The sequence below is a fragment of the Ferrovibrio sp. GW821-FHT12D07 genome (genome assembly GCF_058807275.1).
In genome coordinates, this window is the sequence record NZ_JBXAQN010000001.1 from 221795 (window position 1) to 277684 (window position 55890).

53 protein-coding genes and 1 tRNA gene (2 of these 54 only partly in view) are annotated in these 55890 nt (G+C 64.0%); 17 read left to right on the top strand and 37 right to left on the bottom strand.

Going from position 1 to position 55890, the window contains the following annotated elements; genetic code table 11:
- From hisG to AC1RRE_RS01140, 5 genes are all read right to left on the bottom strand, one after another.
- Positions 1–39 carry the 5' end (the start) of an ATP phosphoribosyltransferase gene (gene hisG, locus AC1RRE_RS01120; RefSeq protein WP_492979204.1) on the bottom strand. It extends 678 nt beyond the left edge of the window, so the window shows 39 of its 717 coding nt (coding positions 1–39); its start codon is at positions 37–39; the stop codon falls past the left edge of the window.
- The gene (locus tag AC1RRE_RS01125) at positions 36–524 is read right to left on the bottom strand and encodes a DUF2948 family protein (RefSeq protein ID WP_492979205.1); all 489 of its coding nucleotides are present in this window, start codon (positions 522–524) and stop codon (positions 36–38) included. Before AC1RRE_RS01125 ends, hisG begins: the two co-directional genes overlap by 4 nt.
- Positions 524–1804: a UDP-N-acetylglucosamine 1-carboxyvinyltransferase gene (gene murA / locus AC1RRE_RS01130; RefSeq protein WP_492979206.1), complete on the bottom strand. Its 1281-nt coding sequence runs from the start codon at positions 1802–1804 to the stop codon at positions 524–526. The genes AC1RRE_RS01125 and murA overlap by 1 nt, the downstream gene beginning before the upstream one ends.
- Positions 1805–1992: 188 nt before the next feature.
- Positions 1993–2547, bottom strand: coding sequence for a dCTP deaminase (dcd, locus tag AC1RRE_RS01135; protein ID WP_492979207.1), 555 nt, complete (start codon positions 2545–2547; stop codon positions 1993–1995).
- 44 nt (positions 2548–2591) lie between these two features.
- On the bottom strand, positions 2592–3368 hold the full coding sequence (locus AC1RRE_RS01140) for a CYTH domain-containing protein (protein WP_492979208.1): 777 nt from the start codon (positions 3366–3368) through the stop codon (positions 2592–2594).
- A 246-nt stretch (positions 3369–3614) separates the two neighbouring features.
- Between AC1RRE_RS01140 and AC1RRE_RS01145 the strand changes: the two genes are divergently transcribed.
- Together AC1RRE_RS01145 and AC1RRE_RS01150 are read left to right on the top strand one after the other, a co-directional pair.
- Positions 3615–3689: transfer RNA gene (locus AC1RRE_RS01145), tRNA-Thr, on the top strand.
- Positions 3690–3777: 88 nt separating this feature from the next.
- The gene (locus AC1RRE_RS01150) at positions 3778–4329 is read left to right on the top strand and encodes a PAS domain-containing protein (RefSeq protein WP_492979209.1); all 552 of its coding nucleotides are present in this window, start codon (positions 3778–3780) and stop codon (positions 4327–4329) included.
- 9 nt (positions 4330–4338) lie between these two features.
- Here AC1RRE_RS01150 and AC1RRE_RS01155 read toward each other — a convergent pair whose 3' ends face one another.
- Entirely contained in the window at positions 4339–4686 is a 348-nt protein-coding gene (locus AC1RRE_RS01155) for a hypothetical protein (protein WP_492979210.1), read from the bottom strand.
- A 277-nt stretch (positions 4687–4963) separates the two neighbouring features.
- Between AC1RRE_RS01155 and AC1RRE_RS01160 the strand changes: the two genes are divergently transcribed.
- Both AC1RRE_RS01160 and AC1RRE_RS01165 read left to right on the top strand, forming a co-directional pair.
- The gene (locus AC1RRE_RS01160) at positions 4964–5227 is read left to right on the top strand and encodes a hypothetical protein (RefSeq protein ID WP_492979211.1); all 264 of its coding nucleotides are present in this window, start codon (positions 4964–4966) and stop codon (positions 5225–5227) included.
- Positions 5228–5365: 138 nt separating this feature from the next.
- Positions 5366–6805 carry a catalase gene (locus tag AC1RRE_RS01165; protein ID WP_492981318.1) on the top strand — a complete coding sequence of 480 codons (1440 nt, stop codon included), beginning with the start codon at positions 5366–5368 and terminating at the stop codon, positions 6803–6805.
- A 60-nt stretch (positions 6806–6865) separates the two neighbouring features.
- Here AC1RRE_RS01165 and AC1RRE_RS01170 read toward each other — a convergent pair whose 3' ends face one another.
- The 4 genes from AC1RRE_RS01170 to AC1RRE_RS01185 form a co-directional block, all read right to left on the bottom strand.
- On the bottom strand, positions 6866–8149 hold the full coding sequence (locus AC1RRE_RS01170; RefSeq protein ID WP_492979212.1) for a pentapeptide repeat-containing protein: 1284 nt from the start codon (positions 8147–8149) through the stop codon (positions 6866–6868).
- A gap of 105 nt (positions 8150–8254) precedes the next feature.
- Positions 8255–9475: a pentapeptide repeat-containing protein gene (locus AC1RRE_RS01175; RefSeq protein WP_492979213.1), complete on the bottom strand. Its 1221-nt coding sequence runs from the start codon at positions 9473–9475 to the stop codon at positions 8255–8257.
- Between the two features lie 110 nt (positions 9476–9585).
- Complete coding sequence (locus AC1RRE_RS01180; protein ID WP_492979214.1) at positions 9586–10806, bottom strand: pentapeptide repeat-containing protein; 1221 nt, start codon at positions 10804–10806, stop codon at positions 9586–9588.
- Between the two features lie 152 nt (positions 10807–10958).
- Positions 10959–12203 (bottom strand): pentapeptide repeat-containing protein, encoded by a 1245-nt coding sequence (locus AC1RRE_RS01185; RefSeq protein WP_492979215.1) that lies wholly within the window; start codon positions 12201–12203, stop codon positions 10959–10961.
- Between the two features lie 159 nt (positions 12204–12362).
- Here AC1RRE_RS01185 and AC1RRE_RS01190 point away from each other — a divergent pair, with 159 nt between their 5' ends.
- Positions 12363–12989: a PilZ domain-containing protein gene (locus AC1RRE_RS01190; RefSeq protein ID WP_492979216.1), complete on the top strand. Its 627-nt coding sequence runs from the start codon at positions 12363–12365 to the stop codon at positions 12987–12989.
- Between the two features lie 46 nt (positions 12990–13035).
- On the opposite strand, the gene AC1RRE_RS01195 is transcribed toward AC1RRE_RS01190, so the two are convergent.
- From AC1RRE_RS01195 to AC1RRE_RS01215, 5 genes are all read right to left on the bottom strand, one after another.
- Positions 13036–13368: a cupredoxin domain-containing protein gene (locus AC1RRE_RS01195; protein ID WP_492979217.1), complete on the bottom strand. Its 333-nt coding sequence runs from the start codon at positions 13366–13368 to the stop codon at positions 13036–13038.
- A gap of 14 nt (positions 13369–13382) precedes the next feature.
- Entirely contained in the window at positions 13383–13829 is a 447-nt protein-coding gene (locus tag AC1RRE_RS01200; protein WP_492979218.1) for a group I truncated hemoglobin, read from the bottom strand.
- Positions 13830–13854: 25 nt separating this feature from the next.
- A complete protein-coding gene (locus AC1RRE_RS01205) occupies positions 13855–14730 on the bottom strand; it encodes a DUF3034 family protein (protein ID WP_492979219.1) in 876 nt (291 codons plus the stop codon).
- Between the two features lie 223 nt (positions 14731–14953).
- Entirely contained in the window at positions 14954–16165 is a 1212-nt protein-coding gene (locus AC1RRE_RS01210; protein WP_492979220.1) for an ABC transporter substrate-binding protein, read from the bottom strand.
- A 143-nt stretch (positions 16166–16308) separates the two neighbouring features.
- On the bottom strand, positions 16309–17184 hold the full coding sequence (locus AC1RRE_RS01215) for a LysR family transcriptional regulator (RefSeq protein WP_492979221.1): 876 nt from the start codon (positions 17182–17184) through the stop codon (positions 16309–16311).
- A 131-nt stretch (positions 17185–17315) separates the two neighbouring features.
- On the opposite strand from AC1RRE_RS01215, the gene AC1RRE_RS01220 reads away from it, so the two are divergent.
- The 3 genes from AC1RRE_RS01220 to AC1RRE_RS01230 are packed head-to-tail and all read left to right on the top strand — an operon-like array spanning position 17316 to position 20277.
- Positions 17316–18302, top strand: a complete 987-nt coding sequence (locus AC1RRE_RS01220; RefSeq protein WP_492979222.1) for a Bug family tripartite tricarboxylate transporter substrate binding protein — start codon at positions 17316–17318, stop codon at positions 18300–18302.
- Between the two features lie 9 nt (positions 18303–18311).
- Positions 18312–18770: a tripartite tricarboxylate transporter TctB family protein gene (locus AC1RRE_RS01225; RefSeq protein ID WP_492979223.1), complete on the top strand. Its 459-nt coding sequence runs from the start codon at positions 18312–18314 to the stop codon at positions 18768–18770.
- A 7-nt stretch (positions 18771–18777) separates the two neighbouring features.
- On the top strand, positions 18778–20277 hold the full coding sequence (locus tag AC1RRE_RS01230) for a tripartite tricarboxylate transporter permease (RefSeq protein WP_492979225.1): 1500 nt from the start codon (positions 18778–18780) through the stop codon (positions 20275–20277).
- 3 nt (positions 20278–20280) lie between these two features.
- On the opposite strand, the gene AC1RRE_RS01235 is transcribed toward AC1RRE_RS01230, so the two are convergent.
- Together AC1RRE_RS01235 and AC1RRE_RS01240 are read right to left on the bottom strand one after the other, a co-directional pair.
- A complete protein-coding gene (locus AC1RRE_RS01235; RefSeq protein ID WP_492979226.1) occupies positions 20281–21582 on the bottom strand; it encodes an Hsp70 family protein in 1302 nt (433 codons plus the stop codon).
- 74 nt (positions 21583–21656) lie between these two features.
- Complete coding sequence (locus tag AC1RRE_RS01240; RefSeq protein ID WP_492979227.1) at positions 21657–23801, bottom strand: malate synthase G; 2145 nt, start codon at positions 23799–23801, stop codon at positions 21657–21659.
- Between the two features lie 120 nt (positions 23802–23921).
- On the opposite strand from AC1RRE_RS01240, the gene AC1RRE_RS01245 reads away from it, so the two are divergent.
- Both AC1RRE_RS01245 and AC1RRE_RS01250 read left to right on the top strand, forming a co-directional pair.
- Complete coding sequence (locus AC1RRE_RS01245; RefSeq protein WP_492979228.1) at positions 23922–24815, top strand: LysR family transcriptional regulator; 894 nt, start codon at positions 23922–23924, stop codon at positions 24813–24815.
- 48 nt (positions 24816–24863) lie between these two features.
- Positions 24864–24947 (top strand): small membrane protein YohP, encoded by an 84-nt coding sequence (locus AC1RRE_RS01250; RefSeq protein WP_492981320.1) that lies wholly within the window; start codon positions 24864–24866, stop codon positions 24945–24947.
- Here AC1RRE_RS01250 and AC1RRE_RS01255 read toward each other — a convergent pair.
- Genes AC1RRE_RS01255 through AC1RRE_RS01265 form a run of 3 tightly spaced genes read right to left on the bottom strand, consistent with a single transcriptional unit; the run spans position 24937 to position 26993 of the window.
- The gene (locus AC1RRE_RS01255; protein ID WP_492979229.1) at positions 24937–25407 is read right to left on the bottom strand and encodes a nucleoside 2-deoxyribosyltransferase; all 471 of its coding nucleotides are present in this window, start codon (positions 25405–25407) and stop codon (positions 24937–24939) included. The genes AC1RRE_RS01250 and AC1RRE_RS01255 overlap by 11 nt on opposite strands.
- 1 nt (position 25408) lies before the next feature.
- Positions 25409–26458, bottom strand: coding sequence for a dihydroorotase (pyrC, locus tag AC1RRE_RS01260; protein WP_492979230.1), 1050 nt, complete (start codon positions 26456–26458; stop codon positions 25409–25411).
- A gap of 55 nt (positions 26459–26513) precedes the next feature.
- Positions 26514–26993: an Lrp/AsnC family transcriptional regulator gene (locus AC1RRE_RS01265; protein WP_492979231.1), complete on the bottom strand. Its 480-nt coding sequence runs from the start codon at positions 26991–26993 to the stop codon at positions 26514–26516.
- A gap of 137 nt (positions 26994–27130) precedes the next feature.
- Here AC1RRE_RS01265 and AC1RRE_RS01270 point away from each other — a divergent pair, with 137 nt between their 5' ends.
- Entirely contained in the window at positions 27131–29521 is a 2391-nt protein-coding gene (locus tag AC1RRE_RS01270; protein WP_492979232.1) for a thiamine pyrophosphate-binding protein, read from the top strand.
- Here the strand turns inward: AC1RRE_RS01270 and dinB are convergent.
- Positions 29518–30663: a DNA polymerase IV gene (dinB, locus tag AC1RRE_RS01275; protein ID WP_492979233.1), complete on the bottom strand. Its 1146-nt coding sequence runs from the start codon at positions 30661–30663 to the stop codon at positions 29518–29520. The two genes, AC1RRE_RS01270 and dinB, sit on opposite strands and share 4 nt — an antisense overlap.
- A 94-nt stretch (positions 30664–30757) precedes the next feature.
- Between dinB and AC1RRE_RS01280 the strand changes: the two genes are divergently transcribed.
- Positions 30758–31819, top strand: a complete 1062-nt coding sequence (locus AC1RRE_RS01280) for an alpha/beta fold hydrolase (protein WP_492979234.1) — start codon at positions 30758–30760, stop codon at positions 31817–31819.
- Positions 31820–31829: 10 nt separating this feature from the next.
- Here AC1RRE_RS01280 and AC1RRE_RS01285 read toward each other — a convergent pair whose 3' ends face one another.
- From AC1RRE_RS01285 to AC1RRE_RS01300, 4 genes are all read right to left on the bottom strand, one after another.
- Complete coding sequence (locus AC1RRE_RS01285; protein WP_492979235.1) at positions 31830–32132, bottom strand: hypothetical protein; 303 nt, start codon at positions 32130–32132, stop codon at positions 31830–31832.
- Between the two features lie 9 nt (positions 32133–32141).
- On the bottom strand, positions 32142–32486 hold the full coding sequence (locus AC1RRE_RS01290) for a hypothetical protein (protein ID WP_492979236.1): 345 nt from the start codon (positions 32484–32486) through the stop codon (positions 32142–32144).
- A gap of 85 nt (positions 32487–32571) precedes the next feature.
- Positions 32572–32847, bottom strand: coding sequence for a hypothetical protein (locus AC1RRE_RS01295; protein ID WP_492979237.1), 276 nt, complete (start codon positions 32845–32847; stop codon positions 32572–32574).
- A gap of 131 nt (positions 32848–32978) precedes the next feature.
- Positions 32979–33686 carry a hemerythrin domain-containing protein gene (locus AC1RRE_RS01300; protein WP_492979238.1) on the bottom strand — a complete coding sequence of 236 codons (708 nt, stop codon included), beginning with the start codon at positions 33684–33686 and terminating at the stop codon, positions 32979–32981.
- 290 nt (positions 33687–33976) lie between these two features.
- On the opposite strand from AC1RRE_RS01300, the gene AC1RRE_RS01305 reads away from it, so the two are divergent.
- From AC1RRE_RS01305 to AC1RRE_RS01320, 4 genes are all read left to right on the top strand, one after another.
- Positions 33977–34396 (top strand): hypothetical protein, encoded by a 420-nt coding sequence (locus AC1RRE_RS01305; protein ID WP_492979239.1) that lies wholly within the window; start codon positions 33977–33979, stop codon positions 34394–34396.
- An 89-nt stretch (positions 34397–34485) separates the two neighbouring features.
- Positions 34486–35040, top strand: coding sequence for a DUF4142 domain-containing protein (locus tag AC1RRE_RS01310; RefSeq protein ID WP_492979240.1), 555 nt, complete (start codon positions 34486–34488; stop codon positions 35038–35040).
- 89 nt (positions 35041–35129) lie between these two features.
- Positions 35130–35888, top strand: a complete 759-nt coding sequence (gene cobF, locus AC1RRE_RS01315; RefSeq protein ID WP_492979241.1) for a precorrin-6A synthase (deacetylating) — start codon at positions 35130–35132, stop codon at positions 35886–35888.
- Entirely contained in the window at positions 35848–37098 is a 1251-nt protein-coding gene (locus AC1RRE_RS01320) for a BaiN/RdsA family NAD(P)/FAD-dependent oxidoreductase (RefSeq protein WP_492979242.1), read from the top strand. The genes cobF and AC1RRE_RS01320 overlap by 41 nt, the downstream gene beginning before the upstream one ends.
- A gap of 3 nt (positions 37099–37101) precedes the next feature.
- On the opposite strand, the gene AC1RRE_RS01325 is transcribed toward AC1RRE_RS01320, so the two are convergent.
- From AC1RRE_RS01325 to AC1RRE_RS01340, 4 genes are all read right to left on the bottom strand, one after another.
- Positions 37102–38739, bottom strand: a complete 1638-nt coding sequence (locus AC1RRE_RS01325) for a ShlB/FhaC/HecB family hemolysin secretion/activation protein (RefSeq protein ID WP_492979243.1) — start codon at positions 38737–38739, stop codon at positions 37102–37104.
- Between the two features lie 29 nt (positions 38740–38768).
- Complete coding sequence (locus AC1RRE_RS01330; protein ID WP_492979244.1) at positions 38769–41744, bottom strand: two-partner secretion domain-containing protein; 2976 nt, start codon at positions 41742–41744, stop codon at positions 38769–38771.
- A gap of 104 nt (positions 41745–41848) precedes the next feature.
- Positions 41849–44467: an ATP-binding protein gene (locus tag AC1RRE_RS01335; RefSeq protein ID WP_492979245.1), complete on the bottom strand. Its 2619-nt coding sequence runs from the start codon at positions 44465–44467 to the stop codon at positions 41849–41851.
- A complete protein-coding gene (locus AC1RRE_RS01340) occupies positions 44442–45194 on the bottom strand; it encodes a response regulator (protein WP_492979246.1) in 753 nt (250 codons plus the stop codon). The genes AC1RRE_RS01335 and AC1RRE_RS01340 overlap by 26 nt, the downstream gene beginning before the upstream one ends.
- A 440-nt stretch (positions 45195–45634) precedes the next feature.
- Between AC1RRE_RS01340 and AC1RRE_RS01345 the strand changes: the two genes are divergently transcribed.
- Positions 45635–47374 (top strand): Na/Pi cotransporter family protein, encoded by a 1740-nt coding sequence (locus tag AC1RRE_RS01345; RefSeq protein WP_492979247.1) that lies wholly within the window; start codon positions 45635–45637, stop codon positions 47372–47374.
- Positions 47375–47383: 9 nt separating this feature from the next.
- Here AC1RRE_RS01345 and AC1RRE_RS01350 read toward each other — a convergent pair whose 3' ends face one another.
- The 8 genes from AC1RRE_RS01350 to AC1RRE_RS01385 all read right to left on the bottom strand — a co-directional run.
- Complete coding sequence (locus tag AC1RRE_RS01350; RefSeq protein WP_492979248.1) at positions 47384–48646, bottom strand: MFS transporter; 1263 nt, start codon at positions 48644–48646, stop codon at positions 47384–47386.
- A gap of 39 nt (positions 48647–48685) precedes the next feature.
- Positions 48686–49015 carry a DHCW motif cupin fold protein gene (locus tag AC1RRE_RS01355; RefSeq protein ID WP_492979249.1) on the bottom strand — a complete coding sequence of 110 codons (330 nt, stop codon included), beginning with the start codon at positions 49013–49015 and terminating at the stop codon, positions 48686–48688.
- A gap of 118 nt (positions 49016–49133) precedes the next feature.
- Positions 49134–50276 (bottom strand): acyl-CoA dehydrogenase family protein, encoded by a 1143-nt coding sequence (locus tag AC1RRE_RS01360; protein ID WP_492979250.1) that lies wholly within the window; start codon positions 50274–50276, stop codon positions 49134–49136.
- Positions 50277–50278: 2 nt separating this feature from the next.
- Positions 50279–50818: a GNAT family N-acetyltransferase gene (locus AC1RRE_RS01365; protein WP_492979251.1), complete on the bottom strand. Its 540-nt coding sequence runs from the start codon at positions 50816–50818 to the stop codon at positions 50279–50281.
- Between the two features lie 18 nt (positions 50819–50836).
- Positions 50837–52783 (bottom strand): acetyl/propionyl/methylcrotonyl-CoA carboxylase subunit alpha, encoded by a 1947-nt coding sequence (locus AC1RRE_RS01370; RefSeq protein ID WP_492979252.1) that lies wholly within the window; start codon positions 52781–52783, stop codon positions 50837–50839.
- Complete coding sequence (locus AC1RRE_RS01375) at positions 52784–53944, bottom strand: acyl-CoA dehydrogenase family protein (protein ID WP_492979253.1); 1161 nt, start codon at positions 53942–53944, stop codon at positions 52784–52786.
- A 13-nt stretch (positions 53945–53957) separates the two neighbouring features.
- Entirely contained in the window at positions 53958–55577 is a 1620-nt protein-coding gene (locus AC1RRE_RS01380) for an acyl-CoA carboxylase subunit beta (RefSeq protein WP_492979254.1), read from the bottom strand.
- Between the two features lie 2 nt (positions 55578–55579).
- Positions 55580–55890: the end of an SDR family oxidoreductase gene (locus tag AC1RRE_RS01385; RefSeq protein WP_492979255.1), read on the bottom strand. 565 nt of this gene lie beyond the right edge of the window; the window shows 311 of its 876 coding nt (coding positions 566–876); the start codon falls outside the window, past its right edge; it ends in the stop codon at positions 55580–55582.

Here is a 55890-nt window from a genome sequence, read left to right on the forward strand (position 1 = left end):
GACCAATTTGCTATCGGCCAGTTTGTTGTCGGCACTCATGACAGGTCCTTGTGTTGCGGGGCGCGCCGCACCGGCCAGGGCTGGCCGATATCCTGCATCTGCGCATCCACACATTCGACATCCAGCCTGACGGCCGCGCCGCCGGAAAACACCAGCGTCAGCACGGCCGCACCATCCTCGCCCGGATCGGCCAGGATCGACAGCAGCTCCAGCACAGCCTTGGGATCATCGCGATCCACGCCGGCGGATTTCACCGCCAGCACGCCATCGAAATGCAGACCGGCCTGCACGCGTACATGCGGCGTGGCGCGGATCAGGCGGCGCTGCGCATCGGGATTGGTTTCATCTTCCCAGCGGAAACGGTTCACCAGCAGCGCGAAGCGGCGCTGCTTCGGCTGCCACACCATGTCGCTGGTCTTGACCATGGCATCCTGCAGGCATGCCGACAGCACCGTGATGTCCTCGACATCCTCGGCGCGCAGCCGCAAGGGCTGCAATCTCGGCTGCGCACGACGCTCGATCATCAGTCCTTCAGTCTCTCGATCACCGCGCCGCAGGCGGCCAGTTTTTCTTCCAGGCGTTCATAACCGCGATCCAGATGATAGACACGGTTGACGACGGTTTCGCCTTCGGCAGCCAGGCCGGCCAGCACCAGCGACACCGAGGCGCGCAGATCGGTGGCCATCACCGGCGCGCCAGTCAGCTTGGGCACGCCGCGCACCAGCGCGGAGGAGCCATGCACGGTGATATTCGCGCCCATGCGGGCCAGTTCCGGCACATGCATGAAACGGTTCTCGAAGATCGTCTCGGTGATCATGGCCGCACCCTCGGCCACGCTCATGATCGACATCACCTGCGCCTGCATGTCGGTCGGGAAACCGGGATAGGGCTGGGTCTGGAAATCAACGCCCTTCAGGCGCGAGCCGTTGCGCGCGATCGACATGCCGCGCGTGGTTTCTTCAATCACGCAACCGGCCTCGCGCAGCTTCTCGGCCACCGCATCGATCAGGTCCATGCGCGCACCGGTCAACTCGACCTTGCCGCCGCAGATGGCGACGGCGGCGAGATACGTGCCGATCTCGATGCGGTCGGGCACGATCTTGTGCGTGCCGCCATGCAGCGAGGTCTTGCCATGAATGGTGAGATGCTCGGTGCCAATGCCATCGATCATCGCGCCCATGGCAACGAGGCAATAGGCCAGATCGCTGATCTCGGGCTCGCGCGCGGCGTTTTCGAGCACAGTCGTGCCTTCAGCCAGCGTCGCCGCCATCAGCAGGTTTTCAGTCGCGCCGACAGAGACCTGCGGGAAGCGCACGACGCCACCCTTCAGGCCCTTCTTGGCGCTCGCCTTGATATAGCCGTTCTCGACATTGATCTCGGCACCCAGCGCCTTCAGGCCCATGATGTGCAGATCGACCGGCCGCGTGCCGATGGCGCAGCCGCCGGGCAGCGAGACTTCAGCCTCGCCGAAGCGCGCGAGCAAGGGTCCGAGCACCAGCACGCTGGCGCGCATCTTGCGCACCAGATCATAGGGCGCGAGCGTCGAGGTGATCTTGGAGGCGTTGAGATGAATCGTGCGGCCTTCAGGCGTGCCATTGCCGCCGTCCATCGAGACGTCGACGCCATGCTGCTGCAGCAGATGCGCCATGGTGGCGATATCGGCCAGATGCGGCACATTGGCGAGCGACAGCGTGTCCGCCGTCAGCAGACTGGCGGCCATCAGCGGCAGCGCCGCATTCTTGGCGCCGCCAATGGCGATGCTGCCCTCAAGCGGCTTGCCGCCGCGCAACCGGATACGATCCATAACCTATTGATTCCAAATAATAATACTGGCGACCACGCCAGACAAACATGAGATAGGGTCCCGTTTGTCTAACGCAATGTGCAGTAAATCGCCAGTGTGGCGGATTTAAGGGATGTCAGGCCGGGGCCAGATCGGAAGCGCACGGAGGGGACGAAGCCCGAAGCCACTCCACAGCCGCGCCGTCATGATCAGAGCTTCGGCAGCGTGACCCCGCGCTGGCCCATGTATTTGCCGGCGCGGTCGGCGTAACTCGTCTCGCAGGGCTGGTCGCCCTTGAGGAACAGGAACTGGCAGGCGCCCTCGTTGGCGTAAATCTTCGCGGGCAGCGGCGTGGTGTTGGAGAATTCCAGCGTCACATGGCCTTCCCATTCGGGTTCCAGCGGCGTGACGTTGACGATGATGCCGCAGCGCGCATAGGTGCTTTTGCCCAGGCAGATCACCAGCACGTCGCGCGGGATGCGGAAATATTCCACGGTGCGCGCCAGCGCGAAGGAATTCGGCGGAATGACGCAAACATCGGTTTCGAAATCGACAAAGGAATTCGGCGAGAATTCCTTCGGATCGACGACCGCGCTGTTCACGTTGGTGAAGATCTTGAACTCGCGCGCCACGCGCGCGTCATAGCCATAGGACGACAGCCCGTAGGAGATGGTGCCTTCGCGCTTCTGCGCTTCCACGAAGGGCTCGATCATGCCTTTGGTCTTCGCCTGTTCGCGAATCCAGATATCGGACATGACGCTCATCGGATAATCCCCTCAGGCAGGGCCGGAATAGGCCTGTTCCGGGCTTACTGGGCCGGGTCTTCCCGGTCAAGACCCGCGCCGGATTCGACCGCCGCGAGGGCGGCGTCGCGGCCACGATCCTGCTGCTTGCGGCGGGCCAGATTGGCGCGCAGTTCGCGCTCCAGCCGGGTCTGGCGCAGGCGCCGTTCGGCCTCGCGACCGGCATGCCGCGCGCCATGCGTGATGGCAGCCGAGGACGGAAGCTGCGTCGTCGCGCCGACCGTGCCGAGCAGCCGGCGCGCCATCTGCTGCAGCTCGTCGGGCATCGGGCCATCCTCGCCGCTGCCAGCATTGGCGAGCGCGGCATTGCGATAGCGTGGATCGGATGTCACTTCCTCGCCCAGCCAGTCGGGCAGGCTGATGGGGTAATCGGCGGATGGCAGTTCAATCTCAGCCAGCCACAGGCCGGCATGGCGGCCGAGAAAACGGTCGATCTCCCAAGCGAGCGCCGGCATGCCCTCCAGCGGGCGGCAATAGCGCACCTTCTCGATCTTGCGATCGGCCGGCAGCAGGCCGAGCAGGCGGTCGGCCAGATCGGGCGCCACCGGGCTTTCGACTTCCCAGCGCGTGGCGTTCTTGTCGCGGCTTTTCAGCGTCAGCCAGGCCTGATCGCCGGTCTGGGTCCTGGCCAGGCGCAGGCGCACCGACCAGCCATCGATATCGCGGAAATAGCCCTGCAGCAGCGTCAGGCCAGTGAGGCCGGCAACCACCCTGTCGGGCTGGCACAGCAGGAATTTCCGCTCGATTTCGGTCCCGATCGTGGGTGTATCCGCGCCGATCATGGGGTGGCTCCGCTCTGGGGGCTCCAGCGATAGCCAACCGCCCCCCTGGCCGTCAAGTGAAGGCAGCAGAAACCCTCTCGGCACCAGCGAAAAAGCGCTGAATCCGGGCGTTTACAAAAGCATGCATGTCCGGCTTGCGCCGGCCCGCCGGCTGTGGCAGTTTCCGCGCCCGACGCCGGCCGGACCGTCAGGTCCAAGCGCCGGCTTGTTGTTTTCGGCCTGCGTCTTGATCGGGCGGAAAACCGGGCTGCTGTAGCTCAGTGGTAGAGCACCTCATTGGTAATGAGGAGGTCGACAGTTCAATCCTGTCCAGCAGCACCATCTCCAGCCCCATACGACCTGATCCCATCCCGGTGATCCCCGTTTTCCGGGTTATCCTTCTGCGGCCATCTTGTCATAGACTGGCGGCATGCCACCCGTTTTCGCCGACGAACCCGCCCTGACCGAGGTGTCCGGATACTGGACCCGGCAACGGCGCGGGCAGCGGATGCCGGCGCGCGCAGATATCGATCCGCTGCATCTGTCGGCGGCGATCTGGCCCAACCTGCTGCTGGCAGAACCGGTGCCAGGCAGCAGTGCGATGCGCTACCGCCTGGTCGGATCGGCCCATGTCGAACGCTATGCCTTCGACTTCACCGGCAAGACGACGGCGGAAATCATGCAGGGCAGTTATCGTGATTACATGGAGCAGATTTACGGCACCACGCTGCGCGAGGCGCTGCCGGTCTATTCCGAAAGCGTGTTCCGCTGGGATGCGCAGGGCTTTGCAATGACGCGGCGATTGATGCTGCCGCTCAGCAACGGCAATCCGGATCAGGCGGCCGTCGTGCTGACCGTGCAGGTCTGGCCGACCGCGATGCCGCTGCAGCCACGCTCGATTGCCGAGCTCAGCCGCAGCGGTGGATTCAAGGACGGCATTTTCACGTCGCTGGATTGCGACAGCTTCACGCCGCTGGAATGACTGCGTCCGTTACGGGGCGGGATCGCTCCACTGATAGCTGCTGATCACGCGCAGCGGCGTCGTGCCGGTGTTGGTGACCGTGACATAGCTGCCGCCACTGCGCGAACGACCAAGGCGGTCATAGACTTCAGCCGCGCCATTCGCCGCCACATCGATGCTGCGGCCATCGGTCAGCTGCAGGCGACCCGCAGCCGCGCCGCGATTGGTGATCTTGAGCGTGGTGTAGTTGTAGCGGTCGCCGACATCGACCTGCGCAGTCGCGCCCGGCGCAATGTCAAAGCTGCCGGCCTGTGCGGTGCCGGCGAGAATGGTGAGGGCCAAAGCAGCGGCGGCCAGTGAAGAAAGACGGTTGCTCATGATAGTGCTCCTTACCGTCGATCTGTTTTGCGATGCAGCACCATGGGAGAGACGGGCGAGGATGCATCGTAGACGGTGAAAATAAAATGGCGCTTTTGCGCCGAAGGCCAAGCGGCGATGTGATGAAATGCGCCACTTTGCAGCGATCATCACACTGCACCATTCACGCGCCCATAGAAATTATTGTTGTTTCATAATCTGTTAGCCATTTTCACGGAACTGTCTTACCCTTGATGCCATCGCGGCAAGAGGCGACATCGTCGCCAGGGGGAAGAGCATGGGCCAGCGGTATCCGTTCGCGAACTACAACATCGAAGGCAAGGTGGTCACCCTGATCATGGTGGCCGAGGCCGGCATTGCGACCACTGAAACCGCGCAGCGGTCGATGGCCGCCTTCAAGTCGCGCCTGAAGAAAGAGGACATCGTGCTGGTGAGCAAAGGCGTCAGCCTCGCGCCCACCTATATCGGCGCACGGTCCTTTGTCGAACGCCTGAAAGACATCCCGCTGCACAGCATTCCTTGGGGTCAGGTCGAGATGTGAACCGGCTATGATCGATCAGGTCGATCATAGTAGTAAAAACAATCAATTTCCCCGATCCATCCTGACTGGCTAGCCTCTTCTCACGGGCATCACGACCCGATTGAGGAGCCAGCCCTGACCAAGACCACCCCCCAGACCCTGACGACAAGTACAGGCGCACCCGTCGCCGACAACCAGAATTCGCTGAGCGCCGGTCCGCGCGGTCCGCTGCTGTTGCAGGACGTGCATCTGATCGAGAAGTTGGCGGCCTTCAACCGCGAGCGCATCCCCGAGCGCGTGGTGCATGCCAAAGGCTCGGGCGCTTATGGCACGCTTACCGTTATCAGGGACATCACCAGATACACGAAAGCCGCGCTGTTCAGGCCGGGCAGCAAAACCGATCTGCTGCTGCGCTTCTCGACCGTCGCCGGCGAACGCGGCGCAGCCGATGCCGAACGCGACGTGCGCGGCTTTGCGCTGAAGTTCTATACGGGCGAAGGCAACTTCGACCTGGTCGGCAACAACACGCCGGTCTTCTTCGTGCGCGACCCGCTGAAATTCCCTGACTTCATCCATACGCAGAAGCGCGATCCGCGCACCAACCTGCGCAATCCCACCGCCATGTGGGACTTCTGGTCGTTGAGCCCGGAAAGCCTGCACCAGGTGACGTATCTGTTCGGCGACCGCGGCCTGCCGCTGAGCTATCGCCATGTAAACGGCTATGGCAGCCATACGCTGAGCTTCATCAACGATGCCAATGAGCGCTTCTGGGTCAAGTTCCACTTCCACAGCCACCAGGGCGTGAAGAGCATGTCCGCTACCGAGTCCGAGAAGATCATCGGCGTCGACCGCGAAAGCGCGCAGGCCGATCTGTATGACGCGATCGAACGTGGAGAATACCCACGATGGACGATGTCGGTGCAGGTGATGCCGGAACTGGATGTGGAGCAGACGGCGTATAATCCCTTCGACCTGACCAAGGTGTGGCCGCATGCCGACTACCCGCTGATCGAGGTGGGCATCGTGGAGCTGAACCGGAATCCGGATAACTACTTCGCCGAGATCGAGCAGGCGGCGTTTGCGCCGGGCAATCTGGTGCCAGGCATCAGCGCCTCGCCCGACAAGATGCTGCAGGCGCGGCTGTTCGCCTATGCCGATGCGCATCGCTACCGGTTGGGCGCCAACCACGGCCAGATTCCGGTGAACCAGCCGAAATGCCCGTATCACAACTACCAGCGTGACGGGCAGATGCGGGTGGATGGCAATGGCGGCTCACGACCGAACTATGAGCCGAACAGCTTCAGCGGACCGGTGCAGTCGGCCCATGCGGCCGAACCGCCACTGAAAATCAGCGGCGATGCGGATCGCTACAGCCATCGCGATGGCAACGACGATTACGGCCAGGCCGGCCAGCTGTTCCGCCTGATGGATACCGCTCAGCAGGCCCGCCTGATGGATGCCATCGCCGGGGCCATGCGCCCGGTGCCGGAATTCATCCAGCGTCGCCAGATCGCACATTTCGCCAAGGCCGATCCGGCCTATGGCGCGGGCGTGGCGCAGCGCCTGGGTTTGCGTGAAGACAAGGCCGCCGCGGAGTAAGCCCCCCCCTCCTCCACGGAAGCCAAAGCCGGCGCGGGAAACTGCGCCGGCTTTTTCTGTTCAGACGTCGGACTTGAACTGATCGGGCGATTTCTTCAGCGAGACCGTGAGCATCGGCTCGGGCTCGGGGACATTCAGGCAGTCAACCAGTGTGGCGACGGTCAGGTCCAGGCCGGCGCACAGCGCCCTGGCGAAATCCACGCCCTCGATCCGCGCGCGGCGCAGATCGGCAGCCTGCAGTTTCGCACCGGCGAACTGGGGCGCGAACATGCGGCCGGTGGGACGTCCATCGGCGCCGGTCAGTTCCGCCGGCAGCAGGCGCGCTCCGCAGAAACTGGCGGCAGCAAGATCAGCACCGGCAAAGATGGTGCCGCCGCAGATCGCGCCATCGAAATTGGCGCGGCGCAGGTCGCTGGTGGTAAAATTGGTGAAGGCAAGCTGGCACCCGGTGAAGAATGCGCCGGCCAGATTGGCACTGGAGAAATCGGCGGCGCGCAGGTCGCAGCCGGAAAAATCCGCCTTGGGCAGTTTGCGGCCACCGAACAGGGCGCGCGTGCCTTCGCTGCCGCCGGTGGCGATCCAGCGCGAATGCGCCGCCAGAATGGCTTCGATCTCGCCGGCCAGCGCCAGATTGGCATTCCGCATGGCGGCGCCGGTCAGGTTCGCACCGGCGACATTGACAGCCGTGAGATCGACATTGCGCAGATTGGCGCCGCGCAGATCGGCACCCTGCAGCTTGGCGCCATTCAGTTTGGCGCCCAGCAGGTTGCATTCCTTCATTTTGGCTTCGGTGAAATCCGCGCCGCTGAGATCGGCTCCGGCGAGATTGACGCCGTAGAGATTGGCCTGGGCGAAACTGCTGCCGCGCGCCGAAGCCACTGCCATGTCGGCACCCTCGAGCTGCGACAGCGACAGATCGGCGCCATCGAGATCGGCGCCGCGCAGCGTGGTGACCTGCTTGCGCGTGCCGCTCTCCTGGTCGTCGATCATCATCTGGCCCGGCCGCATGTCGGCCTGGCGCAGCGAAGCGCCGCACAGTTTGGCGGTGTTGAAATTGGCGCCGCGCAGATCGGCGCGATCGAGCTGCGCGTTGCTCAACTCGGCGACGGCGAAATCGGCGGCAAACAGGTCGGCACGACGGAAGGAGGCCTTGGCCAGGCCCGCGCCGATGAAGCGGCAACCGGCCAGAACGGCATCGTCGAGCGGCGCGCCATCCAGCACGAGCCAGGAGAAATCCCGGTCGCGCCGCACCAGACGCTCGCCGCCGCTGCGCCGCGCCATGTAGGCGGCATGCCGGGAGATCGCATGAATCAGATCGGGAGGTGGAAGATGGCGGTCGGGCATCGTGGCCTTCTGTCAGCGATGGACTGACACTGTAGCCCGCCACCTGACGACCGCCAACGGAATTGCACTACGCCTTTCGGTCAGGCGTTCGTATACGGAAAGTGTTTACGCCGCACCGCTGAGGCCGACGCAGTGACGCAGATCGGCGCCGGCGAAATTGGCGCGCGCGAGCTTGGCGCGGCTCAGGTCGACATGATCCAGCACCGCGCCGCGCAGGTCGGCACCAGTCAGGTCGGCATCGATCAGGATCGGATAGAGCGTGCGACCGGTGGCCTGGTGGCTGGCGCTGAACAGCGGCGCGCCGACCAGCTTGGCACCGCGGAACGTGGCCTCGGCCAGCTGCGCGCTGGTGAAATTGACGCCGCCCAGATCGGACTGGTCGAAATTGGCCTTGTTGAGTTCCGCGCCAAGGAAACTGGCGAACAGAAGCTGGGCCGAGCTGAAATCGGCGCCGCGCAGATCGCAGCCATGCATCTCCGCGCCACGCAGATCACAGCTGGAGAAATCGGAGCCGGCCAGCTTCTTGCCGTTGAAGATGGCGCGCGCACCTTCCGCACCGCCAGTGGCAATCCAGCGGCTATGGGCATGCAGGATGACTTCGATTTCAGTCGGCAGGCTGGCGGTCTTGCGGTAGACCGAATTGGACAGGTCGACGCCCTTCAGGTTCACCTTGCTGAGATCGACATTACGCAGGTTGGCGCCGCGCAGATCGGCACCCTGCAGCAGCGCGCCATCCATCCGTGCGCCGATCAGGTTGACGTCGCGCAGGCGCGCGGCCGTCATGTTGGCGCCCGAGAGGTCGGCGCCGGCCAGGTTCACTGCGAACATGCTGGCATTGGAGAAATTCGCGCCGGTCGCCGAGGAGACCGAGAGGTTGGCTTCATCGAGCTGGGCCGAGCGCAGGTCGGCGCCATCCAGCTTGGCCTCGGTCAGATTGGCGTTCTGGGTCTTGGACTCACCGCCATCGATGATGATCTGGCCCGGCCGCAGATCGGCCTGGTTCAGCGAGGCGCCGCGCAGCACCGTCTTCATCATGTTGGCGCCGCGCAGGTCGCTGCGATCCAGGATCGCACCCGACAGGTCGGCGCGCATGAAATCGGCCGCAAAGAGATCGGCGCGGCGCAGTTCGGACTTCACCAGCGAGCCGCCGGTGAACAGGCAGCGCGCCAGCACGGCGTCGTTCAGCTTGGCGTTATCCAGACGCAGGAAGGAAAAATCCTCGCCGCGACGCTGCAGGCGCTCGCCTTCGCCCCGTCCGCCAGCCCAGGCCGCATGCCGCGACAGGGCGACGGTGATCGCTTGCGGAGGAAATCGGAGTTCGCTCATGCCTCAGGTCTCACGGAATACGGGAAGCCCGGGCAGATAGGACGCCAACGGAGCTCTACAGCTAGAGTAAATCAGGCTCTTATTCGCCCGCCAAGCGTATTTCCCGCAGGTTAGCGGTTATTAATTCCGACGCACTGGCGAAGCTCAGTGCCCTGCATGTTGGCACCGGTCATATTGGCACCGGTGAAATCGATGCCCTCGAAGGTGGCGCCGCGCAGGTCGGCACCGGTCAGGTCGGCCTGCTCGAACCGGGGGTAGACCACCTTGCCGGTGCGCTGGTTGCGGGCATTGAAGATATCGACGCCGACCACGCGCGCGCCGCGCCAGCGGCTGCCGCCCATGCCGGCCTTGGTGAAATTGGTTCCACTAAGGTCCGCCAGGTCAAAGGTCGCCTTGGTCAGATTGGCATCGGTGAAGCTGGCGAACATCATCTGGGCGTTGGAAAAATCTGCGCCTTCCAGCGAAGCATTATGCAGTTCGGCGCCGCGCAGGTCGCAGCCCGAGAAATTACAGCCGTCCATCTTCAGGCCGCTGAGCACGGCGCGCTGGCCCTCGGCGCCGTTGGTGGCGATCCACAGGCTGTGCGCCTTCAGGATTTCCTCGATCTCCTCGGGCAGCTGGTCGCCCTTGCGATAGATCGCGCCCTGCAGCGACACGCCATCAAGATCGACCTTGCTCATGTCGACATTGCGCAGGTTGGCGCCGCGCAGGTCCACGCCCTTAAGCTTGGCACCCTGCAGGTTGGCGCCGATCAGGTTGGCGTCTTTCAGCTTCGCGCCCGACATGTTGGCGCCCGAAAGGTCGGCGCCGGCCAGGTTCACCGCGAACATGCTGGCATTGGAGAAATTCGTGCCCGAGGCCGAGGAGACAGCCATATTGGCTTCATCAAGCTGGGCATTCTTGAAATCGGCGCCGTCGAGCTTGGCGCCGTCGAGATTGGCGTTGACGTTTTTGCTCTCGCTGGTCTCGGCGATCATGATCTGGCCCGGTCGCAGATCGACCTGGCTGAGCGAGGCATGACGCAGGATGGCGCGACCCATATTGGCGCCGCGCAGATCGGCGCGATCGAGCACCACGCGGGTCATGTCGGCATTCTGGAAATCGGCGCAGAAGAGATCGGCACGGCGCAGATGGGCACCCGACAACGAGGCGTTGCCGAAACCGGCGCGGGACAGAATGGCATCGTCCAGCTTCACGCCGTCGAGCCGCATATTCTCATAATGGCCGCCCGCCTGCTGCAGGCGCGAACCACCCGGACGGCCGGCCAGGAAGGCGGCGTGACGGGAGAGGACGACCTGGACCTCGTGGGTCGGAAGAATACGGTCTGCCATGGTTCAACCAGCATCTGCGGCTATCCGCGAACGGGATAGTTACTAAACGCTAATATGGGGCAGTTTTCCGCGCAACCGTTAAGTGTAATTCTTACCAATTCTCACCGGTAGAATTGACAAAAAAGCGAGTTTCCAAGGAAAATTGTGGCAACTCAAACGCGTTTGGTGACATGCATGCCGGTGCACTGCCGCAGATTGGTGCCGGCGATGTTGACCTTGTCGAACGTCGTGCTGGCGAAATCCACGCCTTCGATCACGGCACCGCGCAGGTCGGCACCGCTGAGGTCGGCATTGTCGAAACGCGGGAAGATGGTCTTGCCGGTGCGCTGGTTCAGGGCGTTGTAAATCTCCACGCCCACCAGTTGTGCGCCGCGGAAGGTAGCACCCATCAGCAGGCCGCCGGACATGTTGGATCCACCCATGCTGGCCTGGTCGAAATTGGCCTTGCGCAGATCGGCGCCGACGAAGCTGGCGAACAAAAGCTGGCTCTTGGTGAAATGCGCGCCGGCCAGGTTAGTCTCGTGGAAGACCGCGGCGCGCAGGTCGCAGCTGGAGAAATCGAGGCCGGGCAGCTTCATGTTGGAAAACACCGCGCGCTCGCCCGACAGGCCGTTGGAGGCGATCCACTTGCCATGGCTGGCCAGCTTTTCCTCGATTTCGGTCGGCAGCTTGGCGCCACGATAGATCGCGCCCTGCATCATGGCGCCGCTCAGGTCGGTGTTGCTCAGATCCACGCTGCGCAGGTTGGCACCGCGCAGATCGCAGTTGGCCAGCTTGGCGCCATCAAGATTGGCGCCGACGAAATTGGTGTCCTTCAGCTTGGCGCCGGAGAAATCCGCGCCCGAAAGATCGGCCCCGGTGAGATTGGCCGAAAACAGCGAGGCCCCGGCAAAGGTGGCATTCACCGCATGGGCATTGGACAGGTTGGCCTGATCCATATGGGCATGGCCCAGATTGGCCTCTTCCAGATTGGCGCCCGACATGTTGACCGGCACGTCCTGCCTCTTTTCCTTCTGCCCACCGCTTTCATCGGCAACATGCTGCACGATCTGGCCCGGACGCAGGTCGGCCTGACGGAAGGAGGTCTGCTTCAGCGTCGCCATCAGGAAGTTCGTGCCGCGCAGGTCGGCGCGGTCGAACTGTGTTTTGGTCAGATTACTACGGGTGAAATCGACGCCGAACAGGTCGGCCCGCAGGAACGTCGACCCGATCAGGGAAGAGCCGGCAAAGCTGCAGCCGGGCAGGATGGCATCATCCAGGGTGGCGCCGTCCAGGCGCAGATCGGCAAAATCCCCACCGCGCTGCTGCAGGCGTGTCCCGCCCGGGCGGCTGTTGAGATAGGCGTTATGGCGCGACAAGGCCCAGAGAACGGGCTCCGGCGGGATTCGCGCGGACATGGCGATGCTTTTTGAATCGATTGATGAAACAGACACTGGACACTGTAATGAAAAGCCATTGCAGTCGCCATGGCTTTGTCATAGCCCCCAAGCCTTATTGGCCCCTTCCCAAGAATCGGGCCGTATGGTTAGTGTTGTCGTGTTCAGCAGGGGAATACTATGGCGTTGTCCAAAGGCAAGTCCGGCAAGCCGGCCAAGAAGGCCGCAGCCTCCAATCGCCGTCGCTTCGATCGCCGCGATACCAGCATCACCGCAGAGCTTGAGCATGACGGGAAAGTGATTCCCGGCACGGTGACCAACCTGTCGCTGGCCGGCTGCCTCTTCGCGCCCAGGATCGACATCGCCCTTGGCGCCCGCGTGAAGCTGAAACTGTCCGGCGAGACTCCGGTGGCTGCCACCGTGAAGGCGATCAGCGACCAGGGCGTGCACTGCCTGCTGCATGCCGGCGGCGTCACCTTGGGCCGGCTCTCGGCCGACCTGGATGACATGGCGCTGCTGATGCTGAATGCCGGCCGGCCCCATGAGATCGTGCCGCCGGCCCTGCAGCCGACCACCTTGAAGACGGTTGCGGCGAAGCCGGCGACAAAGAAGAAAGCCGCGAAAAAGAAAACGGCCAAGAGGGCTGGCGCGGCGAAAAAACCGGCCGCCAAGAAAAAGACTGCGAAGACAGTCGTGAAGAAAAAGGTTGCGAAGAAGCCGCCGACGAAAAAGAAGGCCGTGAAGAAAGCCGCCGTCAGGAAGCCGGCACCGAAAAAGAAGGCAGCGGCCCGCAAGCGCGGCCGCTGACCCCGGTCAACATTTCTGTCGGCATTTCTGAGCGACGGCGATCTTTCTATTTCGCTTCGATCGCCATGACCATCTTCGGATGGATCAGGCAGTTGACCTGATAGGTGCCGGCCTCAGCCAGCGTCAGGGCGTAATCCTTCCCGGGCGGCTGCAGGCTGCTTTGCTCTCTTTTTCCGCTGGGCATCGTTACTGCGATATTGTGTGAAATGGCGTCGTCGTTGTGAAACACGACCGATGTGCCGACGCGCGCCTCGATCTGGGCCGGACTGAATGCCCGGCCCTTCTGCGAGATGCTGATGCTGTCGGCCGCCATCGAGGCCAGGCTGCCGGCACCGATGCCGAGCATGGCCGCGGCGGCAAGAAGATACCGCATGCGCATGGCAGTTCTTCTCCTTACTTGGTGACGACGTCGCGCTGCATCGGCGCCAGCAGCGCGATCAGGCGGTTCTGCGTGAAGAACGGCACTTTGGCGCGATCCATAGCGATCTGCAGGTCTTCGGCCAGCGCGTTGAAATCCGCATTGCGGATATTCAGGCCGGCATGGACGGACTTCATGTCAGCGCCGGAATACTTCACCGGGCCGCCGGCCAGCGAGATGAACTGCTCGGCCAGCAGCATCTTCAGGCGTGGAATATTGGTTTCCTTGAAGAACTCCTTGATACGCGCATCCTGCAGCAGAATATCGACGAAATCGTTGGTGAAGGCCTCGATCCTCTCCTTGCCGCCGAGATCACGGTAGAGGCTGTCGTTGGTCTGGGCTGCGACCGGCATGCCCAGCATGGCCACCAGCAGGGCAACGGCGGCCGAGGTCGAGAAAATCTTGTCAGTGAACGTCATCATGGTGTGTCTCCTGGAAAACGGGGGATCAGAAACTGACCTGCATGGACAGATAGGCGCCGGTCTGGTCATGCGTGGGAGTCACGCCCGGCACGCCGGCGATGTTGCCCAGATTGACGAAGGCCAGCGTGGCCGAGACATTCTTGTTGATGAAATACGAGGCGAAGACATCCCAGGCGTCGTCTTCCTTGGCGACGTTGAGGTTGTCGGGCTTCATGCGGTATTCCGCACCGACGGCAAAGCGCTTGGACAGCAGCACGGCGGCCGATCCCTCGAATTGCGCCTTGTAGTCGTCATTCTTGTCGCCACCGAAGCCGAGCAGGCCGAACTGGTTGGCCTTGGTCATGCGCACGGTGCCGTTTAGCAGCAGGCTCTGCGCTAGCAACAGCTTGGTGGCGCTGGCATAGTAATCGATGCCTTCGTCGTCCTTGGCGCCGAGCGCGCGCAGGGTGCGGCCATCATCGTTTTTCTTATACTGCGCGCCGACCGCGACCTGCGGCAGGAAGCTGTCCTGATCGTAAACCGCGTCGCCAAACAGCTTCACCTTTACGCCGATGATGTCCTGCTCAAAGGTGAAGTCCTGCCCCAGGCCGAGCGTCGCACCGACATCCTCGGTGGAGAAGAACTGCTTGGCATAGGACAGCTCGACGCGGTCATAGAGGCCGACCGCCACGCCGGGCGTCTGCAGGGTGAAATCGCGCAGCGGCACATAGGTGTAATGGCCGGTGAAGCCGACGCTGTCGCGCGTGCCGTAGCCGGTGATCAGCGCCCAGGGCGTGAGGCCGCCACCACCGGCGCCCTCCACCTGGCTGACGCCGCCGGTAGCCAGCAGCTTGCCGTCATCGGCATGCGCGACGGATGGATTGAGAGCGAGAGCCGGCAGCAGGAAAGCTGCGGCAGACATGAGTATACGAAACGATGTCATCGTTAGGGCTCCAGGTGCGATGGGGCCAATCCCCCGGTATGCATCGCTACCTACGCGGAGCCCGCCGCGCCGGACGTCGCCGATCACCGGCAGTTTACTGGTTCGTGTGGTGCGCCCCTGGATCGCGTGACGAACATCACAAATGAAAACGGGCGGGTGAAAACACCCGCCCGTCTTTACCCGCAGCGATAGCGGGCGCGCGTTACATCTTGCAGCCGCTCTCTTCGACCTTGAAGAAAGCCTGCTCGCCCGGAATGGTCGCCAGCTTCTTGTAATAATCGAAGGGCTTCTTGCTCTCGGACGGCTTCTTCACCTCGAACAGATACATGTCATGGATCATGCGGCCGTTCGACAGCACCTTGCCGCCCTGGCCGAAGAAGTCGTCGACCGGCAGTTCCTTCATCTTCTTGGCGACGGCCGCGGCATCCTTGGTATTGGCCGCCTTCACCGCCTTCAGGTAAGACAGCGTGGCCGAATAGGTGCCGGCCTGGATCATGTTGGGCATGCGACCGGTGCGCTTCATGAAACGCTCGCCGAATTCGCGCGACTTGTCGTCATTGTCCCAATAGTAACCTTCCGTGATCACCAGGCCCTGGCCGACCTGCAGGCCGAGGCCATGCACTTCCGCCAGCGTGGTGAGCAGGCCGGCGAGCTTCTGGCCGCCGGCAGCGATGCCGAATTCGGCCGCCTGCTTGATCGAGTTGATGGTGTCGCCACCGGCATTGGCCAGACCGACAACCTTGGCCTTTGAGGTCTGCGCCTGCAGCAGGAAGGAAGCGAAGTCGGTGGCGTTCAGCGGATGCTTCACCGCGCCGAGCACCTTGCCGCCGGACGCCGTGACGATCTTGGCGGTATCTTCCTCAAGCTGGTAGCCGAAGGCATAGTCGGCGGTGAGGAAGAACCAGCTGTCGCCGCCCGCCTTGGTCAGTGCGCCGCCGGTGCCCACAGCCAATGCGCGTGTGTCATAGGCCCAGTGGAAGCCGGTGCTGTGGCAGGCATCGCCGGTGATGCGCGAGGTGGCCGCACCAACCACGATGTCGATCTTGCCCTTGGCCTTGGACAGTTCATGCACTGCCAGCGCCACCGAAGAGGTGGTAAGTTCGGTGATCATGTCGACATTGTCGGTGTCATACCACTGGCGCGCGATGGAGGAGCCGAGATCGGGCTTGTTCTGGTGATCGGCCGAGATCAGGTCGATCTTGTGGCCTAGCACGCTACCGCCGAAATCCTCAATGGCCATGCGGGCCGCCTCGACCGACCACTTGCCGCCGTAATCGGCATAGACGCCCGACTGGTCATTGAGCACGCCGATCTTCACGCCCGGGGTAGAGTTTGACTGGGCGGAAGCCGGGGTAGCAACGGCCAGCGAAACGGCAAGCGCCGCAGCCAGGCCGGCAGGAATGGCATGGTTCATCACGGGTAATCCTCCAGGGTTTTTGTTGTTTTATCGGCCGTCATCGTCCTGCGATTCCGCAGGCCGGGCAACGGCGTTGCAGCCCTTTGTAACGCCGTTTTTATAGGTTCGTTCAATTGGTTCCGCTGCTGCAATGCAGCGTATCAGCCGAGCAGAGCGGCCAGCACGGGCACCGAGGGGTTACCGGTGCCACGGCGCCAGGCCAGATACAGTTCGGCGATGCGGTTCGGGTTGATGGCGAGGGGACGCAATACCACGCCGCGAAAGCGCAGATTGCCGGCCGCCTGCGGCACCAGGGCGAGTCCCAGCCCCGCCTTCACCAGACCAAGGATCGAATGGATCTGGCCAATATGCTGGACATAAGACGGCGCGACGCGGGCTTCCGCGAAAATCGCCGCCAGCAGATCGTAGAAATACCGCGCCTCGTACGGCGAATAGGTGATCATCGGCTGGCCGTCGAGGTCGGCGAGCGAGACCGCATCGGCCTTGGCCAGCGCATGACCGGCCGGCACGGCCAGCAGCAGCGGCTCGCGCACCACGCATGTCGATTCCAGGTCGACGCGGCTGAAGGGCGGCCGGATCAATCCGATGTCGATGCGCCCGGTGGCCAGCGCCTCGAGCTGATCGGCCGAAACCATCTCACGCAGGATGATGTCGATATCGGGCGCAGCATTGCGGAAGGTGGCCAGCAGTTTGGGCAGGAAATCGTAGCCCGAGGCAGCCGTGAAGCCGATGGTGACCTGGCCGGCCTCGCCACGCGCCACGCGCTTGGCCGACAGCGCCGCCGCCTCGGCCAGACGCAGCAGCCGCCGCGCTTCAGGGAGAAAACCGGCGCCGGCCGGGGTGAGCACGACCGAGCGGCTGGTGCGTTCAAACAGACGCACCTCAAGCGCATGTTCCAGCAGCTGTATCTGCCGGCTGAGCGGCGGCTGGGTCATGTTGAGACGACGGGCGGCGCGACCGAAATGCAGGTCTTCGGCCACCGCGACGAAGCATCTGAGCTGTCCGAGTTCGAACATCAATCCAAAAAAGGTATTGATCTATCCTGAAATTAACTTAGTGCAGCATGGATTGTCCACTACCATGCCGGCAGAGGCGGCACAGACCGCCTGCGCATCCCATGCATGCACACGTTCTTGGAGGAACGCCGATGAACACCCTGATCAAGGCCGTCGCCCTGACGGCCATCGCTGCCGTCGCCACCTTTGCCGCGCCCCAGTCTGCATCAGCGCAGGACTTCAAGGGTCCCGTGCGCATCATCGTGCCCTTTGCGCCCGGCGGCACATCCGACATTCTCGCCCGCCTGATCGGGCCGAAACTCTCCGAAGCGATCGGCCAGTCGGTCGTGGTCGAGAACAAGCCCGGCGCTGCCGGCAATCTCGGCGCCGATGCCGTGGCCAAGGCGAAACCTGACGGCCATACCCTGCTGCTGCTCGATGTCGGTTCGCTCTCCACTGCGCCGAGCCTGTTCCCCGATCTCAGCTATAACGTCGAGAAGGACCTCGCGCCGGTCGGCATGGTGATGTTCGGCCCGTATGTGCTGGCCGTGCATCCGTCGGTGCCCGCCACCAACGCGAAAGAACTGATCGCCTATGCCAAGGCCAATCCGAATAAGCTGGCAGTGGCCAATTCCGGCGTCGGCGCGGTCAATCACATCACCGGCGTGATGATCGCCAAGCAGCTCGGCCTGGAATGGAAGGCCGTGCCCTACAAAGGCGGCGCCGCCGCGTCGCGCGCCGTCGTCTCGGGCGAGAGCAACGTGATCATCAACGGCACGACCGCGACGCTGCCGTTTGTCGCCAACAAGCAGTTGGTCGGCATCGCGGTGAGCGGCGACGAACGCCTGTCGACGGCCAAGGATGTGCCGACCTTCAAGGAAGCTGGCATTCCGGCCGGCGAGTCTGGAACCTGGCAGGGCCTCCTGGCCACTGGCGGCACGCCGCCGGCGACCGTGAACCGCCTGAATGCCGAGCTGAAGAAGATTCTCGCCATGCCCGACGTGCAGCAGAAAATCGCCGAGCAGGGCGGCGTGGTGAAGGTGGGCTCGCCTGACGAGTTCAAGACCTGGCTCGCCAACAGCATCAAGGTCTGGGGCGGCATCATCAAGGAAGCCGGCATCAAGCCTGCCAACGACTGAGCGTAACCCGTGACGAAGCGTATTGACTGGCCGGACCTCCTCCTCGGCCTGTTCCTGATCCTGGTCGCGACGATCTGCCTCGTCGCGACCAGGAGGCTTTCCGTCGGCATCGCCTCCGACATGGGGCCAGGGTATGTGCCGCGCGCCGTATCCTTCGGCCTGATCGCCTTTGGCGTCTTTTTCCTGATCCGCGGCGTTGTATCGGCCTGGCAGGGCATCGCCGCCGTGCAGCTGCGGCCGCTGATCTGCATCGCGCTGTCGGTTGGTGTCTTCGCCCTGCTGGCCGAACGCGCCGGTCTGGTGCTGGCTGCGCTGGCCTGCATCGTCGTGGCGGCTGTCGCCACAAAAGAGGTGCGCCCCATCGAGGCCGTGCTGTTCGGCTGCGTGATGGCGGGGCTGTCCGTGCTGCTGTTCGTCAAGGTGCTGGCGCTGCCGGTGCCGGTCTGGCCGCCGGGCCTGTTCGAGTGAGTGCGTCATGGAGCTGATCGACAACCTTCTGCTCGGCCTGAGCACTGCCTTCCAGCTCAAGAACCTGATGTTCTGCCTGATCGGCGCGCTGATCGGCACCGCCATCGGCGTGCTGCCGGGCATCGGGCCCATTCCCACCGTGGCGCTGCTGCTGCCGTTTACCTACGGCCTTGATCCGGCCTCGGCCATGATCATGCTGGCCGGCATCTTCTACGGCGCGCAGTATGGCGGCTCGACCACCGCCATCCTGGTCAACGTGCCGGGCGAAACATCGTCCGTTGTCACCTGCCTTGACGGCCACGAGATGGCCAAGCAAGGCCGCGCCGGTGCGGCGCTGGCGACGGCGGCGATTTCCTCTTTCTTCGCCGGCACTGTCGCTACTGTGGTGATCGCAGTGCTCAGCCTGCCGCTGGCAGCGCTGGCGCTGAAATTCACCGCGGTCGAATATTTCAGCCTGCTGGTGCTGGGGCTGATCGCCGCCGTGGTGATGGCGCATGGCTCGGTGATGAAATCGCTGGCCATGGTGCTGCTCGGGCTGCTGCTTGGGCTGGTCGGCATGGACGTGAATTCCGGCGTGTCGCGCATGACGTTTGGGATTCCTGATCTGTCTGACGGCCTCGACTTCGTGCCGATCGCCATGGGGCTGTTCGGTCTGGGCGAAATCATCGCCAACCTGGAACGCAAGGAAGACCGTCGTGTGGTCACCCAGTCGTTCCGCGACCTGATCCCGACCCTCGCCGACATGAAGGCCGCCTTCCCTGCCATGCTGCGCGGCACGGCGGTCGGCTCCTTCCTCGGCGTGCTGCCCGGCGGTGGTGCCGCGCTGCCACCGTTTACGGCCTATGCGCTGGAGAAAAAGCTGGCAAAAGATCCATCTCGTTTCGGCAAGGGCGCCATCGAGGGCGTGGCCGGGCCGGAGGCCGCCAACAATGCCGGCGCGCAGACCAGCTTCATCCCGCTGTTGACGCTGGGCATTCCGTCGAACGCACTGATGGCGCTGATGATCGGCGCGCTGATGATGCAGGGTATCCAGCCGGGCCCGCAGGTGATGACCGAACAGCCGGCGCTGGTCTGGGGCCTGATCGCCAGCATGTGGGTCGGCAACCTGATGCTGCTGGTGATCAACCTGCCGCTGGTCGGCGTCTGGGTTTCGATGCTGAAGATTCCCTACCGCCTGCTCTTCCCCGCCATCGTGCTGTTCTGCTGCATCGGCACATACGGCATCTCAAACAGCCTGTTCAATGTCTGGCTGATGCTGGGCTGCGCGGTGATCGGTTATTTCTTCATCAAGATCGGTGTCGAGCCGGCGCCGCTGCTGCTCGGCCTGGTGCTGGGCCCGCAGCTGGAGGAAAACTTCCGCCGCGCCATGCTGCTGGCCGACGGCGACTTCACCGTCTTCCTGCGCCACCCAATCAGCGCCACCCTGCTGGGCGTCGTGGTTCTACTGCTGCTGGCGATGCTGTCGCCGGCCGTCCTGCGCAAGCGCAAGCAGGCGCTGACGGAGTAACTGTCAGCCGCGCGGTGCCAGCCAGTTGCCCGCATTCTGATCAAGACCGATCAGCGCGAGGCCTGAGGCAATCGACTGCAGCTGATCGCCGGTGGCGAGTCGATCCGCGGAAAACCGCGCCTCGAACAGGCGGCGCAGTGCCGGCACGAAGGACGAACCGCCGGTCATGAAGACCTGGTCGACCGCAGCGGGCGCGATACCGGCGGCGGCAAGGACGCGGTCCAGCGCCGCATCGATCTGCGCCAGTTCGGGCGCAATCCAGCTTTCGAAGCTTTTGCGCGTCACCTGCTCATGGATCTTGATGCCATCGGCCTCGAAGACCAGATCGGCCTGCTCCGACGATGACAGCGCGGTTTTCACCGCCGAGACGGCCCGATAGAGGCCGAAGCCAAGATCGTTCTCGATCACGGTGATGAAGTCCTCCAGCGCAGCCGGCTCCTCGGCCTCTTTCGCCAACGCCTTCAGGTCCGCCATGACCTTTGGCGATTTCAGCATGGCAAGCTGATGCCACTGGGCGAACTGCATGTATTGCTGGCCCGGAATGGGCAGGCGCTTGCCATCGCTGCGGTAATGCCCGCCCTTGCCCAGACGCGGCGAAATCACATTGTCGATGATGCGGTAGTCGAAGGCATCGCCGGCCACGCCGACGCCGGCATGACCGAGCGGCTGGGCGGTGAAGCCATTCCGTCCTTTGGTGAAGCGCATGAGCGAGAAGTCGCTGGTGCCGCCGCCGAAATCGGCGACCAGCACGGTGGCATCCGCATTCAGCCGGCGGGCGAAGTAATAGGCGGCACCCACGGGTTCATAGGCATAGCGCACCGGCGGGAAGCCGGCGCGGGCGTAAGACGCATCCATGCGCTGCAGGGCCAGCGCCGGATCGGGGCTGGCGCCGACAAATTCCACCGGACGACCGGCAATCACCGGGCCGTTCAACGCCAAGGCATTGCCGGCATGGCTGCGCAGCAGGCCGAGGAAGTTCGACAGGATGTCTTCATAGGAAAAGCGCTTGCCGAAGATCACCGTCGACTGGAACAGATGGCTGGCGGCGAAGGATTTGAACGACTGCACGAAGCGGTGTTCATACGGGCTGTCGAGGAACTGGGCAATGGCCCAGGGCCCGGCCTCGATGCCGATCCGGCGCGCCCGGTCCTCGGTCTCGTCCCAGAAGCACAGCGCCGAGCGGAAGATGTCATGCGCCAGCCTGGCGTGGTCGAAGGTGATCGGCGTGACCGTGCCATCGGCGCGTGCAATCGCCACCACCGTATTGGTGGTGCCGAAATCGACGCCGATTGCATAATCCGACATTGCTGGCGGGCCCAAAAGAAAAGGACGGCCCTTATAGAGGCCGTCCTTCCCAAGAGCAACCGCGAAAGGCGGTCTTACGCCTGCGCCTTCACCTTCTGGCGGAAGGCATGCAGCAGCGGTTCGGTATAGCCGTTGGGCTGCGCCACGCCTTCGAAGACCAGAGCCCGCGCCGCCTGATAGGCCAGGCTGGCATCGGGGTTGGACGCCATCGGCTTGTAGAGCGGATCACCGGCATTCTGCGCATCCACCTTAGCCGCCATGCGCTTCAGCGCCGCATCGACCTGTTCCCTGGTGCAGATGCCGTGCAGCAGCCAGTTGGCCATATGCTGCGACGAGATGCGCAAGGTGGCGCGATCTTCCATCAGGCCGATATCGTGGATATCAGGCACCTTGGAGCAGCCCACGCCCTGATCGACCCAGCGCACGACATAACCGAGAATTCCTTGCGCGTTGTTGTCGAGCTCGTCCTTCACATCCTGTTCGGAGAAATTCTGCCCTGTCGCCAGTGGAATGGTCAGCAGTTCACCGAGCGGCGGCACCGCCTGCTTCGCCACCTCGGCCTGGCGGGCAAAGACATCGACGGTGTGATAATGCGTGGCATGCAAGGTGGCGGCCGTCGGGCTCGGCACCCAAGCGGTGTTGGCGCCGGTCTTGGGATGGCCGATCTTCTGGTCCAGCATGTCGGCCATGCGATCGGGCGCCGCCCACATGCCCTTCCCGATCTGCGCCCTGCCCGAGAGCCCGCAACCGATGCCGATGGCGACGTTGCGCTCCTCGTAAGCCTTGATCCAGGCGCTGGCGCGCATCTGCGCCTTGCGCACCATCGGGCCGGCCTGCATGGACGTGTGCATCTCGTCGCCGGTGCGGTCGAGGAAGCCGGTGTTGATGAAGACGATGCGGTCCTTCACGGCGTTGATGCAGGCGGCGAGATTGGCCGAGGTGCGGCGCTCCTCGTCCATCACGCCGACCTTGACGGTGAAGCGCTTCAGACCCAGCAAGTCTTCAATCGCATCAAACAGCTTGTTGGTGAAGGCAGCCTCTTCCGGGCCGTGCATCTTCGGCTTGACGATATAGACCGAGCCCGCGCGGCTGTTGGTGAAACGGCCCTTCTTCTGCAGGTCATGCACAGCGATGAGACTGGTGACGATGCCATCCAGGATGCCCTCGAAGGCTTCCGAGCCATCGGGCAGGTGGATCGCCGGCGTGGTCATCAGATGACCGACGTTGCGCACGAACAGCAGGCTGCGGCCGGCCAATGTCAGCTTGCCACCGCCTTTCGCCGCGGTGTACTCGCGATCCGCTTCCAGCGTGCGGGTCATGGTCTTGCCGCCCTTGTCGAAGCTGGCTTCCAGATCGCCCTTCATCAGGCCGAGCCAGTTGGCGTAAGCGGCCGCCTTGTCCTCGGCATCCACGGCGGCGACCGAATCTTCCAGATCGACGATGGTGGTCAGCGCGGCTTCCAGAATCACATCGGCCTGCCCGGACGGATCGCCCTTGCCCACCGGATGGCTGCGATCAACGACGATCTCGATATGCAGGCCGTTATGCTGCAGCAGCACCGACGACGGATTGGCGGCATCGCCGCGATAGCCGACAAAAGCGGCCGGGTCTTTCAGCGCCGGCGACAGCACGCCATCCTTGATCGACCAGCCCTTCACATCGGCGTGGCTGCCAGCGGCCAACGGCACGGCTGAATCGAGGAAGGCCTTGGCCTTGGCGATCACCTTGGCGCCGCGCGCCGGGTCGTAACCCTTCTTTTCATCGGCGTCGTGCGGGATCGCATCAGTGCCGTAATAGGCGTCATACAGGCTGCCCCAGCGCGCGTTCGCGGCATTCAGCAGGAAGCGCGCATTCAACACCGGCACGACCAGCTGCGGCCCGGCCATGCGCGCGATCTCGGCATCGACATTGGTGCTGGCGATCTTGAACGGCGCCGGCTCGGGCACGAGATAGCCGATCTCTTTCAGGAAGCCTTCATAGGCCGCCGCATCATGCGGCTTGCCTTTGCGCTGCTGATGCCAGGCGTCGATCTTGGCCTGAAGGTCATCGCGCTTCTTGAGCAGCGCGCGGTTCTCCGGGGTGAAGCGAGCGTAGATATCGGCGACACCGGCCCAGAAGGCCGCGGGCTGGAGACCGGTGCCCGGCAGGGCCTTGGCATCGATGAAATCGGCGAGTTCGACGGCGACCTTGAGGCCGGCCTTGTCCACGGTCTTTGTCATGGCGTTTCCTGAAGCGTTACAGAGGGTTATGCGATTCTGGCCGACAGTGTAGCAAAGCCGGAATTCATTCTGTAGATGAAAAGAATTGAAAGCAGTCGTTCTTTATGGGAACGAATGATCATGGACAAGGAATACGAGCTGTTCGCCCGGGTGATCGAGACCGGCAGCCTGGCCGCCGCCGGCCGCAGCCTGCATCTCTCGCCCGCCATGGTGTCGAAACGCATCGCACGGCTGGAGGAGCGGCTGGGTGCGCGGCTGCTGCACCGGACGACGCGCAAGCTCGCCACGACAGAGGCCGGCCAGCGCTTCTATGAACGCGTGGTGCAGATTCTCGCCGCCTCGCGCGAGGCCGAAAGCTTTGTCACCGGCGTGGCCGGTGCGCCATCGGGCCGGCTGCGCATCTCGGCGCCGACGTCGTTTGGCCGCCTGCATGTTGCGCCTCATGTGAAAAGCTTTCTCGACCGCTGGCCGCGCCTGCAGGTGGAACTCGATTTGACAGACTCCTATGTCGATCTGCTGGCCGAGCGCATCGATCTCGCCATCCGCATCGCGCCATCCATCGAACCCGGCCTGACCGGACATCGTCTCGCGCCCAATCATCGCGTGCTATGCGCCAGCCCCGGCTATCTGAAACAGCATGGCACGCCGAAGACACTGGCCGAACTGTCGCAACATCGGCTGCTGGCGGCGGCGGCGCAGCTGCCCTGGCGCCTGCAGGATCGCAGCAGCATCGTCACGGTCTCAGGCGAAAGCACCGTGCGCACCAATTCCAGCGAGGTGGTGCGCGAGCTGGCCGTCGCCGGCCTTGGCATCGCCTTGCGTTCGACCTGGGATATCGGGCCCGAGCTGCGCGACGGCCGCCTGCGCGTCATTCTCCCCGAGCATCCCGGCGCCGCCGATGTCAGCATCTTCGCCGTGCATCCGGCTACCAGCTTCGTGCCGGCCAGTGTCGGTGCCTTCGTCCAGCATCTGCGCGAGACCTACGGTCCCGAGCCGGACTGGAACCCGGCCTGAGCCCATGCGTTTTACAGGGACTGCGTTCCAGTCCCCGGAGGCGTCATGCTGAAATTCATTGGATGGGCTGTGCTGATCATCTTCCTGATCGGCCTGCTGGTCGTGATCGGCTTCTTCAAGCTTATTTTCTGATCTGCTGCAGCGCAGCCTCGAAGCTCTGCGCGACCGGACGCTCACTCACCCCGATCATCAGATTCTCGGCCAGGCCGAAATCCTCGATCATCCAGCCATCGCCGTCCTTGCCATCCTGTCCGGGCGTGCGCTCGGCCAGCAGGCGGCGGTCCTGCATCCACAGATAGACCGGCTTGCCCAGCGCCTCGGCATAGCCGATCTCCCAGGCGGTGCCCGGGTCCATGTTGGGTCCGCGGAAACTGACGATATGCGCGACCACGGCGTCACAGGCCAGCAGCAGCGCCACATTCGCATCCTTGATATGCCGCGCCAGCGCCGCGCCGCTCAGATGCACGGGCAAGGCGTTGTCGATCGGGGTCAGCGGCGTGAAGCCATGACGGCGGCAGGCCTCGCGCATGGCCGTGAACCGCGCATCGGCATCGGGCGCGAAAACGTCAGGCCCGGCAAGATAGAGCTTCACATCAGGCCGGCAGGGTGGTGAGACGCCAGGCCGCGCCGGCTTCCTGCGCGAAGACCACGACGCGTTCGGCGCCGACGGTGATCTCCGCCGGCACATCAGTGGAGGCCGCCGCAAGCTCCAGCTTCAGCTTGCCCTCGTTCAGCGGCAGGCCATAGAAGCGCGGACCGTTCAGCGAGGCAAAGGCCTCCAGCCTGTCGAGCGCCTTCTCTTCATGGAAGACCTGCGCGTAGGACTGCATGGCGGTCGGTGCATTGAAGATGCCAGCGCAGCCGCAAGCCGCTTCCTTGGTATGCGCGGCATGGGGCGCTGTGTCGGTGCCGAGGAAGAAACAAGCCTTGCCCGACGTGGCTGCCTTGCGCAGCGCCAGGCGATGATCCTCGCGCTTGGCGATCGGCAGGCAGTAGAGATGCGGGCGCACGCCGCCCTCGAAGATCGAGCTGCGGTTGATCATCAGATGATGCGAGGTGATGGTGGCGGCCAGACGCCCGGCCGTCTCGGCCACAAAGGTCGCGGCTTCGGATGTCGTGATATGCTCCATCACGATCTTCAGTGCCGGGAAATCCTTCAGCAGTGGAATCAGCACGCGGTCGATATAGACCTTCTCGCGGTCAAAGATATCGACCTCGCGATCCGTCACCTCGCCATGCACCAGCAGCGGCATGCCGATTGTCTGCATCATCTCCAGCGCCGGATAGGCCTTCCTGATATCCGTCACGCCATGCTGCGAATTGGTGGTGGCACCGGCGGGATAGAGCTTGGCGGCGACCCAGACCTTGTCCTTGAAGCCGCGTTCGATTTCGGCCGGCGCGGTTGTGTCGGTGAGATAGCAGGTCATCAGCGGTTCAAAGGCCACACCCGCCGGCAGCGCGGCCATGATGCGGGCGCGATAGTCGGTTGCCAGCTGCACGGTGGTGACCGGCGGCTTCAGGTTCGGCATCACGATGGCGCGGGCGAACTGGGCCGCCGTATGCGGCAGCACCGCCTTCAGCATCTCGCCGTCACGCAGATGCACATGCCAGTCGTCGGGGCGGCGGATGGTAATGGCGGTCATGCGGGCGGGACTCGCGAAGGAATGAGAACTATCGGATTTACATAAAACAAGTCGCTCAGCCTGTCACGGGGAGCGCGGTGGTGTATTTCACCTGCTTGAGCGCGAAGCTGGACTTGATGCTGGCCACGCCGGGCACGCGGGTCAGGTGATCGAGCAGGAAGCGTTCGTAATCCTGCAGGCTGCCGACCACCACGCGCAGCAGGTAATCGAAATCACCCGTCATCAGGTAGCATTCCATCACTTCAGGCCGCTTGCGCACCGCCTTCTGGAAGGTTTCCAGCGCGGCCTCCACCTGCTTGTCGAGCGAGACGCTGGTGAAGATGCTGATCGACAGCCCGAGCGCCTCGGGGTCAACCAGTGTGACGTATTTCGAAATCACGCCGGCGTCTTCCAGGGCCTTCACCCGGCGCCAGCAGGGCGAAGAGGAAATCCCCACCTCCTCGGCCAGTTCGGCGCTGGAAAGCCGGGCGTTTTCCTGCAGGGCGCGCAGGATATTGCGGTCGATCTGGTCCAGATCTGCAGGATTTTTGCTCATAACCGCGATTTTAGGGAAGGATTTTGCAAATTCCCAGCCACCAGCGGGCCAGATTGCAAGGAAATGCCCCATTTTCGGGCCTATGATTCGGCATTCCCTACAGGATTCGCGCCATGCCCGTTTCGCCGCAGACCCCCGTGTCACAGAAGACCATCGAGATTCTCACCCAGCTGGAGCGCAAGGCACTGTGGCTCTCCACCTGGATGATCCACAACGCCAATCACCTGCGGGAGAAAAGCGACGGTCTGAAGGTGGGCGGACACCAGGCCTCCAGCGCCTCGCTCGCCACCATCATGACGGCGCTGTACTTCCACGCGCTGAAGGCAGCCGACCGCGTCGCCGTGAAGCCGCATGCCAGCCCGATCTTCCACGCCATCCATTACCTGATGGACCGGCAGACGCGCGAGAAGATGGAAAACTTCCGCGGCTACAAGGGCGCGCAATCCTATCCGTCGCGCACCAAGGACATGGACGATGTCGATTTCTCCACCGGCTCGGTGGGGCTGGGCGCGGCGCAGACGCTGTTCGCCAGCCTGGTGCAGGATTACGTGACGGCCCATGGCTGGCGCGAGGGTATCGGCGAAGGCCGCATGGTGTCGCTGCTCGGCGATGCCGAGATGGATGAAGGCAACATCTTCGAGGCACTGCTTGAAGGCTGGAAGCACGGCCTGCGCAACACCTGGTGGGTGATCGACTATAACCGCCAGAGTCTCGACGCCGTGGTGCGCGAGGGCCTGTATGACCGGCTGGAAGCAATCTTCCGCGCCTTTGGCTGGGACATCGTCACCGTGAAGCATGGCCGCCTGCAGCAGGCTGCCTTCCAAGAACCCGGCGGCGAGAAGCTGCGGCAGTGGATCGACAGCTGCCCCAACCAGCTGTTCTCGGCGCTGACCTTCCAGGGCGGTGCGGCCTGGCGCAAACGGCTGCTCGACGATCTGGGTGACCAGGGCGATGTGACGCAGCTGATCGAGAAGCGCAGCGACGACGAGCTCGCCCGCCTGATGACCAATCTCGGCGGCCATGATTTGCCATCACTGGTGGAAGCCTTCGACGCGGTCGATCATGACAGGCCTGTCGTCTTCCTCTGCTATACCGTGAAGGGCATGGGCCTGCCGCTCGCCGGCCACAAGGACAACCATGCCGGTATGCTGACGCCGGCGCAGATGGAGACCTTCCGCGCGGCGATGAACATCCGGCCCGGCCATGAATGGGACAAGTTCGAGGGACTCGATCATTCCGCAGCCGAGCTTGAAGCCTTCATCAAGGCCGCGCCCTTCAATGCGCTGCAGCAGCGTCGCCTGTCATCGCCGGTCATTCCGGTGCCGGCCGACCTGCCGGTGCCCGTGCAGGCCGAGATGTCGACCCAGCAGGGCTTCGGCCTGATCATGAACGAGATCGGGCGCTCATCCGACGAACTCGCCGCGCGCATTGTCACCACCGCGCCCGATGTCACTGTCTCGACCAATCTCGGCGCCTGGGTGAACCGGCGCGGCCTGTTCGCGCAGGAGGCGGTGGCCGATCTGTTCCGCAAGGAGAAGATCCCCTCCACCTTCACCTGGGACTTCTCGCCCAAGGGCCAGCATCTGGAACTCGGCATCGCCGAGATGAACCTGTTCACGCTGCTCTCGGCTCTGGGCCTATCGCATTCGCTGTTCGGTGCACGGCTGCTGCCCATCGGCACGCTGTATGATCCCTTCATCTGCCGCGGGCTGGATGCGTTGAACTATGCCTGCTACCAGGATGCGCGCTTTATTGCCGTGGCAACACCGTCGGGTGTGTCGCTGGCACCCGAAGGCGGCGCGCACCAGTCGATCTCGACGCCGCTGATCGGCCTGGCACAGGACGGACTGGCCTCCTTCGAGCCGGCTTATGTCGACGAACTCGCCGTGATCCTGCGCTTTGCCTTCGACTACATGCAGCGCGATGGCGAAGGCCAGCCGGACGAGCGCACCTGGTTGCGCGACGAGACCGGCGGCGCGGTTTACTTACGCCTCTCTACCCGCACGCTGGAACAGCAGAAGCGCGAGATGACGCCGCAGCTGAAGCAGGGCATCATCGACGGCGCCTACTGGCTGCGTGAACCGACGCCCAATACCGAGATCGTCATCGCCTATACCGGCGTGCTGGCACCCGAGGCCATCGAAGCCGCCGGCATGATCGCGGAAGACCGCCGCGATGTGGCGGTGCTGGCAATCACATCTGCCGACCGATTGAACGCCGGCTGGACGGCAGCGCAGCGCGCCCGTGAACGCGGCCTGGTGCATGCCCGCAGCCATATCGAGCGACTGTTCGAAGCCCTGCCGCCCCATTGCGGCATCGTCACCGCCATCGACGGCCATCCGGCGACCTTGGCCTGGCTCGGCTCGGTGAGCGGCAACCGCGTGCGCTCGCTCGGCATCGAGCATTTCGGCCAGACCGGCAGCCTCGGCGACCTCTATCGCCATTACGGCCTCGATGCCGATGCGATCGCGCTGGCGGCGCAGGCGCTGGTGCCCGGCCGGCCGGTGCGGCATCTGCGCGCGGTCTAAAGCGTCAGCTTCAGCTGCGGTTCATCTTCGGCCGGCTGTTCGTCCTCGCCCAGCGAGGACAGGGTCACGCCGAGCAGGCGGATACCCTTGGTGGATGGGAACAGCGGTTGCAGCAGGGTTTCCACGATCTCCGCGATCTCGGCTTCTGACGTCACTGGCGCCGGCACAGTGCGGCTGCGGGTGATCTGCTGGAAGTCGGCGTATTTCACCTTCAGCGTCACCGTACGACCGCGAATGTCGGACTTCTCGCAATAGCGCCAGACCTTGGCGATGATCGGCTGCAGTTCGATCTCGGCCTCGCCGCTGGTGAACAGGTCATCCGAGAAGGTGTTCTCGGCGCCGACCGACTTGCGGATGCGATCAGGCCGCACCTGACGTTCGTCGATGCCGCGCGAAATCCAGTAGTAATACCGCCCGGACTTGCCGAACTGCTGCTGCAGGAATTCCATGCTCTGCGCGCGCAGGTCCAGCCCGGTCTGGATGCCAAGCCGGTTCATCTTCTCCGATGTGGCCGGCCCGATGCCGTGGAAACGGCCCACCGGCAGTGTCTCGACAAAAGCCGGGCCCGCCTTCGGCGTGATCACGAACAGCCCGTCGGGCTTGTTCTGGTCGGACGCCAGCTTGGCCAGGAACTTGTTGTAGGACACGCCGGCCGAAGCGGTGAGCTGCGTCACGGCCTTGATCCTGGTGCGGATTTCCTCGGCGATCTGGGTGGCGCTATCGATGCCCTTCAGGTTTTCGGTGACATCAAGATAGGCCTCGTCCAATGAGAGCGGTTCGATCAGCGGGGTGTATTCGGCGAAGATATCCCTGATCTGCTGCGACACCGCGCGATAGACGCTGAAACGATGTGGCACGAAGATCAGGTCGGGGCATTTGCGTTTTGCCGTCACCGAGGGCATGGCCGAGCGCACGCCGAACTTGCGCGCCTCGTAAGAGGCCGCCGCCACCACACCACGTTCGCGCGAACCGCCGACGGCCACCGGCTTGCCGCGCAAATCCGGATTGTCGCGCTGCTCGACCGAGGCATAGAAGGCATCCATGTCGATATGGATGATCTTGCGTATCCGCTCCTGCGGTATGTCCTGCGGCGAATCCCCGGTCATGCCGGTATGGATACCGGCTTTGTGATCATTGGTCACCGGGCGGGTGCAAGCTTCCGGTGGATTCCGGCGCAGGGCGGACGTAGGCTTTGCGCCTCAGCCCGGCGCAGACCGGACTTTCCAGGAGGAAACCATGCACGCCATCCGTCATGTCGCGGTTGCAGCCGCTCTGTTCCTGACAATTCCTGCCATGGCAGCAGATTACCCAGCGCCGAAAGACGGCAGCTTCGTCGCCAAGGATTTCAAGTTCCATACCGGCGAGGTGATGCCGGAATTGCGACTGGCCTACAAGACGGTGGGTGAACCAACCGGCGAGCCGGTGCTGATCCTGCACGGCACCGCAGGCTCAGCACAGAGCATGCTGACCCCGGCCTTTGCGGGCGAGCTGTTCGGCGAGGGCCAGCCGCTGGATGCGAAGAAGTATTTCATCATCCTGCCCGATGCCATCGGCGCCGGGAAATCCGGCAAGCCATCGGATGGCCTGAAGGCGAAATTCCCGCAATACAATTATGACGACATGGTGGATGCACAGTATCGCCTGGTCACCGAGGGCCTGGGCGTCAAGCATCTGCGGCTGGTGCTGGGCAATTCCATGGGCGGCATGCAGACCTGGATCTGGGGCACCAAATATCCCGGCATGATGGATGCGCTGGTGCCAATGGCTTCGCAGCCGACCGAGATGTCCAGCCGCAACTGGATGCTGCGTCGCCTGCTGGTCGACACCGTGCGCAGCGATCCCGACTATATGGGCGGCAACTACACCCAGCAGCCGAAATCGATGAAGATGGCCAACCTGTTCTTCGGCATCGCCACCAATGGCGGCACGCTGGCCTACCAGCAACAGGCGCCGACGCGTGCGGCAGCCGACAAGTTCGTCGACGACCGCTTGGCAGCAGCCTTCACCGCGGATGCCAACGACTTCGTCTATCAATGGGCGTCATCGGGCGACTACAACCCGGCACCCAACCTGTCGAAGATCAGGGCGCCGCTGCTGGCGATCAACGCTGCCGATGACGAGCGCAATCCGCCCGAGACCGGCGTGATGGCCGAGGCGATGAAAAGCGTGAAGAGCGGCCGGGTCTATGTCATTCCCGCCAGCGCCGAGACGCGCGGCCATGGCACCACCGGCATGGCGAAGTTCTGGGCCGCACAGCTCAAGGAATTCCTGGCTGGCGCGCCGAAAGGTAATGGCTAGGCTTTAGTGATCAGCTGCCACGCCGCTTGCGCGTGGCAGCCGCTTTCTTGGCGGATTTCTTTCGGGCAGCCTTCGGCCGGGCGGCAGAGGCAGCACCGCCCTGCTTGCCGCCCTTCTTCGCGGCGCTCTTGTTGTCGGGCTTGCCACGGCCGGAGCCGCTTTTATTGCCGCCGCCGCTTTCCGTGTTGACGGTGGCCCAGGCGCGACGCTCGGCTTCCTTCTTAGGCGTGCCGCGCTTCTCGTAGCCTTCCTCGATATGCTCGGCCTTGCGCTTCTGCTTGGATGTATAGCTCGACTTGTCGCCACGTGGCATGCTCACCTCCTACACGCGCTTGTCCTGCAGCCGGTCGACCAGATGGCGCAGACCGATAGCCATGTCATCCCGGCTCAGCGGCTGGCCCGATATCGCGATATCATCATCCGTCGCCGGCGTATGACGCTGCAGGGCCATGGCATCTTCATAGGCCTGCCCCAGATTGCCCTCGCCCAGCGCTTCCATCGCGCTCTTGAAGCGCAGGGCTTCATACTGGCGGGGATCGCGGCCATCGACCTGCAGCGCATCGACGAAGGTGCCGAGCGCCTCCTGCAGGCACTTGCGCTGCTTCTTCGTCGACAGGCGCGCAAAGGCCTGCGGCTCCGGCAGTATCTTGGGCACAATGTTGGCCATCTTCAGTCTCCCGTCATGAGCCGGACAGGGAGCGAACGTCGCAGGCCGGCCTTTGTTTCGTTCAATGCCGCTGTTTTGCGCAGACCTATTTGGGCGCCGGCTCGATCTTGTCGGGCGGCATGGTTTCCGGACGCGGCACTGTCGGGCCCGGCGTACCGCCCTGCTGCGTAGTGCCGCCACCAGCCGGCGGCTTGTCGGTTTCCAATGGAGCCGACGGCTGCGGCTGCGAGGGCGGCGGTGAACTGCCCTGCGCGAGCCGCGCGGCAGTATCATGCGACGGCGGATGCGACGGCCAGGCGATCAGCCCGATCAGCACCACGACGACAGCGGCAAGCACGATCAGAAGTTTCTGGCGGGACATGGCGATCATCTCCTCATCCGGTCATACCGATTCAAACCGGCCCGGATCGCCCCCGTTCCACGCAAAGGCCGTGTTCCACGAAAAACGGGCCCCGGCGCATAGCCAGGGCCCGTTTCGGTATCAGACAGACATCAGCGCGTCTTGGCGTATTGCGTCACAAGCTGGGTTTTGCGCTTGGCCATCTTGGTGGCCAGATCATGCATGTCGATCTTGCGCCCGCGCAGCTTGGGGAACATCTCCTCTTCCTCTTCCTTCACGTGATGCTTGATGTATTCGCTCAGCACTTTCATCTTCGCATCATAGAGGTGTTCCGAGGGATCCATGCCTTCGATCTGGTGGATCAGTTCCTTGGCCGAGGCATGCTCGACCACGGCCTCGTCCACGAGATCATGTTCGATCTCCTTATGGGCCGGCGGATAGAGCAGCTCCTCCTCGATCTGGGTATGCACCCGCAGATCGAGGCAGATTTTGGCGGCAAGCTTGGCTTTCTCGGCCTTGCTCTGGGTGTTCTCGAATTCCTCGAACAGCGCTTCCACCTCGCGATGGTCCTGCTGCAGCAGGGCGATGGCGTCATCGGGAATATCGGCCACCGCCAGGCTGGTCTTCACCTCCTGCGCGGCACGGCCGACCAGTGCTGTCGTCTTGATCGTGCTGGCCAGCGCCGTCATGTCCTGGCGCGGCGCCTTGGAAGCCGGTGTGCCCGGTGCAGTGACGCGACCGCGCGCGACAGTCTTGCGACGCGCGGTCACCGCCTTGCGGCGGGTCGCGGTCTTGGCCTTGACGGTCTTGCGGGCTTTCGCGGCAGGGCGGGCCTTGGTTTTTGCGGCGCGTTTGGCCATGGGGCATCTCCTGATATGCAATCGAGGTCGCTGGTCGCGACGGAACGGACGCGAGCGTGTGAAGGGGGAGATTCACGACGTGTAAAGCGCTCGCATATGATATCAACCCGACACATCTCTCTTTGGTTCCGCTTCGTACGGACCGCACGATGTGCAACCCGCGTTGAAACAGCCGCAATGCAGCAAAAAACATTGCGGCTGTTTCAAGAAAAGGTCACGGAACGGCATCACCCGTTGCGCCGTTTGTGGCGCCAACTGAGACGGCTCCGGAAAAACGTCGGGAGGTGACCATGCCGGTCTACTACTTCGTCATCGAGGAAGATGATGTCTGGCGCATTCGCGTGCGCGGCAGGACCTATGGCGGTTATCTGACCCGTGACCATGCCCTGCAGCAGGCGATCGTGGCGGCGCGCAAATCCTCGGACGAAGCCTATGTGGTGGCGCAGCAATCGACAGTCGGCTACCGCGTCGCCTGGTCGAGCCGCGCACCGGAGACGGCAGCACAAGTCGCAGTCGAACCGGCCGCCGCCCCTATCCCCGCAGCAGCCACGATCCGCACCCAGATTCAGCGGGTGGGACAGGCCGAGCGGCTGAGCGAGCGCATGGCGGCCTGTCGCCGCCTGCCCTATCGCCGCAGCGTCCCCGATTCAGCCAGCCGGCCGACCATGGAACCCGCCATCGAGACCGGCATGGCCGAGGAGCTGCCGTAAACCCTGTGACAATGCCCAGCATGGCCGGCATTGGCGGAACTTGGCCTTAATCCATCCATTCATCCCATGATCCTCAGGAGGATGAAGCCATGAAGCCATCACTCGTCATTGCCTGCACGCTGGCCGGAGCACTTGGTTTCGGCAGCTGCGCCGCCTGGGCCCAGTCGAAAGTGGCTGTCCGGCAGGAAGTCGTGACCACCAGGACCTCGACGCCGGCCTATGTGCCGCGCGCACAGATCGCCACCCAGTTCGAGATCGAGGCTGGCAAGATCGCCCTGCAACGCGCCCAGAAAGTGGAGGTGCAGCAGTTCGCGCGCCGGATGGTGGACGAACACTCGAAGGCCGCATCCAGATTCGCCAAGGCCGCGGAAAAATCCGGCCTGAAGGCTAAACCCGTCGGCATGGACACCGACCACCTGAACAGGCTGGAGCAGTTGCGTACCGCCTCGGCCTCGGCCTTCGACCGGCTGTATGTCGCCATGCAGATCGAGTCCCATGAAAAGGCGCTCGCCCTGCATCAGGGTTATGCCGCGGCCGGCGACCGGCCGCCACTGCGGGCCATGGCGCAGGACACTGTGCCGATGGTGCAGGCCCACCTGCAGGATATCCGCAGCCTCTCGGGCAGCATCGGCACCGAATCCTGAGATTGCCGGCAGGCCGCTGACAACGCGCCGGCCCTGCCCTCCCGCAACCGGACCTGCTACCCTGCGCCGGTCAGACGGCAGCAGGACCCATGAAGACCATTCTGATCATCGGCATCGGCGCCGGACATCCCGATTACATCACCATGCAGGCGGTGAAGGCGCTCAACCGCACCGACGTGTTCTTCCTGCTGGACAAGGGCGCCGACAAGGAAAAGATGATTGCGCTGCGCCGCGACATCTGCGAACGCTTCATCGACAAGGACCGTCGTTACCGCTTCGCCGAGGCGCAGAGTCCCGACTGGAGCCGCGATGCCGGTGCCTACGGCGCCGTGATCGACAGCCTCAACCGTGACAAGCAGGCGATCTTCGAGCGCCTGATCGCCGAGGAAATGCAGGACGGCGAATGCGGCGGTTTCCTGGTATGGGGCGATCCCTCGCTTTACGACAGTACCATCCGCATCGTGGCCGCAATCGCCGATGGCGGCCAGCATGACATCGTCTACGAGGTGATCCCGGGCATCAGCAGCCTGCATGCCCTGACTGCCAGCCACAAGACCACCCTGAACCAGATCGGACAGGGCGTGGCAATCACCACCGGACGCCGGCTGGCGCAGGGCTTTCCCACTGATGCCGACAGCGCCTTTGTCATGCTGGATGCCGACAATGCCTATGCCGCGCTGGATGGCGATGCCTTCGACATCTACTGGGGCGCCTATGTCGGCACGCCAGACGAGATCCTGATCTCGGGACGGCTGGGCGACGTGGCGGACGAAATCCAGCGCCGGCGCAGCGCAGCGAAGGCCGCGCATGGCTGGATCATGGACAGCTATCTGCTTAAAAGACGCTGAAGCAATCATGAGTAATCAGCAGAAGCATCATGTCGCCGTCATCGGCGGCGGGCCGGCCGGACTGATGGCCGCCGAAGTGATGGCCTCGGCAGGCCTGTCGGTCAGCGTGTTCGACCGCATGCCGAGCCTGGGGCGCAAGCTGCTGATGGCCGGCCGTGGCGGCCTCAACATCACTCATTCCGAACCGATCGACCGATTCCGCAACCGCTATGGCGCGGCGAGCGACTGGATGCGTCCGCATCTGGATGCCTTCTCACCCGAGGCGCTGGTGCAGTGGTGCGATGCGCTGGGGCAACCGACCTTCATCGGCAGCAGCGGCCGCGTGTTCCCCAAGGCGATGAAGGCCAGTCCGCTGCTGCGCGCCTGGCTGACGCGGCTGGACACACTGGGCGTGCGCATCGTGACGCGCGCGGACTGGACGGGCTGGACCGGGGACAGCCGGCTCGCCTTTGCAGATGGCGCGACGCAGGCGGTCGATGCAACCGTGCTGGCGTTGGGCGGTGCCTCCTGGCCGCGGCTCGGCGCCGATGGCGGCTGGGCCGCGCTGCTGCCCGACATTGCCGTCGCAGCGCTGCAGCCGGCCAATTGCGGTTTCCGCGTCGCCTGGTCGGAGATGTTCCGCGACCGTCATGCCGGCGCGCCGCTGAAACGCATCGCACTATCGGTTGATGATCATACCGTGCGCGGCGAGGCGATGATCACCGCGGAAGGCATCGAGGGCGGCGCAGTCTATGCGCTATCGGCACCTTTACGCGATGCCGTTGCCCGCGACGGCGTCGCCCGGCTGCGGATCGATCTGCGTCCCGATCTGTCCCTTGCCGCGCTGACGAAAGAGTTGCGTGAGCCACGACGCGGCGCGTCGCTGTCGAACTACCTGCGCAAGCGCATCAACCTGGCGCCGGTCGCCATTGGCCTGGTGCAGGAGGCGCTGCATGCGGGCGAGGCCGACACGCCGCTGGCTGACCTCATCAAGGCGCTGCCGGTACAGCTTTCCGAACCCTTCGATCTGGCGCGCGCGATTTCCACCGCCGGCGGCATCGCGCGTGACGAACTGGATGCACGCCTGATGCTGCATCGTCGCCCCGGCGTGTTCGCGGCCGGCGAAATGCTGGACTGGGAAGCGCCGACCGGCGGCTATCTGCTGCAGGGCTGCCTCGCCACCGGCTTTGCCGCCGGCCATGGCGTGATCGACTGGCTGAAATCCCGCTAGATCCTAGTAGGTCAGCGACAGGCCGAAGTGAATCTGCGTGCCTTCCGACTGGGTCTGCGGGTTGCGCTGCATGCCGCGGCCGGCATCCATACGGGCCGAGACATAACGCCCCATGTTGTACGTGAAGCCGACGCCCACGGCGCGCAGCCACACGCTTTCCGACTCGCCGGCGATCGGGGCCTGCTGCCGCCCGTTGGCCATATCGTAGAAGAGATGGAAGCGCAGCGCGTCCTGCGGAATGTCGAGGCCGAACAGTTTCTGCGGCGACAGCACGGGAAGCTGGAACTCGTTGCGCAGCACGAAGCCGTAATCGGCGGTGGCATCGGATTCCGGATAGCCGCGCACGGCGCCATAGCCGGCCAGGTTCAGCTGCTCGCTGCCGATCAGGCGATAAGGGGTGAACTGATAGGCCAGCCGGTGATTGAGGCCAAAGCCACGCGGCAGCTCGAAGCTGCGGCCGATATCGCCGTTGATGTAATGATATTTTGCATAGGCGCCCTGGCGGGCGCTGGCGAACCGCTCATCGGTGTTGAAGGCCGACAGGCCGCCCGGGCTGGCAAACAGGCCGATCCGCGCCGTCGTCCCGCCCCATGCATCCGGGCGCGAGGCATTATACTCCGCAGCGAACTGCACCACATCAGTGGTGGTCTGGTTCACCGAAATCTTGTTGAAGTCGAGCTGGTTTTCGGCGCGCTTGAAATCCAGGCCGCCCGAGACCGACTGCGTGATCCCGGTCGCCTTCCAGTCCGGCAGCGGCATGACATAACGGCCCAGCAGCGAATTGTTGGAACCGGACTGGTCGAAGGGTTCGGGCAGCTTGCTCTTGCTGTCGCCGTGTACGGCCGTCAGGTTGATGCCGTCGCCATTGGCGAAAGGCGCGTAATAACCGAAGCGATGCGTCTTGCTGAACTCGAAGCCCGGATCAGTGGAAAAATCGTAGCTGAGCTCATGCCCGATGCCGAAGGCGTTGCCCCAGGTGGCGCCGGCATTATAGCGGTAGCGCGAGGTCAGCTTGGTGCCGGTATTGTCGTAGCCGCCGCGCAGGCTGACCGGAAAGCTGTCGCGCGCCTGTAGAGTAATGTCGGTCTCGCCGAGATTCTCGCCGGCCTTCACATCGGGCGACGCCGTGCGGAAACCGCCATGGGCGACTGCATCCGCACCGGATTTCAGGCTTCCCATCTTGATCGGCTGGCCCGGCCGCAGGTTGAAGTAGCGCCGATAGGAGTCTTCGGAGAACCAGTTGGCCCCCTGGACATTGAGACGGCCGACCACGCCGCGCTGCACGTCGACCCGGATGATACCGGCCGTGACATCCTGCGGTGGCACCGAAACCGAGACGAAGGGTTCATCCAGCACTTCGCCATGGAAAACCGTGATGATTTCGACGATCTGGTTGGCCGTCTCCATGCTGATGGCCTGGCCACGCAGACCGGCCAGCTTCTCGGAAAGGCCCGCGGCGTCGATCCAGGGCGTCTGCCGGGTATCGACGAACGGCCCTGCGGAAGAAGCGGCAGCGTCTGTCCCGTAAGGCATCAGCACAATGCCCTGCAGCCCCGGCGTGTCTGCGCCGGCAGCCCGGCCGAGCAGGCACAGACCGGCGAACAGGATCGCGGCGATGCGGCTGGTGAAGGATATGGTCATGGGCCTTGTGTGATCAGACGGAAAGGACATCAGCTGCGCCCAAGCTGCCCGCCCGCCATGAGGGAGAGGGCGGCGGCCAGGAGTTGCGGCTGTGAAATCAGATCGTTGAAGTTCGTTTTGGAGGCGATGCCGATCATTGTCGGATTGTATCCGGCGTATTGCTGTTGAATCTGCCCGATGGGGTTGGCGTCATAGACCGGCTCCTTGCCACCAGTCAGGAGCATGCCAAGGTTGGGGATGTTCATTCCGGATTGCTGGTTGAGCACGCTCGGATTGTTGGCGATGCTTGTCAGCGCCGTGCCGATCATCTGCCGCTTGGCTTCCCCGGCCACGGTCGCGACCGCGAAGAGGAAGGAGCTTTCGGCTTCCGTCCGCTGGTCGGCCGGCTTGACCATAGCCTGCGTCATGATGGTCAGCATGGTTCCCAGCACCGCCTCCCGGCTCTGGTTCGGCGCAGCGCTGAGCCTGCTGGCGAACAGCTCGGCGCCGGCACCGCTCAGGCCGTAGCTGTTGCGCTTGGGAGCCACATGTTCGATCTGCATGCCCAGCACGCCCGAAAAGGCCTTGGCCCGGCCCAGCATCCACTGCGCCGCCTCCACCTTGCCGTCATAACCATTCCTGATCTGCTCCGGCGTTGCCTTCGACAGCAGATAAGTCCGATACATTTCCATGAACTCCTGAACCTGCGCGGGCGAGGTCGTGTAGTACACGTTGGCATCATCATTGTTGAGGATGCTGGTGATTGTATCGGCGACCGATAGCCAGTTCTGCGCCGTGATGATCTGCGTGAAGCTGCCACTGCTGAACACCGGCGACACGGGCGACGGTATGGTGACGACGGTAACCGGCACTTCCTCAAGCTGATAGACCGGCGGATTGCGGTATGAACGATCGACCTCCGGCGGCAGGGTCGTACCGCCTGAGATGTAGAAGCTGTTGCCGCTGCTGTTCGGGTTATCGGGGAAGGACACGCCGTTGATCACGGTGGGGGCCAGGCCGCCGAGGTTGCTGCCGCTCTGGTTGGCAGCATAGAAGCGGTAGGTCGCAACATTCGAGCCGATCAGGCCCGTGCCCGCGTTGTTGGTGACAGTGCCGCCGACGGCACCCAGCACAACATTGTTGCTGATCACATCCAGCACGGTGCCGGACGCGAAGGTCAGGTTGCCGTTATTCTTGAGGATGAGGTGACCACTGAGGAACGCGCCAGTATTGCCGCTCACGGTCAGGTTGCTGCTGGTGTTATGAAACGTGAGCGTCCCGGCCGAACTGGTCCCGGCGAATTGCAGCGCATTGACCTGATTGCCGGCATTCGTGGCCGTGAAGGTACCGCCGCCGAACGCGTCTACGAGCAGCGTGTTGGCATCGATGATACCGTTCAGCGCGACCGTGGTGCCGAAGCGGGCATTCGTCGCCAGCGTCCCGACATGAATCCTGGATGCGGCCGACTGGCTGATCTGATGTCCGCCGTTGGTATCCAGACCGGCTTCGAGCCGCAGCGTGCCGCCATTGCCGAAGGTGAGGATATCGGCATTGATGGCGATGCCGCCCTGCGCGGTCAGCGTGAGATTGTTGCCCGACGTCCAGTCGATCTGGTTACCGACGGTGATGTTGCCAGTCTGGCTGCCGCCGCCTGTAGTCAGCACCTGAACATTGCCGAGCGCGAGCTGCGCTTCCAGTGTTGCCACGCTCAGGATGGACGTGTCGGCCGATGGCGTACAGGTTCCACTGCCGCAGGTGTTATTGCTGTCCGTGCCATTGGTGATGAAGACATCGTGCGGATCGAGCAGCAGCGATCCCGCCTGGCCCTTCGGCGCACGCAGATCGGCCAGGCCATTATAGGCGAGCTGCTGCTTGCCCGAGACTTCGGCCTTGCCGCCGTTGCCGCCGTCAGCGCCGCCTCGGGCGCTGATCCGGCCGTCGAAAGCGGTGCGGCCATCGGCCCAGACCACCACCGTGCCGCCATCGCCCTGTTCGGTGGCATCGGCTTTGATCTGCGCACCGGCCGCCACCATGGTCTGCTGTGCGTTGGCGACCTCGGCATCCTTGCCCTGCCAGCCGCCGCCTGCTTTCACCGTGCCGCCACCCAGCCGGCCCGAAGCATCGATAGTCGTCGCCGCACCCAGCGCCACCGTCTCGCCGGTGATCACCACATCGCCGCCGCGCTCGCCGCGCCGGGCCACGATCTCGCCATTGTTGCTGACGCTGCCGCCGGTGAGGAAGACGCGGCCATCGCGATTTTCCACGCCGCTGGCGCGCACGGTGCCGGTGTTGTTGACCGCCAAGCCATAGGCATTGCCCTGCACGGCGCGCAGTTCCACCCGCGCCGCTTCGATCAGGCCGTTGTTGTCGACGCCGGCCTGCGCCATCTGCGTCAGCGCGGGCGATGCCACCGCCACCACGGAATTGTCGGCTTGCAGCAGGATTTCAGATCCTGCGGCCAGCGCTGCCGTGCCGCCCTCGGCGCGAATCTGGCCGCTGTTGGTCACCTTGCGTGCGATCAGGGCGACACCGCCCGCACCGGTGACGATCTCGCCCTGATTCTCCACGGCCTTGTCCGACGTGCCCTGGAAGCGCATGGCGCCGCCGGCCATGAAGTCGCTGTTGGAGACATCCAGTGTGCTGGCAACGAAGCGGTTGGTCTCGATGCGCGCACCGTTGCCGACCACGATGCCATGCGGATTGATCAGGTAGACCTGACCATTGGAGCGGATGTTGCCCAGCAGTTGCGAGGGATTGGAGCCGGTCACACGGTTCAGCACGGCCGAGCCGGCCGACGGCAGGTTGAACTGCGCGGTGTTGCCGGCGCCGAGCGAGAAGCCCTGCCAGTTGATGATGGCGCGATTGGTGGACTGGTTGACGGTGGTGGTGTTGGCGCTTTGCGAGATGCTGGCGCCACCGCTGACCACCTGTCCGCCCGTGGGCTGCTGGGCCGTCACCCCCGCCGCAACCAGCATGAAGGTCGTCGTGCACAGCAGCAGCGATTTCCGGTTCCGGATCATGGTCATCCCCCAGGGCGATGCATCCTCCCTGGGTGTTACTGAACCGGCATAGCGACAGCAATCGAAGCTGGACCGTCGTTACGATCCATTCAGGTTTCGTTGCTTCCCGTTCAGGCGGGGAGCGCTTCGACCCGGCCGCGGGCCAGACGGGCCGGCGGCGACTGGTCGATGCTGTCGTCCATCAGCCGGCGCAGCGCGGCGAGATCCGCCCGGCTGCCGCCATCGACCAATTTCTCGCCGCGCAGCGCCTCGCGCGCCAGTTCGGGAAACCCGAGCAGCGCGGCACTGCCGGACAGGCGATGCAGAAGATCGGCCGTCGCCTTGCCCTGACTGCCGGAGTCGGCAGCTGCCAGATCGCCAGTCAGCAGCAGGAACTTGCCCAGCGCACGCTGCAGGCCGTCGGCGCCGAGTTCGTCGAACAGCTCGAACTGCCGGGCGCGGTCGACCAGCGGCAGCGCCGCGACGGCGGCGCGGATCAGCGCCGCCACTTCCGCCGGCGACATCGTCTTGCCCGGACTGGGCAGGATGCCCAGAACGCCCACCGCCGGCGTCCAGCGATCGGGATCGGCGGAGAAAGCAATGACCGGAACCTGTCGTGCGATCGGACTCTGCCGCAGCCGGCGCATGATGGCGGTCATCATGTCCATGTCGATCGACAGGTCCATCAGCACGGCATCGATCTCGCCCTGCGGCGCATGGTCCGCCGCCATCTGCGGCAGTACCGCCTCGACGCCAATGACCTCGCGATTGAGCAGCTGCGCCCAGGCATCGCGCTGGTCCGCATCGTCATCGATGAACCAGATCGTATGCCGCCGGCCGGTCACACCGAAACTCGCCACCGGTAGCGGCAGGTCGATCACGAAGCGTGTGCCCTGCGGCACGTTGTCCTGTACGGCAAGCGAACCACCCATCAGGCCGGCCAGATGCCGCGTGATCGTCAGGCCGAGGCCGACACCCGGCGTTTCCGGGTCGGCCTTGTAGAAGGGATCGAAGACCTGATCGCGCTGCACCGCCGGAATGCCGGGACCGGTATCGGCGATCTCGAACCGGATGCGCCGCGCATCGCCGGTGCCACTGGCCGAGACGGCGAGGCTGACGGTGCCGCTGTCCGAGAACTTCACTGCATTGTCCAGCAGGTTGGTTAGGATCTGCTTCAGCCGCAGCGGATCGCCGCTGGCGCCGGCCTCGATCGTGCCATCCAGCGCGTAATCCAGTCTGAGGCCCTTCTCTTCGGCGCGATAGCGCAGCATGGCGACGCAGTCCTCGACCACATTCACCAGATCGAAGGGCACGGCATTGATCTGGAAGCGCGCCGTCGCCAGACGCTGGCGATCCAGCAGGTCGGACAGCAGGCCGAGCATCGTGGCGCTGGAACGGCTGACCAGATCGAACAGGCGATGCAGTCCTATGTCGCTGGTCTGCGTTCTCGCCGCGCTGACTGTGGCGATGATCGACAGCACCGGCGCGCGCAGGTCGTGGCTGATCGAGGCGATGAAGGTCTGCAGCGCCTCGCGGCGGTTCTCGGCAGCACTGCGGTCGCGGTCGAGCGCCCGCAGGCGCGCGCCCAGCGCCTGCGACAGCAACAGCGCTTCCCAGGTTGCCCCCAGGAGGATGAGGAGCAGGGTTGTGCCGGAGAAAGGATAGAGGCCGAAGGTGCTCGGGATCGCATAGCTGGAGCTGGCGATATATGCGCCCCATCCGATCAGGAACCACCAGGCGCCGGCAATGCGGCGCCAGACCGCCCAGATGCCGGCCCAGACCATGGCCACATTCCCCAGGATGGCCAGCAGATAGGAGTAATCCGGTCCCCTGACCCAGGCGCGGTGCAGGTCCGGGAACGGCCACAGCAGGATCGTGAGCGCGATGAAGCAGCCATGGATCACCGCGATCACCAGCAGGGTGCGGTCCAGGGCCCTGGGCATCTTGTCGGCGGCGAACAGCGACCGGACGAAGAGCGGGCTGAACATCACAATGCCGGCGACGGACAGCTTGTAAACAATGCGGTTGTGATCGGTGAGGCCGAACAGATCGGCGAAGACGCCATAGACCGCGCACCAGGTGACAAAGCCCGACAGCGCATGCAGGGCGTACCAGATATGCGACCAGCGGCGCAGCGCCAGCCCGAGCGAGAGGTTGTAAACCCCGACCGCGAGGATGGCGGCCAGCGCGAACAGCACAATCACATGATGGGTGGTGGCCCAGGCGATATAGCCGGGGAGATCAATGATATCGGCCACCAGCGTGTTGAAAGATACGGCAGCGACCCGCAGCACCACCGTGCGGGTTTCGCCGGTCGGCACGGCGAATGGAAAGCGCTGGCCCAGCGCCAGCGTCGCACCGCTGGTCACGCCGACGGCGACGGCATCGTCGCGCCGCTGCAGGCTTTGCACTACGCCGTCCTTCAGTACGGCGAAGACCGGCAGGTAGAGCGGATCGGTATCCATCCGCAGCACCCAGTCGCGCTGTCCGGTTCCGGTGGGATTCTCGACCGTCAGCACGAACCAGCGTTCGCCATACATGTCATGCGGCAGCGACAGGTTACCGGCCACGGCGCGTACGGCGGCGATCTCCGGCGGCAGCACCGCTTCGGCGCCATGAAAGACATCGGCCTGCATCAGCAGATTGACGGGATCGCCGATCTGAAGCGTCGCCGTCCTGGCGACGGCAATACCGGTCCAGCCCAGCAGGATGACAGCGGCGAGGCTAGTAAGGCGCCGGTACGAAAACATAGCCCTGACCATGCACGGTCTGGATCAGTTGCGGCGCGCGCGGATTGTCGCCCAGTTTCTTGCGCAGACGGGACACCAGCACATCCAGGCTTTCCGCCGACAGCGACACCGTATCCGAGCCCATGGCGACGACATGGTCGCGCGTGGTGAGCTTCTGCGAACGCTGCACCAGACAGGCCAGCACCTGATATTCACCGGGCGTGAGGCGGACTTCCTCGCCATCGACGCGGCGCAGGCGCTGGGTCGCCAAGTTGAGCGCCCAGTTCTCGAAGCGGATCGTCTCCGATACATCGCTGCGGCCATTGGCGGCGATGCGCCGCATCAGCGCGCCGACCCGCGCCCGCACTTCCCGCAGATTGAAAGGCTTGGCGATATAGTCGTCGGCGCCGATCTCCAGGCCGACGATGCGGTCGACCTCGTCATCCAGACGCGTGACCAGGATGATGCCGATATCGGAGCGCGCCCGCAGGCGGCGCGTCAGCGTCAGGCCATCGACGCCGGGCAACCGGATATCGAGCAGCACGATGTCGGCCGGGAAGACCCGCAGCATCGCCTCCATCTGGTCGCCTTCGGCGCAATCCTTGACCTGATAGCCGTTTTCCGAGAGCGACTGGCAGAGGATGTCGCGCACGACAGGATCGTCATCGACGATCAGGACATGGCCCACCGGTGCGGACACCTGTGGCTGCGCCATCTCACGGCCGGGACGATCCGAGTCCGCAGTCATATGTCGCGTGTCCGTCATGCCTAATGTTTCTGCCGAACTCCGGAGCCAGATCAGTATGCCCTATACACCGGCTCGAAGCTTGGCAACCGGAATGGCGGCGGTTTCCTGCCAGGGCGGCCCCACAAGCAGCCGCATTGTCACCACCTTTCCCGCACATGGTGGCCAACTCTTAACTGCCGCAGGCCCTGACTGGGGGGCAGACTGGTCTGCACCAGCTCTGACGGTGCGCCCGGTCACGGAACCTTGCGGTTTACCCGGTGTATTAAGGCCTTGGCCCGGCTGTCATCTGGGTGTAATAGAACTGTAACAATACGACTTTGCCTCGAGGTATCTCTTAAAATGGCTGTTTTCCGCGATCCGGACCCCGACCCTGATTCGCCCGCCCTAGACGCTGGCGCGCCCCCCGCTCTCCTGTCGCGCCATATCCGGGGGGCTGCGCGATGAACCCTGCCACCACACCAGGCGCGACTGAACTGCTTCTCAATCTGGCCGCCGGCGTCGCGCTCCTGCTCTGGGGCGTGCGCATGGTCCGCACCGGCATGACGCGCGCCTTCGGTGCCAGCTTGCGCCGCTATCTGGGCAGCGCCATGCGCAACCGCTTCCAGGCCTTCCTCGCCGGTATCGGCGTGACCGCGCTGCTGCAGTCCAGCACCGCGACCGCGATGATCGTGTCGTCCTTTGCCGGCCGCGGGCTGATCGTCGGCGGCGCGGCGATCGCCGTGCTGCTCGGCGCCGGCATCGGCACATCCATCACCGCACAGTATCTGTCGCTCGACCTGCACTGGCTCGGACCGCTCTGCCTGGTCTTCGGCGTCATCGGTTTCCTGTCGAGCGAAGGCGGCATGCCGCGCCATGGTGGCCGCCTTCTGATCGGGCTGGGCCTGATGCTGCTGTCGCTGGAAATGATCATCGGCGCGTCGGCGCCGCTGCGTAACTCGCCCGGCCTCGCCATCGTGATGTCGCCGCTGGAGCGTGAGCCGATCCTGGCCATCCTGCTGTTTGCCGTGATTACCTGGATCAGTCATGCGAGCCTGGCCACCGTGCTGCTGGCCGCCGCCATGGCCAAGGCCGGCACCATCGATGCCGGACTCGCCATCGCCCTCGTCGTCGGCGCCAATCTCGGCACGGCGATCTCGCCGCTGCTCGCATCCTCGGGAGAACCGCCCGCCGCACGCCGCGCCCAGCTCGCCAACCTGATCACCCGCGTGATCGCCTGCGTCGCCGTGCTGCCCTTTATTGCGCAGATGCCGCAATGGCTCGGTGTGTTCGGCACCGATGCCGCCCGCATGGCGGTGAATGCGCATACCGCCTTCAACATCGCCATCGCGCTGGTCTTCCTGCCGCTGACCACGCCGCTGGACAAGCTGGCCCGCCGCATCATGCCGGACCTGCCGACCGTCGACGATGCCGCCAAGCCGCGCTATCTCGATCATTCGGCACTCGACTCGCCCACCGTGGCGCTGGCCGGCGCGGCGCGCGAAACGCTGCGCCTGAGCGATGCCGTGGCGCGCATGCTGGACGACACTATGACGGTGTTCACCCATGACGACGCCAAGCTGAAAAAGGCCGTGGAACAGGCCGACGATGCGGTCGACGGCCTGTACGAAGCCATCAAGCTCTATCTGACCGAACTGTCGAAGCACGAGATGGATGAAGCCGAAAGCCGGCGCTATGTCGCCGTGCTGACCTTCACCACTAATCTCGAGCATATCGGCGACATCATCGACAAGAACCTGATGGATCTGGCGCAGAAGAAGATCAAGAACAAGCTGACCTTCTCAAAGGAAGGCCTGGCCGAACTGACCGGCTTCCATCACCGCGTCGCCGCCAACCTGCAGATGGCCTGCAACCTGTTCATGTCAGGCGATGTGAAAGTGGCCCGCCAGCTGCTGAAGGAAAAGGCCGACCTGCGCGAAGCCGAACAGCTGGCCGCCGAGAACCACTACCAGCGCATCCGCGATGGCCGTTCGGAAAGCATTGAGACCAGCGCCATCCATCTCGACCTGATCCGCGATCTGAAGCGCATCAACAGCCATCTGACGGCTGTGGCCTATCCGATCCTGGAACAGAATGGCGAACTCTCGGCCACCCGCCTGCGCGCCGAGGAACGGCTCGACCGCAGCTCGACGCATGGCGCCGAGACCGCAGCCAAAGCGACCGGCAAGACCAGCCTGGCGTAAGACGACGGTTTAAGCAGCGGCGGCTTGAGAAAGCTGCCGCTGCTGCATCAGTCGCCACAGCAGCCAGGCGCCGATCACCACATTCAACAGGTTCCAGCCGATGCCATTGAGCAGGGCTGCCTGATACGAGCCGGTGAAGTCGTAGATCTTGCCCGACATCCAGCCGCCCAGCGCCATGCCGGCCAGCGTGGCCGAGACCGCCAGGCTGACGCGCAGGCCGGCCTGGCCTGCGGGAAACAGTTCACGCACGATGAAGGCGTAGCTCGGCACGATGCCGCCCTGCACCAGGCCGAAGATGGCCGAGATGATGTAGAGCGACATCAGCCCGTCAAACGGCAGATAGAGCGACAGCGCGATCATCTGCAGGGTTGAGCCCAGCAGCAGCGTCGACAGCCCGCCGATGCGATCGAGAATCCAGCCCGATGCCAGCCGGCTGACAATGCCGCAGCCCAGCATCAGCGCCAGCATCTCGGCGCCACGCGCCGGGCCATAACCCAGATCAACACAATAGGCGACCAGATGCACCTGCGGCATCGACATCGCCACGCAGCAGCCCAGTCCCATGATCATCAGCAGGAATTGCAGCATGTTGGGCTGCAGGCCGAGCGGCCGCGCGGCGGCACTGGCTTGCGCGGCGGTCTGCACCAGCGGCACCAGCAGCGGCGGACGGCGGCGCAGCAGCAGCGCCAGCGGCAGCATGGTGACGAGGCAGAACAGTCCGGCATAGAAATGGGTGTCGCGCCAGCCGATGGTGGCAATGAAATGCTCCAGCACCGGCGGCCAGACCACGCCCGAGAGATAATTGCCGGCGGCGCAAAGGCCCATGGCGAAGCCGCGGCGGCGGTTGAACCACTGCGAGGTATCGGCCAGCAGCGGCGCGAACATGGCGGCGCTGCCGAACATGCCGCAGATGCCGCCGGAGATCGCCGCGAAGATCAGGATGCTTGGCGCATGCGACAGCGCGACATAGCCGATGCCGAGCGCCAATGCCGCGATCATCACCGGCCACATGATGCCGCGCTTGTCGGCCAGACGGCCCATCATGATGCTGCCAAAAACAAAGCCGATCATGGTCAGCGTATAGGGCAGTGCCGCCTCGGCGCGTGTGATGCCGAACTCCGCCTGCACGGCCGGCACAGTCACAACCGGCGACCACATGCCGATGCCGCCGATGGTGCCCAGCACCACGGCCGCCGCCAGCCGCAGCCAGGCATAGGACGATTCGATGTCTTCTGCCGTGCCCTGATAGGCCGTCGCGGACTGCACTGTCATTGTTTTATGTGTTTCCTGCCCTGACGCGAAAGATACAGACTAGTCGACAACGAACAGCTTGGCACCCGTCGCCGTCCGCGAGCGATGCGGCTCGGCGTTATCGGCAACTTGATAGGACTGTCCGGCCTTCATGATGAACTCGCGGCCGTCCTCAAGCTCGGTGACGAGCTCTCCTTCAAGAACGAACAGGATATGGCCCTTCACGCACCAGTGGTCGGCCAGATAGCCCGGCGTGTAGTCCAGCATGCGCACGCGCACATCGCCGAATTTCTGGGTGCGCCAGGTGGCGGTGCCGGTCTCGCCCTTGTGGTGCGTTGGCTCGATCTTCGACCAGTCCGTCGTGCCGAAAGGAATGTTGGACATCTGCATGGGAGGCGCTCCTGAAATAGCAGGACGCTTCATATTCCCGCATTTCACAAAAATCCAGTGCGGAATTGTCGGGGGACAATGGCCGCCATGTTTCCACTGTTTCGCAGTCTGGCCGCACTCACCAGCCGAGCTGCCGGCTCGCCAGGTCCTTCATGATTTCCTCGGTGCCGCCGCCGATGGCGTTCACCTTCACTTCACGATAGATGCGTTCGGATTTTGAACCGCGCATAAAGCCGGCGCCGCCGAGAATCTGCACGGCTTCGCTGGCACAGAACGCCATGGTCTGCGTCGCCTGGTTCTTCAGCATGCATAATTCGGCAATCGGGCTTTCACCCTGATCGAGCGCCCAGGCGATGCGTTCGAGAAAGGCTTGGCTCGCCTCGATGCGCTGCGCCATGTCGACCAGCTTGTGCCGCAGCACCTGATGGCCAAGCAGTTTTTTACCGAAGGCCTCGCGCTGCCGCGCATAGTCCAGCGCCTCGTCATAGGCGGCACGGGCAAAGCCGATGGCGGAGGCCGACAGTCCCAAGCGTTCGTCATTGAAATTCAGCATCACGCCCATGAAGCCGGCGTTTTCCTGACCGATCAGGTTTTCCACCGGCACGCGGCAATCGTCAAAGTGAAGCGTCGCGGTATCGGATGCCCACCAGCCCATCTTTTTCAGCGGCGTGCGCGTGAAGCCCGGCGTGTCGCGCTCGATCAGCAACAGCGAGATGCCACCCATGCCCGCCCCGCCGGTGCGCACCGCCACGGTGTAATAGTCGGCACGCATCCCTGAGGTGATGAAGGTCTTTTCGCCGCGCACCACATAATGGTCGCCATCCTTCTTCGCTGTGGTCTTCAGGTTGGCGACATCGGACCCGCCCGAGGGCTCGGTGATGGCCAGTGCCGAAATCTTCTCGCCGCCGAGCACGCCCGGCAGCACCCTGGCCTTCAGCGCATCCGAGCCCAGTTTGGCGATCGGCGGCGCTCCGATGGTATGACTCATCAGCGACGCCGCCACGCCGCCAGATCCAGCTCGCGCCAGTTCCTGCGCGGCGATCACGGCATAGAAACGGTCACCCGCAATGCCGCCATAGGCTTCCGGGAAATTCAGGCCCAGCAGGCCGACAGCGGCGGCCTTTCTGTAAAGATCGCGCGGGAATTCGCCGGCCTCGTCCCATTGATCGACGAAAGGCGCGATCTCCTTGGTGACGAAGCGCCGCAACTGGTGGCGGAAGGCCTCATGCTCGGCCGTGTAATAGGGCGAGGCGGCCAGCATGGTCAGCGCATGCCCGGGGTGGGCGGCCGCAGGCGCGCCATGATCATGATGTCGTCGTAATGGTTATCCAGCTTGCGGGCGCGGATTTTCGTGCCTTCGGTGACAAAGCCGAATTTGCGATACAGTGCCACCGCGCCGGTATTGGAGGCATAGACCTGCAGCTCGATGCGCTCGAGGCCGACGCGACCGGACCAGTCGAAACAAGCCTGCATCATCTGCGTGCCCAGGCCCTTGCCGCGATACTGTTCGATCAGGCCCATGCCCAGCACGCCGACATGGTTGAAGCCGGGACGATGCGGATTGTCGGGCGCGACATGGATGTTGCACCAGCCGACCACCGTATCCTGCGGATCGACGGCGACCACGAAGGGCAGGTCGCGCTGCATCATCGCCTTGATGTAGAACAGCGCCTCGCGCTCCGATGGCGCTTCGGTAAACGCGATAAACAGGCGTTCACGCGCGATCTGGTCGAGGCAGGCGCGGTAGGATGCCGCATCCGATTCCTTCAGCGGCCGCACGGTGGCATTGATCGTTTCGCTCATGGCGTTACTCCACCCACTCTAGTCCGTCAGCGACGCGAGAAGCTGCCGCGTCGCCACCTGGTCGCCCACTTTCACCGGCAGGCGTTCCACCAGGCCGTCGATGCGCGCCACCATCTCATGCTGCATCTTCATCGCTTCCATCACTACCAGCCGCTGGCCTTTGGTCACCCGCTCGCCTTCGGCGGCCAGCACGGCGACGATCTTGCCATTCATCGGCGCGCGCAGCTCACGGTCTGCCGCCGCTTCGTTTTCTGCCGGCGGCGCCCAGGTCAGATCGCGGCAGGCCAGATCGTCACGGCCACTGCTGATATACAGCGTCTGCTGCGCAAAGGCGAAGGCGATCTCGCGTTCGGCGCCTTCAACCAGCAGGCGCAGTCTGGTCGTGCTGCGCTGCGTCACCTGCAGGGCTGCGCCATCAATGCTGTAGCGGTCCAGGCCCAGTACGGCGACCTGGCATTTGCGCGTCTGCTCACCGAAGCCGAGCAGCACCGGCCAGACGACACTGCCAGTGGAAGACCAGCTGTGGCCGGGATCATGGCCAGACTGCGCGGCACTATGCTCGAACCACAGCAGCGCCGCCGCCTGCAGCAGTACATCGCCGGGCACGGGGGCAATCATCGCCGCGAAATGCTGCGGGATGAACCGTGTCGTCGCCTTGCCCGCCGCGAAATCTGCATGAGACAGCAGGTCGATCAGGAAGCGGCGATTGGTTTCCAGCCCCAGCGCGGTGGTGCGCGACAGCGCGGCCAGCAGCTTGCGCCGCGCCGCGTCGCGGGTGTCGCCGTGACTGATAATCTTGGCGATCATCGGATCATAGAAAGGCGTGATGGTCTGGCCGTGTGCATGCAGACCGTGATCGGTGCGCACGCCATCGGATGGCTGCCACAGCAGCAGCTCGCCGGCCTGCGGCAGGAAGCCCTGATGCGGCGCCTCGGCATAGAGCCGCACTTCAATGGCATGACCGGTCAGCGTCACGTCATCCTGCGTGAGTGGGAGTCGTTTTCCAGCCGCCACCGCGATCTGCAGCGCCACCAGATCCAGCCCGGTGATCATCTCGGTCACCGGATGCTCGACCTGCAGTCGCGTGTTCATCTCCAGGAAATAAAAGCTCTTGCCATCGGCATCGAGCAGGAACTCCACCGTGCCGGCGCCGACATAGCCGATGGCTTTCGCAGCGGCCACCGCAGCCGCGCCCATCTGCGCGCGCAAGGCTGCATTGACCGCCGGCGACGGCGCCTCTTCAATGACCTTCTGGTGCCGGCGCTGCACGCTGCAATCGCGCTCGCCCAGATGAAGGGTGTTGCCCTGTGTATCGGCGAAAACCTGAATCTCGATATGCCGGCCGTCGACCACGGCTTTTTCCAGGATCAACTCGCCCGAGCCAAAGGCATTCTCCGCCTCGGCGCGCGCCGTGCCGATCGCATGCGGCAGGTCGGCGGCCTCCGTCACCAGACGCATGCCGCGTCCGCCGCCACCAGCTGCCGCCTTCACCATCACCGGCAGGCCGATCTTTTTCGCCTCGGCCACCAGCGTCGCATCATCCTGCGCTGCCCCCTGATAGCCCGGCACGCAGGGAACCTTGGCGGCGATCATGCGCTGCTTGGCCGCCGCCTTGTTGCCCATGGCGGCAATGGCCGTGGCCGGCGGCCCGATGAAAACCAGCCCGGCATCGGCGCAGGCCGTGGCAAACTCCGCATTCTCCGACAGGAAGCCGTAGCCCGGATGCACCGCCTGCGCGCCAGCCTGCTTTGCGGCGGCGATGATCGCCGCGATCTTCAGGTAACTCTGCTTCGCCTCAGCTGGACCAATACAGATGGCTGCATCGGCCATCTGCGTGTGCAGCGCGCCGGCATCGGCCTCGGACCAGACCGCCACCGTGCGATAGCCGAGCGCCTTTGCCGAGCGGATCACCCGGCAGGCGATCTCGCCGCGATTGGCGATCAGGATGGTGTCGAAAGACGCCACTTATGACTTCTTCTTGCCGGGCAGGATGCCCATGTATTTCGAGATGATCCCCAGCATCACCTCGTCGGCGCCGCCGCCGATGGAGGCGAGCCGGCTGTCGCGATAGGCGCGGCTGATCGGCGTCTCGTTCATGAACCCCATGCCGCCGAAATACTGCAGGCAGGCATCGGTGATCTCACGCGCCAGCCGGCCGGCCTTCAGCTTGGCCATCGAGGCCAGCATGGTGACGTCCTCGCCCTTCAGCATCAGATCGGCGGCGCGGTAGCTGATCGAGCGCAGCAGCTCGACCTCGGTGCGCAATTCCGCCATGCGGAAATGCACCACCTGGTTGTCGAGGATCGACTGCCCGAAGGCCTTGCGCTGGCGAGTGTAATCAATCGTCTCGTCGATATGGCGGTCAAAGGCCAGCAGTGACGAGAAGGCGCACCACAGGCGCTCTTCCTGGAACTGCTGCATCTGGTAGACGAAGCCCTGGCCTTCCTGGCCGATCAGGTAGCGCTGCGGGATGCGCACGTCGTCGAGATAGACCTGCGCCGTATCCGAGCAGCGCATGCCCATCTTGTCGAGCTTGCGCGCGATCTGCACGCCCTTGGTCTTCATCGGCAGGCAGAGCAGAGACTTGTTCTGGTGGATCGGGCCTTCGCCGGTATTGGCCAGCAGGCACATCCAGTCGGCCTGGGTGCCGTTGGTGGTCCACATCTTGCCACCATTAATGACGTAGTCGCCACCGTCCTTCCTGGCCGTGGTCTTGATGCCGGCGACATCCGAGCCAGCGCCGACTTCCGACACGCCGAGGCAGACCACCTGGTCGCCGGCAATCGAGGGCACGAGAAACTCTTTCCGCAGCTCGTCCGAGCCGAAGCGGGCAAGCGCCGGCGTGCCCATATCGGTCTGCACGCCGATGCCCATCGGCACGCCGCCGCAATTGATATGGCCCAGCGCCTCGATCATCACCATCTGGTAGGAGTAATCGAGGCCGAGGCCGCCATATTCCGTGGGCTTGTTGATGCCGAGGAAACCGAGATCGCCCATCTTCTTGAACAGCGCATGCGCCGGGAAGATGCCATCGCGCTCCCATTCATCGACATGCGGATTGATTTCCGTATCGATGAACTTGATCAGGTTGCGGCGCAGGCCTTCATGTTCCTGAGTGAACTCCATGACGCGTTCTCCTTCACATGCGGGCAATGCCGAAGGCATTGGGTTTGGTGACGCGCGCATCGGCCACGCGACAGATATCGAGGCAGAGCGCCAGCACGCGGCGGCTGTCACGCGGATCGATCAGGCCGTCATCCCACAGCCGCGCGGTGGCGTAATAGGCCGTCGACTCGGCTTCCATCTTCTTCACGACCTGCGCCTTCATCTTCTCCAGCGCTACCATGTCGGGTTCGGCGCCGGCGCGGCGGAATTTCTCTTCCGCCACGATGCCCAGCACGCCGGCGGCTTGCTCAGGCCCCATCACGGCGATGCGGTTGTTGGGCCAGGCGAAGATGAAGCGCGGATCGTAGGCGCGGCCGCACATGCCGTAATTGCCGGCCCCGAAGCTGGCGCCGATATGCAGGGTCAGTTTCGGCACGCGCGCATTGGTGACAGCCTGGATCATCTTGGAGCCGTGCTTGACGATGCCGCCGCGTTCGGCGTCTTTCCCCACCATGTAGCCGGTGGTGTTCTGCAGGAAGACGATCGGCATGTCGCTCTGGTCGCAGAGCTGGATGAACTGCGCGGCCTTCACGGCGCCTTCGGTGTCGATGGGGCCGTTGTTACCGATGATCCCGATGGCCTCACCCTCGATGCTGGCCTGGCCGCAGACCGTGTGGCTGCCGTATGTCGGCTTGAAATCGGTGAAGTCGCTGGCATCGACCAGCCGGGCGATCACCTCGTGCACGTCATAGGGCTTGCGATAATCCACCGGCACGATGCCGCAGAGTTCGTCGATGTCGTAGGCCGGCGCAGTCCAGGCTTTTTTCTGTAGCTGCGGCCCGCGCTCGTTCCAGGGCAGGCGCTGCAGAATCTCGCGCGCGATCCGAATCCCGTCGGCATCGTCCTCGGCCATGAACTCGGCCACGCCAGACACCGTCGTGTGCATCTCGGCGCCGCCGAGTTCTTCATCGGTGGCGATCTCGCCAGTGGCGGATTTGAGCAACGGCGGCCCGGCGAGGAAAATCTTCGCCCGGCCTTTCACCACCACCACGTAATCACTCAGGCCCGGGATATAGGCGCCGCCCGCCGTGCTGGAACCATGCACCACGGTGACCTGCGGAATGCCAGCCGCCGAGAGCCGCGCCTGGTTGGCGAAGCCGCGTCCGCCATCGACAAAAATCTCGGCCTGGTAATTCAGGTTGGCGCCGCCAGATTCGACCAGGTTCACCACCGGCAGCTTGTTGCGATAGGCCATCTCCTGCGCCCGCAGGGATTTGCGCAGGCCCATCGGCGCAATGGTGCCCCCCTTGATGCCGCTGTCGGACGCCGTGATCATGCAGCGGATGCCGCTGATGCTGCCGATGCCGGCGATGAAGCCGCCGCCCATGATATTCTCGGTGCCATCGTCGTCATGCATCTGGAAGCCGCAGAGCGTCGAGATTTCCAGGAATGCGCTGCCGCGATCCAGCAGATGATTGATACGGTCTCTTGGCGTGATCTGGCCGCGCTTCTCGAAGACCGGCCGGCGCGCATTGGAAGTGTCGCGCACGCGCTGCTCAAGCTTTCGGAAGCCATCGACCAGCGCCAGCATGTCAGTGCGGTTCTGCCGGTAGCTCTCCGACGCAGTCTCGACGGATGAGCGAAGCAGCGCCATCGTCAGCTCTCTTTCAGAACGTCGGGCTGCACCGCGCGGTGGAAGCCGTCGAAAGCCTGCGATTTTCCATGCTTGGTGAGCGGATAATGCCGGCGCGCATTCGGCACCGCGCCATCCACACGCAAGGTCGTGCCGCTGATGAAGTTGGCCGCCGGCGACAGCAGATAGACGATGGCGGCCGAGACCTCGGCCTCGGTGCCCAGCCGCTGCAACGGCACATGGTTGCGCATGTCGCGAATGAGAGGCTTCATCCAGTCGGGATAGGTGTCCATGCCGCTGGAGGCGATCCAGCCCGGCGCCACGGCGTTGACGC

Bases quoted from the DNA above. Each gene is read 5' to 3' on its own strand.
- AC1RRE_RS01155 (WP_492979210.1), bottom strand. From the start codon at position 4,686: ATGAGCAACCGTCTTTCTTCACTGGCCGCCGCTGCTTTGGCCCTCACC.
- AC1RRE_RS01210 (WP_492979220.1), bottom strand. From the start codon at position 16,165: ATGAACCATGCCATTCCTGCCGGCCTGGCTGCGGCGCTTGCCGTTTCG.
- AC1RRE_RS01235 (WP_492979226.1), bottom strand. From the start codon at position 21,582: ATGTCGGATTATGCAATCGGCGTCGATTTCGGCACCACCAATACGGTG.
- AC1RRE_RS01300 (WP_492979238.1), bottom strand. From the start codon at position 33,686: ATGGCCAAACGCGCCGCAAAAACCAAGGCCCGCCCTGCCGCGAAAGCC.
- AC1RRE_RS01350 (WP_492979248.1), bottom strand. From the start codon at position 48,646: ATGACAGTGCAGTCCGCGACGGCCTATCAGGGCACGGCAGAAGACATC.
- cobF (WP_492979241.1), top strand. From the start codon at position 35,130: ATGAAGACCATTCTGATCATCGGCATCGGCGCCGGACATCCCGATTAC.
- AC1RRE_RS01325 (WP_492979243.1), bottom strand. From the start codon at position 38,739: ATGACCATATCCTTCACCAGCCGCATCGCCGCGATCCTGTTCGCCGGT.
- AC1RRE_RS01265 (WP_492979231.1), bottom strand. From the start codon at position 26,993: ATGAGCAAAAATCCTGCAGATCTGGACCAGATCGACCGCAATATCCTG.
- AC1RRE_RS01220 (WP_492979222.1), top strand. From the start codon at position 17,316: ATGAACACCCTGATCAAGGCCGTCGCCCTGACGGCCATCGCTGCCGTC.
- AC1RRE_RS01215 (WP_492979221.1), bottom strand. From the start codon at position 17,184: ATGTTCGAACTCGGACAGCTCAGATGCTTCGTCGCGGTGGCCGAAGAC.
- AC1RRE_RS01360 (WP_492979250.1), bottom strand. From the start codon at position 50,276: ATGCTGGCCGCCTCGCCCTATTACACGGCCGAGCATGAGGCCTTCCGC.
- AC1RRE_RS01245 (WP_492979228.1), top strand. From the start codon at position 23,922: ATGGACAAGGAATACGAGCTGTTCGCCCGGGTGATCGAGACCGGCAGC.
- AC1RRE_RS01150 (WP_492979209.1), top strand. From the start codon at position 3,778: ATGCCACCCGTTTTCGCCGACGAACCCGCCCTGACCGAGGTGTCCGGA.
- AC1RRE_RS01195 (WP_492979217.1), bottom strand. From the start codon at position 13,368: ATGCGCATGCGGTATCTTCTTGCCGCCGCGGCCATGCTCGGCATCGGT.
- AC1RRE_RS01365 (WP_492979251.1), bottom strand. From the start codon at position 50,818: ATGAGCGAAACGATCAATGCCACCGTGCGGCCGCTGAAGGAATCGGAT.
- AC1RRE_RS01230 (WP_492979225.1), top strand. From the start codon at position 18,778: ATGGAGCTGATCGACAACCTTCTGCTCGGCCTGAGCACTGCCTTCCAG.
- AC1RRE_RS01290 (WP_492979236.1), bottom strand. From the start codon at position 32,486: ATGGCCAACATTGTGCCCAAGATACTGCCGGAGCCGCAGGCCTTTGCG.
- AC1RRE_RS01190 (WP_492979216.1), top strand. From the start codon at position 12,363: ATGGCGTTGTCCAAAGGCAAGTCCGGCAAGCCGGCCAAGAAGGCCGCA.
- AC1RRE_RS01335 (WP_492979245.1), bottom strand. From the start codon at position 44,467: ATGTTTTCGTACCGGCGCCTTACTAGCCTCGCCGCTGTCATCCTGCTG.
- AC1RRE_RS01320 (WP_492979242.1), top strand. From the start codon at position 35,848: ATGGCTGGATCATGGACAGCTATCTGCTTAAAAGACGCTGAAGCAATC.
- pyrC (WP_492979230.1), bottom strand. From the start codon at position 26,458: ATGACCGCCATTACCATCCGCCGCCCCGACGACTGGCATGTGCATCTG.
- murA (WP_492979206.1), bottom strand. From the start codon at position 1,804: ATGGATCGTATCCGGTTGCGCGGCGGCAAGCCGCTTGAGGGCAGCATC.
- AC1RRE_RS01330 (WP_492979244.1), bottom strand. From the start codon at position 41,744: ATGACCATGATCCGGAACCGGAAATCGCTGCTGCTGTGCACGACGACC.
- AC1RRE_RS01180 (WP_492979214.1), bottom strand. From the start codon at position 10,806: ATGGCAGACCGTATTCTTCCGACCCACGAGGTCCAGGTCGTCCTCTCC.
- AC1RRE_RS01295 (WP_492979237.1), bottom strand. From the start codon at position 32,847: ATGTCCCGCCAGAAACTTCTGATCGTGCTTGCCGCTGTCGTCGTGGTG.
- AC1RRE_RS01240 (WP_492979227.1), bottom strand. From the start codon at position 23,801: ATGACAAAGACCGTGGACAAGGCCGGCCTCAAGGTCGCCGTCGAACTC.
- AC1RRE_RS01310 (WP_492979240.1), top strand. From the start codon at position 34,486: ATGAAGCCATCACTCGTCATTGCCTGCACGCTGGCCGGAGCACTTGGT.
- AC1RRE_RS01140 (WP_492979208.1), bottom strand. From the start codon at position 3,368: ATGATCGGCGCGGATACACCCACGATCGGGACCGAAATCGAGCGGAAA.
- AC1RRE_RS01345 (WP_492979247.1), top strand. From the start codon at position 45,635: ATGAACCCTGCCACCACACCAGGCGCGACTGAACTGCTTCTCAATCTG.
- AC1RRE_RS01285 (WP_492979235.1), bottom strand. From the start codon at position 32,132: ATGCCACGTGGCGACAAGTCGAGCTATACATCCAAGCAGAAGCGCAAG.
- AC1RRE_RS01205 (WP_492979219.1), bottom strand. From the start codon at position 14,730: ATGTCTGCCGCAGCTTTCCTGCTGCCGGCTCTCGCTCTCAATCCATCC.
- AC1RRE_RS01185 (WP_492979215.1), bottom strand. From the start codon at position 12,203: ATGTCCGCGCGAATCCCGCCGGAGCCCGTTCTCTGGGCCTTGTCGCGC.
- dcd (WP_492979207.1), bottom strand. From the start codon at position 2,547: ATGAGCGTCATGTCCGATATCTGGATTCGCGAACAGGCGAAGACCAAA.
- AC1RRE_RS01200 (WP_492979218.1), bottom strand. From the start codon at position 13,829: ATGATGACGTTCACTGACAAGATTTTCTCGACCTCGGCCGCCGTTGCC.
- AC1RRE_RS01340 (WP_492979246.1), bottom strand. From the start codon at position 45,194: ATGACTGCGGACTCGGATCGTCCCGGCCGTGAGATGGCGCAGCCACAG.
- AC1RRE_RS01280 (WP_492979234.1), top strand. From the start codon at position 30,758: ATGCACGCCATCCGTCATGTCGCGGTTGCAGCCGCTCTGTTCCTGACA.
- AC1RRE_RS01170 (WP_492979212.1), bottom strand. From the start codon at position 8,149: ATGCCCGACCGCCATCTTCCACCTCCCGATCTGATTCATGCGATCTCC.
- AC1RRE_RS01125 (WP_492979205.1), bottom strand. From the start codon at position 524: ATGATCGAGCGTCGTGCGCAGCCGAGATTGCAGCCCTTGCGGCTGCGC.
- AC1RRE_RS01305 (WP_492979239.1), top strand. From the start codon at position 33,977: ATGCCGGTCTACTACTTCGTCATCGAGGAAGATGATGTCTGGCGCATT.
- AC1RRE_RS01175 (WP_492979213.1), bottom strand. From the start codon at position 9,475: ATGAGCGAACTCCGATTTCCTCCGCAAGCGATCACCGTCGCCCTGTCG.
- AC1RRE_RS01375 (WP_492979253.1), bottom strand. From the start codon at position 53,944: ATGGAGTTCACTCAGGAACATGAAGGCCTGCGCCGCAACCTGATCAAG.
- AC1RRE_RS01380 (WP_492979254.1), bottom strand. From the start codon at position 55,577: ATGGCGCTGCTTCGCTCATCCGTCGAGACTGCGTCGGAGAGCTACCGG.
- AC1RRE_RS01160 (WP_492979211.1), top strand. From the start codon at position 4,964: ATGGGCCAGCGGTATCCGTTCGCGAACTACAACATCGAAGGCAAGGTG.
- AC1RRE_RS01355 (WP_492979249.1), bottom strand. From the start codon at position 49,015: ATGCAGATGTCCAACATTCCTTTCGGCACGACGGACTGGTCGAAGATC.